This is a genomic window from Photobacterium sp. DA100, assembly GCF_029223585.1.
Lineage (GTDB): Bacteria > Pseudomonadota > Gammaproteobacteria > Enterobacterales > Vibrionaceae > Photobacterium.
The window spans coordinates 2648429-2706099 of the sequence record NZ_CP119423.1 but is presented as its reverse complement, the minus strand read 5'-3'; the positions used below and the strand labels follow the sequence as shown (position 1 = coordinate 2706099).

Genomic DNA, 57671 nt, shown 5'->3' with positions numbered 1-57671 from the left:
GTCCTGGGCCGAAATGGCATCGAGCAACCAGCGGCCGATCCCCGGCCAGTTGAAAATCGACTCGGTCAGCATGGCAAAGGTCATCATGGTCGAGAACTGCATGCCAAGCTTCGGAATAATTGGCGGAATGGCATTTCTCAGAATATGGCGGGTGATGATTTCGAACATCGACAGGCCCTTGGTCTGGGCGACCTTGATGAAATTTTGATCCATGACATCCGACACCGATGCGCGGGTTAGCCGGATGACTTCAGTGGTCGGCGCCATTGCCAGCACCACGGTTGGTAGCACAAGGTGCCTGATCGTATCCATCAGGGCTTCCGCGCGGTATGGCTTGTCAGACAGCATCACATCAACCAGGGCAATGCCGGTGACGTGATCAATTTCGTACAGCAAGCTGTATCGGCCTGAAACGGGCAGCCAGCCTAATTCCAATGAAAACAGCATGATAAGTAGCATCGCCAGCCAAAATAGCGGAATAGAGTACCCTACCAGGGTGATCGACGAGATAGCGGTGTCGATGAATTTACCGCGTTTAACCCCGGCCAGCGTACCGATTGGAATACCGATCAGCAGCGATAGCACAAAGGCAAAGAAGCTAAGCTCAAGGGTGGCCGGGAAAACGGCTATGACCTCATGGACGATGGGATCGCCCTGCAGGTTCAATCCCAAGTGGCCCGACATCAGGTTATCGAGATAGATCGCCCAACCCGACCAGAATGGCTGGCTACTCCACAGCGACGTGCCGTCGAGGCGTAAGATACTGTAACCGATCAAGGTCAGGATCAGCAGGGTGATTAGAAAAAGGTTCAGCCTACGGATGGTATAGATAAACATATTAGATCTCGCTCCGGAATACTGTCGAGAAGGAGCGGGTGCCAAATGGACTCATCTGCAGCCCCTGCAGCGATTTGTGATGGACCTGGAAATGGACGCCATGGGCCAACGGTACAATCGGTACCTCCGTATCTAAGATATCTTGGGCCAGGTGGTAGTAATTGAGCCGCTGGTTGAGTTTAGGGGTGCGAGAAGCCAGCTCGAGCAGGTTGTCAAAGCTGAGGTTGCACCAGTTCGCCACATTGAGGCCGGCTTGCTTGGCATCGCAAGAGAGCAGTGGCCGAAGGAAATTGTCCGGATCGCCATTATCGGCAACCCAGCCGGTCAAGATCAAATCACTGTTGAATTTGTCAATGGCACTAAAGCGGCTCACCGTATCTTGGGTGATGATGTCGACTTTCACCCCGACCGCGTTGAGATCGGCCTGGATCAGCTCAGCAGTCTTGCGCGGGCTTGGGTTGTAGGGGCGTGGCTCCAGCGGTACCCACAAGGTCAGGGCCAGGTTCTTGTCGTAGCCGGCTTCCTTGAGCAGGGCAAGGGCTTTAGCCGGATCGTAGTCCAGTGCCTGGCTGCCGTGGTTATAGGCCCATGACATCGGCGGTAGGATACTGCGGGCCTTGGTGCCGGTTCCGTAGTAAACCGAATTGAGCAGGTTCTCGCGGTTGATGGCATGGTTTATCGCCTTGCGAACGCGAATGTCGCTCAATTCTGGCTGGTTGTTGTCCAGCGCCAAGAAGGCCACATTCATGCCGGTTTGGGCGTTGAGGCTGAAATCTTCGTCGGCGCTGATGATCGGAAGCTGGCTGGCAACCGGAGACGACAGCACATCACACTCGTGGCTCAGGAGCTTGGCCAGCGTTCCCGTGCCGCGGCTGGCAATGTCAAACACCACTTGCTCCATTGGTGCCGCTCCCAGCCAGTATCCTTCATGGCGATTAAGCCTGACAAAGTCATTGGCCTGGTAGCTGTCGAGGTAAAACGGCCCGGTACCGACCGGTAAGGAATCGAGCTGATCGGGTTTACCGGCACGCAGTGTTTGCTCGGCATATTCCTGCGAGTGGATCACCGCGTAGGTGGTCGCCAGGTTGGCCAAAAAGGCATTGTCAGGCCGGCTGAGGATAAATTTCACCGTGAGGGGGGCGACCACTTGGATGTCTTCAATCAGGTTAGCAAAGCCCTGGCTGTCAAACCATGGGTAGCGACCGCCGGAAACGGCATGGAAAGGATGGTCAGACTGGATGACTCGCTTAAAGCTAAACACCACATCCTGTGCATTAAACTGGCGCGTAGGTTTAAACCAATCGGTGGTCTGGAACTCGATGCCTTCCCGCAGGACGAAAGTGTAGGCCAAGCCATCGTTACTGATGTTCCAGCTTTTGGCCAGTGACGGCAGGGGCTGGTGGCTAACCGGGTCAAGCAGTAACAGGCGATCGAACAGTTGCGCAGCCAAGGTATCAGCCGTTAATCCACCATCGATTAATTGTGGGTTAAAGGTTGTTGGCTTATCTTGTCCGCAATAGACGAAGCCTTGGCTGCGAATATTGCTATCCTGCTGTGGGTCATCACTACAGCCAACCAGGCCGGCAAGGCTGACGCACACAAGCAAAAGACGAGTATAGGCGCTCATAGAATAAGGGATTTTTTTGGAAACAAGATTATAAATTTACCACTATCCCACTCCGCCACCAAGTCACCTCATTAAAATACCTGTGATTTATGGGTTCTTTATGAGCAAAAACCGTACAAACTCACTCATTTCCGACCAACTGGTACTTGCGCAGTAGGCCCCTAAGTTGATGGTAGCTCAAGCCGAGTAACTCAGCCGCTTTGCGCTGATTGAACTGGGCTTGTTCCAGGGCCAGTCGCAGCATGGCAACTTCCTGATCTTGCTGCCATTGGCGGAAGTCGATGGGCAACCCCCACTGCTCGCGGCTGCTGTCGTTGGCCGGGGGGACCTCAAGTTGAGGCGCCGTGGTGTCGATGAGATTTGCCTCATCCTGCAACCAAGGTGGCCTGAACGGGTCAATGATGATGGTGTCGACCGGGACATCTTCGAGACCATGGCGAAAAACCGAGCGTTCCACCACGTTTTTGAGTTCGCGGATATTGCCGGGCCACCGGTAGGCCTGCAGTTGTTGCCGGGCATGCTGGCTAAAGCCGGCAAAAAAGGCGAAGTTGAGCTCACGGCACATTTTCACGGCGTAGTATTCGGCCAGAGGGAGGATATCTTCTTGGCGCTCGCGCAAGGGCGGAAGATGGATGATGTCGAAGGCGAGCCGGTCGAGCAAATCGGCACGGAACTTACCGTCCGCCGCCAGTTGCGGCAGGTTCTCGTTGGTGGCACAGATCAGGCGGACATTGGCCTGGCAGGTTCTGCTGCCACCGACACGTTCGTACTCGCCGTATTCAATGACCCGGAGTAGCTTTTCCTGTACCCCCATGGGAGCTGTTGCCAGCTCGTCGAGAAACAGGGTGCCGTTCTCGGCTCGTTCGAATCGGCCTTGGTGCCTGCCCTTGGCACCGGTAAAGGAGCCGGCTTCGTGGCCGAAGAGTTCAGAGTCGATAACCCCTTCGCTCAGTGCCGCACAGTTTAGCGAGATCAGCGGCTGGTCCCAGCGGCGGGAGAGGTAGTGCAGGCGCTGGGCAATCAGCTCTTTCCCGGTGCCTCGCTCGCCGATGATCAGGATAGGGCGGTCCAGCGGGGCAAGGCGCGAGGTTTGATCCAGTACCGTGAGGAACGCCTCAGACTCGCCGATCAGGTTATCTGTTTTGCGCATGGTTAATCTCGCTAATAGTTGGCGTAATTACTTACACCTTAGCAGGCAATCTATGAAGGTGTAAAGCTAAGTGCATGATATGTAAAAGACTAAAAGTTGGCATGCATGTTGATATGACTAGGATAGAGCGGTTCTATGGTACTAAGGCCCGATGGGACATTATCATTACGGGTAACTTCTGAATTGACGGTTAACCAGGAAATGAAAGCCTGCTGACAGGACCACAGGACCACAGGACCACAGGACCACAGGACCACAGGACCACAGGACCACAGGACCATATTTATTTTAGGAGATAATTACTATGGGCATTTTTTCTCGCTTTGCCGACATTGTTAACGCCAACGTCAATTCCTTGCTGGATAAGGCCGAGGATCCGCAAAAAATGATCCGTCTTATCATCCAGGAGATGGAAGATACGCTGGTTGAAGTCCGAACCTCTTCTGCTCGCGCCCTGGCTGACAAAAAAGAGCTGCAGCGCCGCATCCAGGCCATTGAGTCCCAGAGCCGTGATTGGCAGGAAAAAGCCAGTCTGGCGATTCAGAAAGGCCGTGAAGATCTCGCTCGTGCAGCGCTGATTGAAAAGCAGAAGCTCAATGATGTCGCATTGACCTTGCACGAAGAGTACAAGCTGGTGGAGGAAACCATCGAAAAACTGGCTGCCGAAGTGGCTGAGCTAGAGCGTAAGCTGCAAGAAACCCGTGCTCGCCAGCAGGCACTGGTAATGCGCCACAAGGCTGCGGATACCCGTCGTGACGTACGCCGTCAATTGGATACGGGTAAAGTCGACGAGGCTCTGTCGAAGTTTGAACAATACGAGCGCCGGATCGACGAAATGGAAGCGGAGGCGGACAGCTACAGTATTGGGCGCGGCAAGAACCTGCACGAAGAGTTTGCTGACTTGCAGGCGCAGGACGAAATTGAAAAAGAGCTTGAGCGCATGAAAGCCAACCTCAAGGACAAAGAGTAATTCACCTTAACGGGAGTTGGTTGTTATGATGGCAGTGGCGATTGTGACGATCTAAAGAATTGAATCTGCGCGAATTTAAGGAGATAAATAATGTCTATGGGGTTTATTGTTGGGCCGTTAGTCGTATTCATGATCTTTGTTGCCCCGCTGTGGTTGATCCTCCACTATCGAAGCAAGAAGCATGCAAGTGAAGGGCTGTCTGGTGAAGACCAGCAGAAACTGCAGGAGCTGGTGGCTCGCGCAGAGCAGATGCAAGAGCGGATCGTGACCCTAGAGCGTATTCTCGATGCGGAAGTCCCGCAGTGGAGGCGCAAATTATGAATAAGACCCTCTACCGCGACCCGAAGAACGGCAAGTTGGGTGGCGTTTGTGCCGGGGTTGCCGAATACTTTGGTATGGAAATCTGGTTGGTGAGGATCCTCACTGTGTCAGCGTTCTTACTCGGGGTGGGCTTCGTTGTCACCTTGGCTTATGTGGCCGCTTGGCTGATCCTCGACAAGATGCCCGAGGAACGGATCCAGCAGCAGACGATTTTCCGCGAGCACCAGGTCAAGCAAAAGCCTTGGCAGGCTGGCAAACCCGCCGGTCAAATCCTTCAAAATGTCGAAAGCGAGCTCGACAAGATGGAGCAGGAGCTGCGAGACATGGAGGCCTATGTCACCTCCTCCGCTTTCAAGGTCGACCGCGAATTTCGCAATCTGTAACGGTCGAGTACGCAGAAAAGCAGGCTATTGCCTGCTTTTCTTTTTCAGGCCGACCCAATGCAAGGTTAACGAGGTGATTCATCAAGGGTTAATCGGCAGGCCTGTATAGTCCGGGGCATGGTTTCTCTGGATTTTTTAGGGGCTTTGGGAAGCGACCCGCCTCGCGCTGTGAATGTATTTTTCAGGAAAGTTTATGAATCGATTTAGCAATGAGCTGAACAAACTGGTGAACCGGAGTTTAGACCGCCATGTCCGTTTGGCGGTGACGGGCCTGTCCCGGGCGGGGAAGACCGCTTTCATTACTTCGCTGGTTAATCAACTTATGCATGTGAGTACTAACCCTCGGTTGCCGCTTTTTACCGCCGTCAGGGACGGCCAGTTACTGGGTGCCAAGCGGGTGCCGCAAATTGACATGCATGTCCCCAAGTTTGCCTACGAAGAAGGGATGACGGCGCTGCTGTCGCAGCCGCCCTGCTGGCCCGAGCCGACGAGGGATGTCAGCCAGACCCGGCTGGCACTGCGCTACAAGCCCCAGCGGGGGCCAATGAAACTGTTGCAAGATACCGCAACCTTGTACCTGGACATTGTGGATTACCCCGGCGAGTGGCTGCTGGACTTGCCGCTGCTAGAGCTGGACTTCATGGCGTGGTCGCGCCAGCAGGCCCAGATCCTGAAAGGTAAGCGCCTGGAGCTGGCATCAGAATGGCTGGCGATGGCCGAGTCGTTTGATCCACTGGCCCCGGCTGACGAGGCATTGATTGAGCAGATCTCGGCCCGTTTTACCGAGTACTTGTACAAGTGCAAGGCGGAAGGCGGGCTGCACTGGGTGCAGCCGGGGCGTTTCGTCCTGCCGGGTGAGCTGGCCGGGGCGCCGGTATTGCAGTTTTTCCCTATGGTCTGGCTTGAGAAAATGACCGAGCAGCAGTGGAGTGATGCCAGTGAGGAAACCAACCTTGGCATGCTCAGGAGCCGTTACCGCTATTACCAGCAGCATGTGGTGAAAGCGTTCTACAAGGAACATTTCTCCAAGTTCGACCGCCAGATCATCTTGGTCGATTGCCTGCAGCCGCTCAATGCCGGGCCGGAGTCTTTCAATGATATGCGCCAGGCGCTCGATCAACTGATGCAAAGTTTCCGTTACGGCCGAAGTTCAATGCTGAGGCGTTTGTTCTCGCCGCGGATCGACAAGGTCTTGTTTGCGGCGACCAAGGCCGATCATGTCACGCCGGAACAGCACCCCAATTTGGTCAGCTTGCTCCAGCAGCTGGTGAATGAGGCATGGCAGACCGCCTCGTTTGAGGGGATCAAGATGGACTGTGTCAGCCTGTCCTCGATCCAGGCGACCGAGCCGGGTTTTGTCGACTACCAAGGCCGCCAGGTCCCGGCGCTGCGGGGGCATCAGATCGGTGGTGGGGCCAAGACCCTGTTTCCCGGTGAAGTACCGCGCCGGTTGCCGAGTGATACCTTCTGGCAGCAGTCGGGCTTTGATTTTATGAATTTTCGCCCGCTCGAAATGCAGAGCGACGAGCCATTGCCCCATATCCGGATGGATAAGGCGATGGAATACTTGTTAGGGGACAAATTACGATGAGTGAGCCGCTGAAAAGTAAAATTGTTTTTGACGAGCCCGCCAAACGCGAACCGGCTGGCGGCGAGGTCGAGTTGACCTCCCAGATGCAGTTTGCCGAGCAGGAGAAGAGCTTCTTGCCCGAGGCGGCGGACAATGAACAGTCGGACGTTGAAGAAGAGCTGGCCAGAGCCCTCAGGGGCAGGCCCAAACGCCGTACAGGCTGGCTCAAAGGACTCCTGGTTGGCGGCGCAGCCATGGTGGGGTGGCAAACGATCGACTATGTTGTTACGGCCTATCAGGGCGGTGACTGGCTTGCCCTGGGCTGGAGCGTGATTGTGGCCGGTATCGCCGCCGCGGGGATCACCGCGCTGGGGCGAGAACTACTGAGTTTGCGCCGGCTAAAGCAGCGCCAGAGCGAGCGGGAGCAGGCACAGGCCTTGCTTGAGGCCGATGGCATCGGCCAAGCCAAGGCCTTCTGTACCCGGCTGGCGAAGCAAGGCAAGGTGATGGACGAGCATGCCGGTTACGACAAGTGGCTGCAGTCTCTGGCCGCTACCCATAACGATCGCGAAGTCATGCAGCTCTATGATCGCATGGTGCTGGGCCAGCAAGATAAGTTGGCGCGACAGCTGGTGGCCAAATATGCCAGCGAGGCGGCGGTGATGGTCGCACTCAGCCCGTTAGCCTTGGCTGACATGCTACTGGTGGCCTGGCGTAATTTCCGGCTTATTGACCAGATCTCCAAGGTGTACGGGGTCGAGCTGGGCTACTGGTCACGCATCAAACTGGTCAAACTGGTGCTGGCCAACATGGCGATCGCCGGGGCCAGTGAAGTGATCGCCGATAGCGGTATGGATATGCTGTCGATGGACTTGGCTGGCCGGGTGTCGACCCGGGTGGCGCAAGGGGTCGGTGTCGGCCTGCTAACCGGCCGATTGGGACTCAAGGCTATCAGTTTGATGCGCCCGTTACCGTGGCAGCCAGAGCAACAACCCAAGTTGAGTGAAATTCGCAAGGACCTGCTTAGCCGGCTGACCCATAAAGACCGTCGGGACTGAGTTTTTCCACACCATGAAGGCCCGTTTAGGGCCTTTCTTTTCTCTTTACTAAGCCGTATTCCTTTTCCGAAGAGTGTATTCATTACGCCGATTTTTGGTTGCCGGTGGATTGATAGTGCGCAACCTCTCAGGTATGGGTGTCAATGACTTGACTCCAATACGGGGAAGGCGCAAACTTCTTGTGTCAACAATTCCTGACACCTTGGAAGATAAGAAATATGAGGCTACAAGTCTTTTGTGAAGACCGACTTGGCATGACCCGAGAGCTGCTGGATATCCTTGCGAGCCGGCAGATTGACTTGCGGGGCATTGAAATTGACCGGGTTGGGATTATTTACCTGAATTGCCCTGAAGTTGAGTTCGAGCAGTTCAGTCAGTTGATGTCGCAGATCCGCCAGCTGGATGGTGTGACAGATGTCAGAAAGATCCAGTTCATGCCGAGTGAGCGTGAACACAAAGAACTGAAAGCATTGCTGGAAGCCTTACCTGATCCGTTTTTCTCTATTAGCTTGCAAGGCAAGATCGATCTCGCCAATGATGCCGCTGAGGTACTGCTCGGCAAGAGCAGAGAAGATATTGTCGGCGAGCATATTCAGACTTTTGTCGGTTTCAATATTCACCATTGGCTTGAAAAAGACAATGCTAGCCGCCGCAGTGAGTTGGTGGTGCTGTCCGGCCTCGATTACATGATGGAAATCATGCCGGTGTATGTGACCGACGAGACGGAGGAGCAGGTACTGGCCAGTGCGGTTATCCTGCTCAAGTCTCTGTCCGAGGCCAAAATGCCGCTGGCGATGCGTCAGCTCAGCGGTGACAATGGCTTTGAGCATCTTGTTGGCCAGTCTTCCCGCTTCAAGCAATTGGTGTCCCAGGCCAAGAAGCTGGCGATGCTGGATGCGCCTTTGCTGATCCAGGGCGAAACCGGTACCGGCAAAGAAATGCTGGCCCGGGCCTGCCACCAGCGCTCGCTGCGCCGCGACAACCCATTCCTGCTGGTCAACTGCATGTCGATGCCGGACAATGCTGCCGAAACGGAGCTGTTCGGCATGGCCGCAACCGCAACCGAACCGGGTAAGAAAGGGATTTTCGAACAGGCCGATGGCGGTATCGCCTTCTTGTACGAAGTGGGTGAAATGTCGGAGCACCTGCAGATCAAACTGCTTCGTTTCCTGCAAGACGGTACCTTCCGCCGCGTCGGCGAAGAGAAAGAGATGAAGGTGGATGTCAGGGTGATCTGTTCGACCCAGAAGAAACTGCCAGAGCTGGTCGCGACCGGGCAGTTCCGGGAAGACTTGTACTATCGCCTCAATGTCTTGTCTCTGACCGTGCCGCCGCTGCGTGAGAGAACCGCCGATATCGTGCCGCTGGCGGATTTGTTCCTGAGCCAGTTTGCCCAGGAGTTGCAGCAGCCCAAGCCGTCTATCTCGGCCGAGGTCGCCCAGTACCTGAGCCAGTATGCGTGGCCGGGCAACATTCGCCAGCTGCGCAATGTGTTGTTCCGCGCCATGACACAGCTGGAAGGGACGGAAATCAGCGTCAACGATGTCCAGCTGCCGGAAAACGAGTCGGCCACGGTGATCAGCGAGGAGACCCTCGATGGCTCGCTCGACGAAATCATGAAGCGCTATGAGTCAGGTATTCTCAATAGCCTCTACCGGAGCTACCCGTCGACGCGCAAGCTGGCGAAACGGCTCGGCGTATCTCACACTGCTGTGGCCAACAAGTTACGTGAGTATGGGATTGGAAAACATTAAGTTCCCAATTAGCGACGGTGACTTACATTAATGCCAATGCCCGATGAATTTCATCGGGCGTTTTGTTTCCAGCGGATCCTAGATAAAGCAGTTCCTAGATCCTAGAAAGAGCTAATCATCTTAGCCATTAGTGAAAATCTGTATCTCGGAACTAGGATCCAGAAACTTGCCCCTTAACTCTTTCACTTCAACAACGTCAACTTCCCCTGCTCGAGCTCCCTGAGCTGGCAGATGAGATCTTGGCCGTAGCGGCAGCTCTGCTGGGCCTCGACCTCGGTTGCGACGCGGTGGCACGGGATAATAATCGGGATTGGGTTGACGTTCTTAGCCATGCCGATAGCAAGGATTGCGGTGGAATGCGCAATGTGGGCGGCTATTTGTTGGTAGGAGCGGTGGCTGTTGTAGGGGATTTCGCTGATGGCTTGCCAAACTTGCTGCTGGAAGTCGGTACCGGGAGGAGCGAGGGGGATGGTGAACTGTTTTCTTTTCCCGTCGAGGTATTCGGCCAGCTGGGTGATGTAAGTGGCCATGAATGCTGGATCGTGCTCCCAATGGCTGTCTGGGGTAAATCCGCCACTGGCGATGGTCAGTTGTCGTAACCCCTTTTCGTCTGCTAATAAGTATATCTTTCCCAATACCGTATCAAGGTAGTCGTAATACATAATCATCACTGTGTTGGTTAAGGTCAAGCGCGGCGCGGCTATCACAATGATAGCTCAAACATGCGGGCAAATCTTTGTCCTGAAATAAGTTTACCTTGAGGGTGTATTCATCGCCCGCGGGCTGTGCTAACGTTTCAACATCGTATGTAGCATAAGGATGATGTGCTGTTGTTTCATTCTATTATCAGCCGAGCGACCTCGATCAATATTGGTGACGCGACGGTTAGGCTTATTACCACTAAAGATGTTGCGGCCATAACCGCATACTATCAGCGCAACCGGGCCTTCTTGCAGCCTTGGGAGCCGCTGCGCGAGGAAGCCTTCTTCACCGAAACTGGTTGGCAGCGGCGACTGGAGCAGCTGATGCAGCTGCATAAGCATAAAATGGCTTACTACTTTGTTATCCAGCAACATGGCAGTGACGAGATATGCGGGGTGGTCAATTACAGCAACCTCGTCCGCCATCCTTTCCATGCCTGCCATGTTGGCTACTCGCTGGATCAGGACTGCCAGGGGAAGGGTCTGATGAGCCGGGCGCTGGCTGCGACCAATGACTGGATGTTCGAGGATCAGTCCTTCCACCGGATCATGGCGGCCTATATGCCCCGCAATGCCAAGAGTGCGGCGGTATTGAAGAAATGCGGTTATGTGATTGAGGGGGAGGCGAGGGATTACTTGCTGATCAACGGTAAATGGGAAGACCACATACTGACATCCCGGCTCAATGCTGACTGGACCATCCCGGTGTAGATCCCGCCGACTGCATGCATCAAAGAAAAAACGAGAGCCAGGTGGCTCTCGTTTTGGTTATGGCATATCCGGAGGCTGGCCGCTTGGGTCAGATCCGCTGCCACAGTTCGGTGTAACGGCCATTTTGGTCAAGCAGGGCCTGGTGTTTGCCCTGCTCGATGATCTCACCTTCGTCCATCAAACAGATATGATCCATCTGCTCCAGGCCAACCAGGCGGTGGGTAATGAACAGCACGGTCTTGTCCTTGGCGTGTTCGAGCAGCAACGTCATGATCTGCTGCTCGGTACGGCGGTCGAGCCCCTCGGTCGGCTCATCCATCAGCAGGATCGGTGCATCGTGCAGCAGGGCACGGGCGATACCGATACGGCGGCGTTCGCCGCCGGAGATCTGGCGACCGCCTTCACCCAGCCAGGTATCCAAACCTTTGCCTTCGAGCAGGGCACCGAGGCCTACTTTTTCAAGTACTTCGCAGAGCTCTTCGTCGCGGCCTTCGGGTTTGGCCAGCAGTAGGTTCTCACGCAGTGAGCCATTGAAGACATCGACACGTTGGCTTACAACCGTGATGGCCTGGCGCAGAGGCGCTTCTTGCCACTGGGGCAGCGGTACGCCATCCAAGGTTATTTGCCCTTGCTGCGGATCCCAGTTGCGTGTGAGCAGCTGCAACAGGGTTGATTTACCACAGCCGGTACGGCCGAGCAGTGCGACTTTCTCGCCAGCTCCGATTGCCAGTGAGATATTCTTCAGTACCGGCTCATCACTGCCGTAATAGGTATAGCTGATCGCCTGGATATCCACTGAGCCTGCAACCGGTGCGGTGTGGCCGTCGGGATCAAACGGAGTATCCGGCGTCGCCTCGATGATCTCATTGAGGCGGCGGGCAGAAGTCAGGGTCTGGCCCAGGTACTGGAAGGCACCGGCTACAGGCATCATCAACTCGAAGCTGGCCATTGTCGCAAAGGCCACCATCGCCACGAACGGATCGGGGGCCTGGCCTGCAATCCCGTCTGCCGCTATCCAGGTGATCAATACCAGGGTCCAGCCGGTTGCCGCCATCAAAATGGCATTGGCCAGGCCGGTCAAGTTAGCCATCTTCCGCTGGGCAGCCAGCAGGGCTTGCTGCTCATCAAGGGCCGCTTGGTAGTAGCGATCCTCGGCATTGAATAGCAATAGCTCGGCATTGCCCTGGATCCAGTCCAGCATCTTCACCCGGTAGTTGGCCTTGGCCATGGTCAGGGTTTCGCCGTTGGATTTGCCCAGGCGGTAGAAAACAACCGGCAGGGAAAGCATCAGGGCCAGCAAAATAGCGCCCAGTGTCAGGCCGATAGTGACATCGAACCAAGCGAGGAAGCCGGTAATCGCCAACAGGCCAATCACACCGATGATCAGCGGGCTGACCAAGCGCAGGTAAACATGGTCCATGGCATCGACGTCGGCAACCAGGCGGTTGAGCAAGTCGGCATCGCGCAGGTTGGCTTGACGACCCGGGATCAGCGGGGTCAGCTTGCGGAAGAAGAACAAACGCAGATCAGCCAACAGCTTGAAGGTGGCATTGTGGCTGACCACGCGCTCGCCCCAGCGACCCGCTGTACGGGCGATCGAGAAACCACGCACGCCGGCGCCCGGCAGCATGTAGTTGAAGGTCTCTCGGGCGATGGTAAGGCCCGTCACCGCGGAGGCGGCGATAAACCAGCCCGATAGGGTCAGCAGGCTCATGGCCGCAAGCAGTGTGCCTAGCCCGAGCAACATGCCAAGGGTCAGGCCGAACCAGTGCTTACGATATAGCTTGAGATAAGGGATTAAATCACGCATCGAGATCCCTCTTGTCGGTATGGGCCAGCATCTCAGCAAGCAGGCCTTGCTGGCGGATCTGTTCGAATGGACCATTCTGGACCAGTTTGCCGTTTTCCATCACTAGGACTCGGTCCATGGCAGCCAGTTGGTCCAGGCGGTGGCTCACCATTAGCGTCGTCTGGCCGTTGACTGCCGTTTTCAGGCTCTCCAGCACCAAGTGCTCCGAATTGGCATCTAGGCTGGCGGTAGGCTCATCAAGCAACCAGAAAGCCCCGCTTTGCAGCATGGCACGCGCTACCGCGATACGCTGGGCCTGGCCGACCGATAGTCCCCCGGAGCGGTCACCGACCTGATGCTGGTAACCTTGCTCCAGGCGCTGGATGAATTCATCGGCGTAGGCTTGTTGTGCGACCTGCTTGATGTGTTCCTCGGTGGCGAGTGGGTTGCCCAGGGTGATGTTGTCGCGGACAGTGCCGTGAAGCAATAGCGGGTTTTGGCCGACCCAGCTGATCGCCTGGCGCCACTGGCTGTGATCAAGCTCGCTAAGCTCGGTACCGTTGATTTTCAGGCTGCCACGGTAGGGCAGGAACCCCAGCAGCGCATTGAGCAGGCTGGTTTTGCCGGCCCCGCTCGGGCCGACCAGGGCGACTTGTTCGTGGGCATTGATGCTAAAGCTGAGCGGACCCGCCAGTACTTGGCCCTGTGGGCTCAGCACTTCTAGCTGCTCGGCACTGATGGAGATTGTTTCCGGAGAGTCGAGGTTGGTTTGGCCTTGGCTCATGCCATCAGCTTCGCTGTTGAGGAATTCGACAATGGACTCTGCCGCCCCGATGGCCTGGGCCTTGGCGTGGTAGAAGGTGCCCAGATCACGCAGCGGCTGGTAGAACTCCGGCGCCAGCACCAGAATGAACAGACCGGTAAACAGGCTAATTGGCACCCCGTAGTGGCCGAAATTGAGCTCGCCGATAAAGGAGAAGCCAAAGTATACCGCAACAATCGCTACCGAGATGGCGGAGAAAAACTCCAGCACCGCCGACGAGAGGAAGGCCATGCGCAACACTTCCATCGTCCGCTTGCGCAGCACGTGGGAGGCGGCGTGGAGGTTTTCCGCTTCTGCCTCGGCACGGTGGAACAGGCGCAGGGTCGACAGGCCTTGCAGGCGGTCGTAGAAGTGGCCAGAAAGGCGTTGCAGCGCCTTGAAGTTGCGGCGGTTAGCATCGGCCGCCCCCAATCCAACCAGTGCCATGAACATAGGCACCAGTGGTGCGGTGATCAGGAAGATCAGCCCCGCGGCCCAGTTGAGCGGGAACACGGCGAACAAAATCACCAGCGGAACCAATACCGCAATCGACATTTGCGGGATGTAGCGGGAGAAGAAGTCTTGCATTTCTTCTACTTGCTCCAGTACCAGGCTGGCCCATACACCGGCAGGCTTGCCTTTGATGTAGGCGGGACCTAACTGCTGCAGGCGCTGGAGGATCAGCTGGCGGATGTGGAGCCGGATTTGTTCGCCGCAGCGGTAGCCGAAAATTTCTCGCCCCCAGCTACAGCCAGCCCGCAGGCCGACAATGATAAATAGCCCGACAAAACTGGAAACCAGTTGGTATTTATCGGTGTGTTCAATGATGAGTTGGTGCAGGATATGGGCCAGCAAAGCGGCCTGGCCAACGAGTAGCAACCCCGACAAGAACCCAAGGCCGACACTGAGCATGAGCCAGCGTTTTGCCAGCTTACTCTGTGATTTCAACCACTTGGTTAAATCGCGTTGTAATTGTTTGTCCATATTAAATTCTTGAGCCGCTAAGGGGAGCCGGCTTAAAGGTGAAGGCTAAAAGGCCACCATGGAAGGTGGCCAAAACTATTATTTTTGCTCTTCTAGCGCGTCGAGGTAACGCTCTGCATCAAGGGCAGCCATGCAGCCGGTACCTGCTGAGGTGATGGCCTGGCGGTAGGTGTGATCCATCACATCACCGGCGGCAAAGATGCCTTCAACGCTGGTCTGGGTGGCGTTACCTTCGGTGCCTGACTGGACTTTGATGTAACCGTTGTTCATCTCCAGCTGGCCCTCAAAAATGCCAGTATTCGGCTGGTGGCCGATAGCGATGAACGCACCCATTACATCTAGCGTTTCGGTCGCATTAGATTGGGTATCCTTGATGCGAACGGCAGTAACGCCCATCTCATCGCCCAGCACTTCATCCAGTACGCGGTCGGTGTGAAGGGTGATGTTGCCGTTTTCAACTTTGTCCATCAGTCGCTTGATCAGGATTTTCTCTGAGCGGAAAGTATCACGGCGGTGGATCAGGTGAACTTCCGATGCGATGTTGGACAGGTACAGGGCTTCTTCGACGGCGGTGTTGCCGCCGCCGACTACGGCCACTTTCTGGTTGCGGTAGAAGAAGCCGTCACAGGTCGCGCAGGCAGAGACGCCGCGGCCTTTGAAATTCTCTTCTGACTCCAGGCCAAGGTATTTGGCTGAGGCACCGGTTGCGATAATCAATGCGTCACAGGTGTATTCACCGCTGTCACCTTTCAGGCGGAAAGGGCGCTGGCTGAAGTCAGTCTCGTTGATATGATCAAAAATGATCTCGGTGTCGAATCGCTCAGCGTGCTCTTTCATGCGATCCATCAGCCCAGGGCCCGTCAGGCCTTCGGCGTCACCTGGCCAGTTTTCAACTTCTGTGGTGGTGGTGAGCTGACCACCTTGCTGCATACCCGTGATCATGACCGGGTTGAGGTTGGCACGCGCAGCATACACTGCGGCAGTGTAGCCAGCAGGACCAGAACCAAGGATGAGCAGTTTACAATGTCTTACGTTACTCATTACTTCTCCAGGCTGAATGAGATTTTTTAATCTTGTGAAGGGTGATTGTAGGTAAATTGAAGCGCTATGGAAAGAGGGGATTGTAGCGCGGGCTTTTCCCCTGCAAGCGCATGCTGCCAAGAGGAATACCCGGCAGCAGGGATTATTTTTTTAGATGGATTTGCTATAAGAAATAGCTGATAGTTATATATAAATTACGTGCTAGTGCATGCTAATAGCGACAGTTGGATCAGTAAAGTGCAAATTGAAGCTTTCAGCAACCTCTTTGCAGGTGACCTTGCCGTAGATGATATTCATGCCGGCAAGGAATCCCGGATCGTCCAGCAGGGCCTTCTTGTATCCCAAATTGGCCAGCTTTATCACATACGGTAACGTCGCGTTGTTAAGCGCGAAGGCTGAGGTTCTTGCCACAGCTCCCGGCATATTGGCGACACAGTAATGGACTACATCATCGACGATATAGGTGGGGTCGGTGTGGGTTGTCGGGTGCGAGGTTTCAAAGCAGCCGCCCTGGTCGATTGCGACGTCAACCAAAGCCGAGCCTGGCTTCATCTGCTTGACGTGTTCGGCGGTAATGAGCTTGGGAGCGGCGGCTCCGGGGATCAGGACCGCGCCAATGATAATATCGGCTTCGGGCACCAATCGGTCAATGGCCTCGGAGGTCGAGTAGACAAGATTGACGGCGCCTTTGAACTCGCAGTCCAATGCCCTAAGCGTATCGACATTGCGATCGAGCAAGGTGACGTTGGCTCGCATGCCAACAGCCATACGTGCGGCATTGGAGCCGACAACGCCTCCTCCTAAAATGATCACATTGGCCGGCTCGACGCCGGGTACGCCGCTCAGTAGTAAGCCTTGTCCGCCGTTAGAATTCTCTAGCGTTTGCGCGCCTGCTTGGATAGACATTCTGCCAGCAACTTCAGACATCGGGGCGAGAAGCGGTAATTTGCCGGAGGAATCCGTGACGGTTTCGTAAGCAATACAGACAGCTTTGCTGTCTATTAGGTCTTTTGTTTGTGGAAAATCTGGTGCAAGATGAAGATATGTGAATAAAATTTGCCCTTCGGACAGCATGGCTCTTTCTACTGCTTGAGGCTCTTTTACTTTGACAATCATCTCTGATCTGGTAAAAACTTCTTTAGCGTTAGAAATAATTGTAGCGCCAGCGTTCTCGTAGTCTGAGTCTGACAGCCCGATCCCGACACCGGCTTGGCTTTCGACCAAGACTTGATGGCCGAGTGATGTGAGCTCACGGACACTGCTGGTAACCAAGCCAACACGGTATTCGTGATTTTTGATTTCTTTGGGGACACCAATAATCATGCTGCTCCTCCCTTGGCCTCTAGTATGTTTGGCTATTGACAAGGATGTAAATGCAGATCTAATGGCAGTATAGTTTGACTAATAGAGTATTTGATTCTAAAAAATAGAAAGATGTAGTATATTTTTTTGCAAGGAAGTAAGAAGGTGGAATAAAAAATGGTAGATACCAAGAAAAAACCATCCAAGGAATTGGATCGTATTGACCGTAACATATTGAATGAACTTCAAAAAGACGGTCGTATTTCAAATGTAGAGTTATCCAAGCGTGTCGGCTTGTCTCCTACGCCATGTCTTGAGCGTGTACGCCGCCTAGAGCGTCAGGGCTACATCAGTGGCTACACCGCGCTTCTCAATCCGCAGTATCTCGATGCCTCCCTGTTGGTGTTCGTAGAAATCACGCTAAACCGTGGTGCGCCGGATGTGTTCGAGCAATTCAACAAGTCAGTGCAGGAACTGGAAGATATCCAGGAGTGCCACTTGGTATCCGGTGACTTCGACTACTTGCTGAAAACCCGTGTATCTGACATGTCGGCATACCGTAAGTTGTTGGGTGAAACCCTGCTGCGTCTTCCTGGGGTGAACGATACCCGTACCTACGTGGTCATGGAAGAAGTGAAGCAGACCAACAATCTTGTGATCAAAACGCGTTAAGTTTCACATTTGAAATATGCCACAGCCCAATTAGCTTGGGTATATCAATCGAGCGGCTCTTGGCCGCTTGATTTGTTTTCGGGCCAAGCATTCCCGGATGCTCGCCCCTTAGTTCGTCACGTTGTTAGCACCGTCCCCCCCAAGTTGCTGGGATTTTCAGCACATGCTGGGAAAAAATCGCCATCCCTTTCGCGCTCGCCCTTTTCAAAATGGCAAAATTGGACGCTATTTAGTATAAGATAGGCAGTAGGGCCTATTGACCTTTTGTGGTTGAATTCAAAAGATCATCAGGCCTTATTTTTACTGGCGTCTGACACGCCACCAGCGATTGGCACAATAATATCAACGAGCAGGGATGTCCTTGTTCTGATAGTTAAAAAGATTCAATGTATCTGCCCTACGAATCTCCACCAAGACAGGTTGGGGTGGGCGTTACGCAATTTGTTACATCGGAGTGTTTTTTTGAGGAAAGTAAAGGGCAAGAAGCAGCCTAAAATGCGTCTTTCCGGGGGACAGCGCTTACTGGAGAGCTTTCTGATCATCGGCATCTTGTCGGCGATTTTCATCATGGTTGCGCTGTTGAGTTTCGATCCTGCTGACCCTTCTTGGTCCCAGACTGCTTGGGAAGGGCCGGTGCAGAACAAGGCCGGGTCCTTCGGTGCACTGGTTGCCGACACCTTGCTGTTTACGTTTGGTTCCCTGGCCTACCCGCTGCCTGCGGTCATTGTTCTTGCTGCCTGGGTCCTTTTCCGCAGACGCCGGCAGCCTCTCAGTGTGGATTACATGATTTACGGCACCCGTTTGCTCGGCCTGCTGATCATCTTCGTCGCCAGTTGCGGGCTGGCCGACCTCAACTTTGACGACATCTGGTATTTCTCCTCTGGTGGGGTGATTGGCGATGTGGTATCGAATATGGCCCTGCCTCTGTTTAATTTGCTGGGGGCCACTCTGATCCTGATGTTTGCCTGGGCGGTGGGCTTTACCCTCTTTACCGGGATCTCCTGGCTGACCATCGTCGATACCATTGGCGAAACGGTACTCGGCTCGATGGCATGGCTGCTGAACAAAGTGCGCGCCGATAAATCAGAGACGCTGACGCCGTTTGCGGCAGACATTCCCGGTGAGCATCAGACTGAATTCGGCCGCCAATTGGCCATGCAGCAAGCGGAATCCGAACCTGATGCAGATGATGTGCTACTGGCGTCGAGTAGTCGCGCAACGTCAGAATCTGCCGATGACCGCAGTCGTTTTGCCCGCCAGGAACCGAGTTTCAATCGGTCTGAGCCAGGTGATCCTTTGCTGGACGGGGCCGGATACGATGCTGATCCGCTGCTCGATACCCGCGAGCCGAAAATTGTCATGCCGGAACGTCACCGCCAGGCCCAGGCCGCAACGGCTGCCGCGGCGATAGCCTCTGCACCAGATGCCGGGGCAAGCCAGGAAGCCGAAGCCCCGGTGGCAGTAGAGCAACCGCTTAGCCAACCATCGGTGCTGGCAGAGCCGGCCTATGCCACTACCTCGGCGCCAGTCCAAGCCGTCGCTGAACCTTACTCAGAGCAGCCAGCGGCCGTGCCCGTTGAACCGGCTCACGATTTGGTCAGCGAAGAGATTGTTGAGGTCAACTCGACTCAGCAAGCGAAAGGCATGACAATTGCCGAGCTTGAAAAGCAGCTGGATATCGATGAAAACTTCACGGTATACGTTGACGAAGGCCAAGTTGTTCCTCACGGGCAGAATGGGGCCCCAGTCCTTCCTGCGGCTGAGCAGAGCAGTGGACCGGTTGCCACACCGGCGGCCCAGGCACTTGATAGCGTGATCGACAGTACCGTAGGTGAGGCTGCGCCATCAGCGGCTGCGTTGGCCATGGCGGCAGCACCCGTAGAGGATGTTCCGGCACAGGATGCTCCGGCCTTGTCGGCTGGGATGTCCTTCAGCGACGAGAGCTTCACCCCGGAGGCGATGCAAGCACATTCATCGCCGGTTCATTTTGAGCCTGTTACAACAGAGCCTCATGATGCAGAGGTTGGCTCTTTCGAGCCTGCTGTGCCAGAGGCAACGGCTATGGCTGAGAGCAACCGGGAAAGGCCAACGGAAACGATGTCACCAAACGGTGTCGAGTTGGATCATGATATTGAAATCGGTGTTCAGGATGGCATGTCCGAGCTGGAGCGGGCAGAGCGCGAAATTGCGCCTGCCGGTGGTGAGGACAGTAGCGAAGACGGCCTGAGTGACGAAGAGGCATTCCTCAAGAAAATCCGTGATGCCCAGAAAGCCCAAGCGCAAGCGGCCGGCCTGGACAATCCGTTCTTGATGAAGCGCGAAGCCGACTTGCCGAAGCCAACTTCGCCTATGCCGACGATTGATCTGCTGGCACCGCCAAAGCAGAACGTGCAGTCAACCACCGAGGAAGAGCTCAAGCAAACCGCGATGCTGGTGGAAGCCAAGCTGGCTGACTATAAGATCAAAGCGAAAGTGGTTGGGGTGTATCCGGGGCCGGTCATTACCCGTTATGAGCTTGATCTGGCACCAGGTGTGAAAGTCAGCCGCATCTCCGGCCTTGCTAAAGATTTGGCGCGTGCCTTGTCCGCATCTGCGGTACGTGTGGTTGAAGTTATTCCGGGTAAGCCGTATATCGGTCTCGAGCTGCCGAATGTGAACCGTGAAACGGTATATATGTCTGAGGTTGTCGCTAGCGATAACTTCCAGCATAAGAAGGGCGCTCTACCGATTGTATTGGGTTACGACATTGCCGGTGAAGCCGTGGTCGCCGACCTGAGCAAGATGCCCCACTTGCTGGTTGCCGGTACCACGGGTTCCGGTAAATCGGTGGGGGTCAACGTGATGATCTTGAGCTTGCTGTACAAGTGTAAGCCTGAAGATTGTCGCTTTATTATGATCGACCCGAAAATGCTGGAGCTGTCGATTTATGAAGGTATCCCGCATTTGTTGACCGAAGTGGTCACCGACATGAAAGACGCCAGCAATGCCTTGCGCTGGTGTGTCGGTGAGATGGAACGTCGCTATAAGCTAATGGCGGCTTGCGGGGTGCGTAATTTGGCAGGCTTTAACGCCAAGTTGGAAGAAGCCGCTGCCGCAGGCCACCCAATCCACGATCCTCTATGGAAGCCGGGCGACAGCATGGATGAGTACCCACCACTGTTGGAAAAAATGCCGAGCATTGTGGTGATTGTAGATGAATTTGCCGATCTGATGATGGTTGTCGGTAAGAAAGTTGAAGAGCTGATTGCTCGATTGGCACAGAAAGCGCGTGCAGCCGGGATCCACCTGGTGTTGGCAACCCAGCGTCCATCGGTAGATGTCATCACCGGCCTTATCAAGGCCAATATCCCGAGCCGGATGGCCTTTACTGTATCGACCAAAACGGACTCGCGCACCATCCTCGACCAAGGCGGTGCCGAATCCTTGCTCGGTATGGGTGACATGCTCTACTTGCCAGCGGGCAGTAACCACCCTGTGCGTGTTCATGGTGCGTTTGCCTCGGATGAAGATGTACACAACGTGGTGAACGACTGGAAAGCCCGTGGCAAGCCACAGTATATCGAGGGCATTCTCGAGGCAGACCAAGGAGCCGAAGGCCTGTTGCCGGGCGAGACCCCAACCGGCGGTGATGACGATTTGGATCAGCTGTTTGATGAAGTGGCGGCTTTTGTTGCCGAATCGCGTCGCGGCTCCGTGTCAGGTGTCCAGCGCCGCTTTAAGATCGGCTACAACCGAGCGGCCCGAATCGTCGAGCAACTCGAGGCGCACGGTATCGTGAGCCCGCCGGGCCACAACGGCAACCGTGAAGTACTGGCACCACCGCCGCCGCCACGTGATTAACCCACAACATAACCAGTAATTACCATGCCTGCTACGATCAAAGGGCAGGCATTAGAAAAGGTTTAACAGAATGATTAAAAAAGTGCTTTTGAGTATGTTGGTAGCCAGCCCGCTGTTGCTGGCAGGCCAGGCATTGGCAAATCCGCAGCAGGAATTGAGTACTCGCTTGGGCAAAGTCAATGCCTTCAGTGCCGACTTTACCCAAACGGTCGTGAGCCCCGAGGGCAGCCTGCTGGTGGAGGGTAGCGGTGATGTATCCATCAAGCGGCCGAACCTGTTTCGTTGGAATACCGAAACGCCGGATGAGAACATTCTGATCTCTGATGGCAAGACCCTATGGTATTACAGCCCGTTTATCGAGCAGGTTACCGCGATGTGGCTCAATGATGCCACCGATCAGACCCCGTTCGTATTGCTGACTCGCAACAGTGCGGCTGACTGGGCCAACTACAATGTGTCGCAAACCGCCGACACTTTCACCCTGACGCCGAAAAGTGGTGCGTCTTCGATGGGGCAGTTTGTCGTGACGGTTGCCAAGTCCGGTGAAGTGCGCAGTTTCTCGGTGGTTGAGCAAGACGGCCAGCGAAGCAATTTCAGACTGTCTAAATTTAAGAAGCACACGCCCGCAGCGAGCCTGTTCACCTTTACGCCACCAGAGGGCGTGGAGCTGGATGACCAGCGCAATTAAGCGACAGCCCGGCTTTCAAGGCCGCTAGCAAGCGACAGTGAACCAGATTGACTTAGGTGGTACGGCAGTACCACCTAATTTTGTTTTATGACCAACTCAAATCAGCAACGATTCGGGTTGGTCCAGAGGAGCGGTGATTTTGAGTAATTTCAGCCTGGACTTTTCGTCGGATTTCCGGCCGCTGGCAGCCAGAATGCGTCCACGTACCGTGCAGGAGTACATCGGCCAGAAACATATCCTGGCAGAAGGCAAACCGCTGAGGCGTGCGCTGGAAGCCGGACACCTGCATTCGATGATCCTGTGGGGGCCTCCTGGCACCGGAAAAACCACTTTGGCAGAGGTGGCGGCCCACTATGCCAATGCCGAAGTCGAACGCGTGTCGGCAGTCACCTCCGGGGTGAAAGATATCCGCGCGGCTATCGACAAGGCGCGCGATAACAAGATGGCCGGCCGCCGGACTATCCTGTTCGTCGATGAGGTCCACCGCTTTAACAAGAGCCAGCAGGATGCCTTCTTGCCCCATATCGAAGACGGTACGGTGACCTTCATCGGTGCCACAACAGAAAACCCGTCTTTCGAACTCAATAACGCATTGTTGTCCCGCGCCCGGGTCTACAAGCTCAAATCCCTCGATACCGATGAGATCCTCGAGGTGATTGAGCAGGCCCTTGGCGACAAAGAGCGCGGTGTTACGGAAACCAATCTGGTGTTTGTCGATGAGGTGAAAGAGCGCCTTGCCGAGTTGGTCGGCGGCGATGCCCGCATGTCGCTGAACTACCTCGAGCAGCTGATCGATATGGCAGACGAGGATCAGCAAGGCAACAAGCAGATCACCCTGGCCCTGTTGGCCGAAGTAGCCGGGGAGAAAATTGCCCGCTTCGATAACAAGGGGGATTTGTGGTACGACATGATTTCGGCCGTACACAAGTCGATTCGCGGCTCGAGCCCGGATGGCGGCCTGTACTGGTATGCCCGCATGCTGCAGGCCGGTTGTGATCCGCTCTATGTTGCCCGCCGACTGCTGGCCATCGCTTCGGAAGATATTGGCAATGCCGATCCGCGCGCGATGCAGGTTGCCGTGTCGGCTTGGGACTGCTTTACCCGGGTAGGCGCCTACGAAGGCGAGCGGGCTATCGCCCAGGCAATCGTGTATTTGGCCTGCGCGCCGAAAAGCAATGCCGTGTATACCGCATTTAAGCAGGCCAAGTTAGATGCCGCTAACTATCCTGATTATGAAGTGCCGCATCATTTGCGCAATGCGCCGACCAAGTTGATGAAGGAAATGGGCTACGGCCAGGAATACCGCTATGCCCATGACGAGCCGGGTGCCTATGCCGCCGGCGAGAGCTACTTCCCGCCTGAGTTAGCGGGCACTCGCTATTATCAGCCGACAAATCGGGGCTTAGAGACCAAAATTTCTGAAAAGTTAGATTATCTTGCTTCTTTAGATGCAAAAAGCGCGTCAAAGCGCTATCAATAATAGGGCTTTTTGGGTATTGTTGAGGGATCAGCGTTAGGTTGCCTAACGCCTTCTGAATTATAAATTATTTAGCCACCGTTTTGGCTAAATAATGTGCACTTTAGAACAATATGAGCACAGGATTAGCATGCTAGATTCTAAATTACTTCGAACTGAGCTGGACGCAACAGCCGAAAAATTAGCGCGCCGTGGTTACACTCTTGATGTAGAGCTACTACGTTCCCTAGAAGAAAAACGTAAGTCACTTCAGGTCAAAACTGAAGAGCTTCAGGCACTGCGTAACTCCCGATCGAAGTCCATTGGCCAAGCGAAAGCGAAGGGCGATCACGAAGAAGCTGAGCGCATCCTTGCTGAAGTTGGCAACCTAGGCTCTGAGCTGGACGAGGCGAAGAAAGCGCTGGCTGCACTGCAGGTTGAGCTGGATGCCATCGTACAGACTATCCCTAACCTACCGGACGACTCTGTACCTGCCGGTAAAGACGAGAACGACAATGTTGAAATTTCTCGCTGGGGCCAGCCACAGTCTTACGACTTTGACGTGAAAGATCACGTTGACCTAGGTGAAATGGGCGATGGCCTTGATTTCGCAAGCGCGGTTAAGCTGTCTGGCGCACGTTTCATCGTGATGAAAGGCCAGTTCGCCCGCCTGCACCGTGCAATCGCCCAGTTCATGCTGGATCTGCACACGGACGAGCACGGCTACACAGAGATGTACGTTCCTTACCTGGTGAACTCTGACAGCTTGTTCGGTACTGGCCAGCTGCCTAAGTTTGGTGCTGATCTGTTCCACACTCAGCCACTGACTGAGAAAGTGAACGACGAAGAGCCTCGCACTCTGTCTCTGATCCCGACAGCAGAAGTACCTGTTACCAATATGCTGCGCGACACGATTTCTGAAGAAGCGGACCTGCCAGTTAAGATGACTGCACACACGCCTTGCTTCCGTTCAGAAGCGGGTTCTTACGGCCGTGACACCCGTGGTCTTATCCGTATGCACCAGTTCGACAAGGTTGAGCTAGTACAGATCACTCGCCCTGAAGATTCAATGGACGCCCTGGAAGAGCTAACAGGCCACGCTGAGAAAGTACTTCAGTTGCTTGAGCTGCCTTACCGTAAGGTGATCCTATGTACTGGTGACATGGGCTTCGGTGCCGTGAAGACTTACGACCTAGAAGTATGGGTTCCTGCACAGGAAACTTACCGTGAGATCTCTTCTTGTTCTAACTGTGGTGACTTCCAGGCTCGCCGTATGCAAGCGCGTTTCCGTCGTAAAGGCGAGAAGAAGCCTGAGCTAGTTCACACCCTCAACGGTTCTGGTCTAGCGGTTGGCCGTACTATGGTCGCTATCCTAGAGAACAACCAGGAAGCTGACGGTCGTATCCGTATTCCTGAAGTACTTCGCAAGTACATGAACAACGCGACCCACATCGGTTAATCCGTTACGCGTAAGTTCGAACAGAACACCCCCAAACCCAGCCGATTGGCTGGGTTTTTTTTGGGGCTTGATAAACAGGGAAAAGAAACAACCATCTGGCAGGGTGACTACTGTTTGGTTTTTTATGCGATAAAAGTGATTATTTTATCGTTTTACTATTGTGTCCTTAATTGTATTCGATATAATCGCACCATTGAGAATTTATTCACTTTTATTGAAAGTGTAATCATTCAGGAAGCAGTAGAATGACAGATACCCTTTTAGCGCAAAACCATCACAAGACCAGCCGGAATGTGCTGATGTTCGCCATCCCATCATTACTTGGCTTGTTCTTTTTCTTGGCACCACTGACCGTCAACGGTGACTTTACCTTCCCGCTAGCCCTGATGGCTAAAGGCTTCAAGGCCGTGTTGGGGGACGCTATCTTGCCGTTGGTGACGGCGGTGATCTGTTTGTCTGCTGTGATTTCACTACTGGCAAGTGTGGCAAAGCCTAGTTTTGTAACCCAGTCTTCTTTGCTGACTCGCCTTTTTGTATTGAGCCCAACCTGGTTAGTTATTCGTAGCCTGGGGGCGGTATTTACTCTAGCGGCGCTTCATCAGCTAGGTCCAGAAATGTTCTGGAATGAAAATACCGGTGGCCTGGTGCTGCATGATCTGCTGCCTTCACTATTCGTGACTTTCATCTTTGCCGGCTTGCTTCTGCCTTTGCTGCTTAACTTCGGCCTGCTTGAACTGCTGGGCACCTTGCTGAGCAAGTTCATGCGTCCGGTGTTCAGGCTACCGGGACGGGCGGCGATTGACTGTATTTCATCTTGGTTGGGTGATGGTACGGTTGGGGTTATTCTGACCAGCAAGCAGTACGAGCAGAAGAAATATACGGCTCGTGAGGCTGCTGTGGTGGCGACCATGTTCTCGCCGGTGGGGATTTCGTTTTCGCTGGTGGTACTGACCCAGGTTGGCCTGCAGAACTACTTTGTCCCTTTCTATGCTGCTATTTGCTTGTCGGGCGTGGTTGCAGCCATGGTGATCCAGTTCCTGCCGCCTCTGTCTTACAAGAAAGATCTCTATATTGATGGTACCAAGCCGAACCGTGATGACGAACTGGTACCGCAAGGCCAGTCAGCGATGAGTTTTGGCATGGACTTGGCCCTACAGCGTGCCGATAAAGTGAAAAGCCTTGGCTCGGTAGCCAAGGAAGGTATCCACAACGCACTGGATATGGTGATTGGCGTGCTGCCAGTCGTCATGGCAATCGGTACGCTTGGTCTGGTTGTGGCGGAAACGACGCCGCTGTTCTCGCTGCTGGGTGCACCGTTTGTGCCGCTGCTTGAGTTACTGAACGTCGCAGAGGCACAAGCCGCCGCGCAGACAATGCTGGTGGGTTTCACGGACATGTATGTGCCGTCAATCATTGCCGCTTCGAGTATCAATGCCGAGCTGACCAAGTTTGTTGTTGCGGCACTGTCGGTCACCCAGCTGATTTTCATGTCGGAAACCGGCTCGGTGATCCTAAGCAGCAAAGTGCCAATTAACTTCCTTGAGTTGGTGGCTATCTTTGTTCTGCGTACGCTGGTGACGTTGCCGATCATCGTCGCGATTGCCCACTTAATCTTCTGATCTCAGTTCTGCTTCCATTCTTCTATTGCCCGGTCTTAGTGCCGGGCAATGATCTGCACCACTTTCTTATCCTCCCTCGTTGCCAGCTCCGGCAATTTAATCGACAGCTGTGCACCGATATGGCCAAGTACCAGATCAAACAGGTGAAATAGGGTATCCGACGCCTCTAACGAGAACTGGTAGAGTTGGTGCTTGACCAACTCCTTGTCATGACCATTCATATTGATGCTGTCGTAGTGGCTGAACAACTTCTCGATGATCAGTGGTGGTACTGCGGGATCACCGGGCAAATGCAGCTGCGCCATTCTACGTTTGAGGATCTGGGCGTGAAGTCCAAGCTCTCTTGCCATGACATCGGTGCCCATCTCATAGTTTTCAATGGCATAACGGAAGCGACTCAGGCTGTCGATAGCATTGAGCATCACTGGCCATGTACCTTGATAATGTTTGAATAGTTCGTCTTTCTCGCACGTGATAAGGCATTGGGTCAGGGTATCATCAATCAGGTACAGCACATGGCGGATGGCTTTACCGTGGGTGGACTGGTTGCGCTGCGTAGAATACTTGGGCCATTCATCGAGCATGGTGCTCAGCTGTTTGCTGAGGATCCGGTACATCGGCTTGTTGGGCTTTTCTGCTTGGCTGATCAGGCTGTGGAGTAGGGTCTTGATTGCGATCGCTTCGCTCAGGCTCTCTGCCGAGGTGTGCTTCAAGGCCTGGTGCGAGCGGCGACGATGGAAACGCAGCAGGTGGATCAGCTGACGCAGGCCGATAATTTGATTGAAGCGGCTTTGCAGCAGGTCGCGCTGTTGGTGGGTACGGACCATGACGGCACTGAGCAAAATGCCAGTAAGACAGAGGATAAGAAAAAAATAAAGCATATTGCCTCCCGAAACATAGATGCCAGTTTATGGTTAGCTATGTAGCAAGCATTATTCCATCCTGGATCAAGAGGCAGAAAAATTAAATATATAAATTTCAAACGCTTATTTTTGAACGGTTGAGAAGCCCGGAGGAGTGGGCGATATCGGTGCAACCATGGTGGATTGTGGTGCAAAAAAAGCTCCCGGATGGGAGCTTTTGGTATGGAGTGCCTTAATCGCGAATTGGGTGTAGGTGAACCTCTTCTTCTTTTTCGCCCGCATGCGGGTCGTTGAAGCGGTTGATATCCATCTCACCTTCTGATTTGGCAACGATACAGGTGACGCAGCTATCACCTGTGATGTTGACTGCGGTACGGATCATATCCAGCAGACGGTCAACACCCATGATAATTGCGATACCTTCAACCGGAAGGCCAACTTGGTTCAATACCATTGCCAGCATGATAAGACCGACACCCGGCACACCAGCAGTACCGATCGAAGCCAGAGTTGCTGTTGCAATGACCATTAAGTAATCACCCATGGTCAGGTCGATGTTAAATGCTTGGGCAATGAATGCCGTCGCCACACCCTGCATGATCGCCGTACCATCCATGTTGATGGTTGCGCCAAGTGGTACCGTGAATGATGCGATACGGTTTTTCACGCCAAGACGCTTGGTCGCCGTTTCCATAGTTACAGGAATTGTTGCGTTTGAAGACGCGGTGGAGAAGGCGAACATGATCGCATCTTCCATCTTCTTCAGGAACACTTTCGGGCTCAAACCGGTGAAGATTTTGAACAGTGAACCGTACACCACGATACCGTGCAGCAGCAGAGTACAAGTCAGTACCAGGAAGTAACCTAATAGATTGAAAATCGCATCAAGACCTAGACCGGTGAACAGTTTTGCCATCAGGAAGAAAACACCGAATGGGGCAATGTTCATCAGCAGGGCAACTAGCTTCATGATCACTTCATTGAGATCAGCGAAGATACCTGCAATACGCTCCCCCGGCTTGCCTGCAGCGCTGATTGCGATACCGAACAGGATAGCGAACACGATGATCTGCAGCGTGTTACCGTTAGCCATCGAGCTGATTGGGTTGGTCGGGAACATGTCGATAATGACCTGACCCAGTGACGGCGCTTCTCTAGAGGCAAATGTCGTTGCAGCAGAAAGGTCTGCACCGGCACCTGGCTTGAACAGGTTACCCATAACGAGGGCCAGTGAAATAGCAATCGCGGTGGTGCTCAGGTAGAACGCCAGAGTTTTCCCGCCCAGGCGGCCCAGCGTGCTGATGTCTTTAAGTGTACTGGTACCGCACACCAGAGAGACAAACACCAGTGGCACAACGAGCATCTTCAAACTTGCAATGAAGATTGCACCACCGACCTCGAACAGGCCATTCACAATATATTCGTGGACAAAAGATGATTCAGAAAAAAGTGAACGAATAATGAATCCTGTCAAGATGCCCAGAACCATACCCAGAATTACTCGGCCGGTCAGGGACATTTTTTTCTTTTGTGCTTGCATGAATAAAACACTCCTTATAATTATTCACTCTGTAAATCTTTCACCAGAGCGCGGAGCAGGTTAACAGCACTTCGCGTGTTAATGCGAAGTAAAATGCTGAGCAATAATCAAAGATATGTTTCAGATCACACTTTTTGTGGCAGTACGATATTCTGAAAACATATTTATTAACTGAATTTTAACGCACTCGGCGGTTTTTGGGCGTTTTTTGTGCTGATAAATCGTTTTGAGCGAAATTTTGCTAAGGTTTTGCCGAGTTTGCACCTGATTTTCGGGGGTGGGAAAAGCCCCTTTTAACATTCGCTTTTGCAGGATTTTATGGTGCTTGATGCCCGCAAAGTATCAGGTGTGACGGCAAGGTTAAATTATCTGCCTGGCCGGTAAATTCTAAGTGATTAATCCTGCTTTCCTGGGTTTATTCTGGGTCCTTATTTTCCATTGGTATGGTGTTTTGCACTTTTGTTGCGGGTGCCGCGTTGTCGCGAAATCAGGCGGCCATAACAAACCAGCACCACCTGACGGCAGGTATGCTGGTTGCTATGTTTAACTGCCTGATTTTAAAGCTTATGCAGTGGCGCTGGTTGTATCCTCCAACAACATCTCAATCCGAGAGACATAGTCGTGGTATTCCGCGGTATTGTCTTTGGCGTAATGGAAGTTACGGAAGTATCGCGTCATGGCCGTAAAGTACTTACGGGCTTCGGCTTTATCTGAGAAGTCGTACTCGGTGCGGATCACATCAACCACCTTGCCGAAGACAAACTGCTGTCGCTCGAAACTACACGACGCGTCGACTTCGTCGAAGGCATCCTGCTGCAGGTACACCATGTCGAGGAACAGCGCTTTCTGATAGACCACGTAGTCCTCCAGCGAGATCCCTTCCTCACCGGTTACCTGCATCATCTGGCCGATGCTGTCGCCGGTCGATAGCAGGGCCTTCATCTCTTTGACCGTAGGTACCCATTCTGGGCCGAGGTTTTCGGCATACCAGCCTTCAAGTTGATCGAGGTAGCGGGACCAGGAGATCAGCGGGTCAATGGCCGGGTAGAAGCGCTTGTAGGCGCGGTCATATGACAGGCCCAGGAAGGTCTTGACCGTCCCCAGGGTTGACTGGGTGACGGGTTCTTCGAAGTTACCGCCGGCGGGAGACACCGAGCCAATCATGGTGAGCGAGCCGTCCGTGCCGTTTTCGTTATCCACCACACCGCAGCGCTCATAAACGCCCTTGATGGCCGAGTCCATGTAGGCCGGGAAGCCCTCTTCGCCAGGGATCTCCTCCAGGCGGTTGGACGTTTCACGCATCGCCTGTGCCCAGCGCGAGGTCGAGTCGGCCAGCAACAGTACGTTGTAGCCCATCTGGCGGTAGTACTCGCCCAGTGTCAGGCCGGTATAGATTGAGGCCTCACGAGCCGCAACCGGCATGGATGAGGTATTGCAGATGATAACGGTACGGTCGATAAGGGTACCACCATGCTTAGGATCCGGCAGGTGAGGAAACTCTTCGATGGTTTCGACCACTTCACCGGCACGCTCGCCACAGGCCACCACGATAACAATGTCAGCGTCACAATAGCGGGAGATCCCGTGCTGTAGTACAGTTTTGCCCGAGCCGAATGGGCCCGGTACACACCCTGTTCCGCCACGGGCAATCGGGAAGAAGGTATCAATGGTACGGGTTGTGGTCACCAAGGGCTCATTAGGGAATTTGCGCTGGGTCTTGCCACCGTTTTTGGTCAGGGTATTGGCGATAGATTGGCGCACTGGCCACTTCTGAACCATGGTCAGGTTATGCTCCTTGCCGCGGTTGTCGGTGATGTGAGCAATAACGGTATCAACCGTAAAGCTGCCTTCCTGGATCCAGGTTACTTCGACTTCGCCCTTAATATAGAAAGGCACCATAATCTGATGGGTAAAGCGGCCCTCCTGCACCGTCCCCAGCGATTGACCAGCACGCAGTTTGTCCCCTTTTTTGGCTACTGCCGTAAAGGCCCAGGTCTCGGCTTTATCGAGCGCGTCTACCTGCACACCACGTTTGAGGAACTTGCCATGAATTTGCGCCAGGCGCTCAAGCGGATTTTGCAGGCCATCATAGATTTGGGCCAAGATCCCAGGCCCCAAGTCGACGCTCAGCATTTCCCCGGTTTGGATTATGCTGTCACCGACAGCAACGCCGCGGGTATCTTCGTAGACCTGGATATCGGCAGAATCACCGCGTACACGCAGCACTTCGGCCATCAGCATTTCGTCAAGGCCGTCGGTTTGCTTGCGGCTCGGCAGCACATACACGACTTCGTTTTTGACCAGTTGGCCTTTCTCGCCCGGGTTCAGGCGGATGGTCAGGGTATCGCCAATGACTGCCGTAACGTGGGCAGTCGGCGTTTTATTGATTAATTCCGTGCTCATTGAACAACCTGTTTGTCTAAATTAATGCGGTAGATCACTGGCAAAGTCACCCAGTGCGTTCTCTACGAGTTGGTCGAATCGCTCGATAGCTATTTCGCTGTCGTAAGTGGTCCAGCGGAAAACCAAATTCCAGCGCAATAGGTAAATCACCACGGCTTCGAAGCTAAAGCGCTCTTTGGTGCTGATACGGTCTAGCTGCTCCCAGACGGCCTCGAGCAAGGCTTTTTCAACGTCCAGGCTCTGGTCGTGCTCCATGTACCGAGCGACATCCGGCAGCCAAGGGAAAGTAAAGTGCAGATTGAAATAAGGCACATTCCAGTTGCGGCGGATAAATTCGTAGCGGGTACCAAAGCTCCATCGCGGCTCGGCCGGGGCTTTTTCTCCGGCTTTTTTACGCCGCAGGGCGGCCACCACAGAGCGCATGTCCAAGCGCCAGTCAATCAGATCCTGCAGCACTTTGCTTTTTACCTGGCTGCGTGCCCGGGTGGCAAACTTGATCAGCTCGGCGTCATCGGCATCGTCTTTGGTGCGATCCCAATGCATGATTTGCTCAATCATATTGAGGCGCCTGCGCTCATCGAACGACAGGGCACTTAATCGACGCTCCAGTTGGTAACGGGAAATCGGCGTGATTTTGCTATCAAACAGAGAGTCGATATGCGGCAGCGACGTCAACAGGCCATGATATGCTTTATCAGACATATACGTTCCTTGTTAAAGGAGAGGCAGGGCAAGCCTGCCTCTTGTACTTATTTGACGATACCTTCCAACAGCGCGCGGAAACGAGGCTGGAGGTGGTTAAGCATCATTTGGGTGACGGTTTCATCCGACAGTGCCACTTCGATATCTTTATCTTTCAGGCGGAACACAACGGCGTTTTTGTTATCCTCGCTGACGTTGAAGGTCACGCCTTCGCGCAGCATCTCGGCCGCCTGGGCAACTGCGAAGTGGATCAGGGTGCCTTCCTTGAGTTCTTCGGGGTTGGCGCTCAAATCGTTCACGCCGACTACGCGGGTCGGCAAGATCACTTCAACCGGCTCATCGGTTTTGATCGCGCTGCGGCCGGCCACTTCGAGGATCATCTGCTGCAACAGCTTTTCATCCGTCATCTGGGTACCGACTGTTGCCTTGATCTGCTTGGCAAACTCATCTTGCAAGAAAGCCTTGAGCTCCAAAATCGCGTTGCGGTTGGCCATTTCGAACGCCTGCTTGCCGGCGGTTGAAATAAAGTCGGCTTCCTTGCGGGCATTGCCAAGGATCAGGCCTGCTTTATCACGGGCTTCGGCAACGATGGTCGATGCCTCTTCACGCGCTTCGGCAATGATTTGGTCGGCAGCTTGCTTACCGGCCTCGACACCTTCCTGGCGAAGTGTGTCGACCAGCTGCTTGATCCCGGCGGAAACCGGTGTGGTGTTTTGATTGTCTACTGGCATGTTCTGTTCCTTATGCGCCGATGTTGGCACCCATGACTAGCGCAAAAACGAAAGCAAAAACCGAGAAGCCTTCAACAATTGCCGCTGGGGCAATCGATAGGCCGAATACTTCGGGCTTGTTCTTAGAAGCATTGATAGCAGCCGAGACTGCCTGCCCCTGGTAGATAGCAGAGAACAGCAGGGCCAGACCTGTCATCAAGCCAACACCGAACAGACCGCCAGCGGTTTCGGCGTCGACACCAATACCTGCTAGGGTGAACATAATCACGATACCGTAGATAACCTGAGAGGAAGGCATGGCAGACAGACCGATGTACTTACCGTAACCAGATTCAACATCCAGCATGGCACCACAAGCAGCCTGGCCGGCTACCGAACAGCCGATAGCTGAACCAATAGCACCCAGTGCAACAGGAGCGAACGCGCCCAACCAGCCAAGTGCAATAACAAATTGTTCCATGTTTTAATCCTCTTTCTTCCGAAAAGCTTTGAATGGGTATCCTTCGTCGGATAGGCCCCAGTTAACAAATTCAATTACGTTTAGGCGCATACCGTGTACCACGCCACTCATGACACAGAGCGCGAAGTTGAGAATATGGCCAAGCAGCAAGATCAAACCGCCAAACAACACCCCTGAAACGGGCTGGGCTTCGACCACTTGTCCTGCCAATGAGTTAAATGTCATCGCCAGCGATGCACCGGATAAGCCAAGTGCGAACAGACGCATGTAGCTCAGGATGTCACCGAAGGCACTGGTAATGTTGTAAATCGCCTTGGCACCATCGAGTACGCGGAGTGCCATATCCATACGGCTATTGATTGGCCGGTCACTGCTATAGACACACACCAGGCCGGCGCCGCCCAGCATCAACAGTCCGCCGAGCCCCTTGCCGAACCAGCTCCAGACCGCGCCGCTGATCCCGAACCACAACAGCATGCCGCCAAACATCAGTGCCGCCCAGCCAAGCGGGGCGAAAGCACGTTTGTGGGGGCGGTTGATGTAGGCGGTCATCACGTTGGCGATGATCAGGTGCATGACACCGATAAAGACCGACAGCCGCATCATGGCGCCGTAGTCGTTCATGTCGATGATGTGGAAAAAGCCCCAGAAGCTGCCTTCCTCTGGCGCGATACCAAAGTAGCTGCCGGCGAGCACGCCCCAGAAAATGCCCAGCCCGGACATGAACAGCCCCATATTCTTCAGTCGCTTGCCTTCTGGCGAGGCATCGAACTTGTCACGGAAGAACAGGATGATCAGGCCGAGAATGGCGCTGTACATGGCATCATTCATGATCATCGCGAAGAACAACGAGAACGAATAAAACACCAGGTTGCCCGGGTCCCATGCACGGTAGTTAGGGGTCTGGAAAAAGCCCATTGCCTCGGCGCCTCCTCCGGTAAGCTCGGAGTTTTCCAGCAGGGTCGGAGGCTGGTCATCGGCTTTGGGATCTTCGAACAGCACGGCAGAGCCATAGGCCTCGGCCAGCTCGAGCACTGCGTCCTGGGCGTCGGCCGGCATCCATCCCTGGATCAGGAAGAACTCGCCTTCATCCTGAACTCCAGAGGAAGCCAATAGCAACTCGGCCTTGTCCTGACTGGCTGCCAGGGACTGGCTGAGCGGATAGATCCAGCGGGTTAGCGCCTCGCGTTCGGCCAGCAAGTCTTCCAGGTGCTGCTCGGCAATCTCTAGGTGTTCCTCGACCTGGGATAGGCTATTGCCACCAATGTGCGAACGGTCAACCGGAAGCAGTACCGGATCGGGCTCGGACTCAGATACAATCACGATATAGGCATTTTTCTGGTCCCTGTGCACCTCTTGCCAAGGCAGATCAACCTCTGCCATAGCAGAGAGTTTTTTCAGTGGCAATAGGTAAAACCAGAAGCGCAAGTTGTTGATGGTGCTGATGTCAGGTAGTTCAAACTCCCCCCAGGGACGTAGCAGTTGCAGACGCTCTTTGAGCAAATCGCGCTTGTCCTGCTGCTGGCGGATATGGAGTTTGTTTTCGAGGATCTGGGAGACCAATTCCTCGACATCTACCAAGTCCTTGTCCCTGACTGGGCGGCGCCTGCGCTCGACCCGGCTCAGCCAGGCCAATGCCTCGCTGGCATCGGAGGGCTGCTGCATGGCCATCGCATGGTTGGCGTCGGCCTCATCCTGGCTGAGCGGGATCAGGTGCATGCAGCCAAGGGCCTGCAATGCCATCAGGATTTCTTCCCGGCGGGAAGCTTGACCACCGAGTGTCAGGCGTTTTAGCTGTTTGATACTCATGATTGGCCTCCCTGCGCTTTCTCTTGCTGTGCCAGCACTTTTTGTTTCGATAGCTTGGCGTTCATTACCGCGGCGCGATCTTGATCCGATAGGTAGATGCCAATCCGTTTGATACTTTCTTGGGTATCAGGGATAAGTACCTTCGAGAACAAATTCACGCGCTGGCTGGTGATCCGTGTGGCATCGCTGATCAGCTCGTAGCGTTGCTGGTATACAGCCAGTTCAACACGCAAACGAACCATTTCCTTCAGCTGGCGGACCACACTATCGACCCAGTGCGGGCGGGCAAGATAACTGTATGGGGTCACTTCGATGTCGACCGACTCGACAATCGGGACCCGGCAACCAACAATGTTCTGGGTGGCTAGCTTAACGTCGGTGACCTTGACCAGGTTATTGACGTTAATATCCTTGCAGGCGAGCATCGGAATTGCTTCCTCTACCACCGCGCGCAAATCGGCAACGCGTAGTTTAGCTTGCTCCAGAGCCTGCTCGGCTTTTTTGCGCTCCAGCATCAATTGTTGTCGCTTCAGTTCCAACGCAGGTAGGTAGCGGTTGTAGGTTTTCAAACTCCGCTTTTGCTTGTTTAGCGAGCTTTTGTTAAGTGCTACCTTAGCCATGGATTAACCCTCTGCTGCTTCTGTGTCCAGATCTAACTGCTCTGGATACGGCCAGTACATTTCCAGCAGGCTGTCTTTGATCAAGGTTTCTTCGGGATCAAAACACTCCGCGAGGATTTTCCAACTGAAGTCCAGGGCGTCTTCCAGGTTCATGTCGACGTCCAGTGTCATGAAGTTGTCCTTGAAGTACTTGCCGAATTTCAGTGTTTTCTTGTCATACTCCGATAGTTCGAACGCCATGGCCTGCTTCTGCTGGGCCTCGACGGAATCAGAGTAGAAGCGAATCATCACACTCATGATGGCGCTGTGATCTTCTCGGGTTTCTTTGCCGACCACCATCTGCTTAAGACGGGACAGCGAGCCGAATGGGTCAAGCACGCCATCGTGCAGATAGAATTGTCCTTCGGTGATGTATCCGGTGTTATCCGGTACCGGGTGGGTGACATCGTTGCCCGGCATGGTGGTCACCGCCAGCAAGGTGACAGAGCCGGCGCCTTTGTAGTCGCAGGCCTTTTCGTAGCGTTTGGCTAACTGGGAGTAGAGATCGCCCATGTAACCCCGGTTAGCGGGGATCTTGTCCATCGCGACCCCGATTTCTTTCATCGCATCGGCATAGGAGGTCATGTCGGTCAGCAGCACCAGTACCCGTTTGCTTTCATCGACAGCAAAATGTTCCGCGACCGAGAGCGCCATGTCCGGTGCCAGCAAGCGTTCAACGGTAGGGTCCGAGGCTTGGTTGACAAACATCACGGTACGGGATGACACGCCGGCTTCCTCAAACTGGGTTTTGAAGAAATGGTAGTCGTCATAGATAAGCCCCATTCCGGCGAAGACCACCACATCGGCTTCGGCCTGGATGGCTATGCGGGCGAGGAATTTGTTGTATGGCTCGCCGGCGACAGAGAAAATAGGAATTTTCTGCGATTCAACCAAGGTGTTGAACACATCGATCATCGGCACGTTGGTCCGTACCATGCGGGTGGCTAGCGTACGGCGGACCGGGTTGACCGAAGGGCCGTCGATTTCAACCTTGGGATCGGTCTCAAGCTCCGGACCATGGTCGATTGGCTGCCCGGCACCGTCGAAGATGCGGCCGAGGATATTCGGTGAGTAGGTGACCTGCATCGGTTGGTCAAGGAAGCAAACGGCGGCATTGGTTGAGAGACCTTTACAGCCGGCAAAGACCTGAAGCGAGACTTCTTCGTTGTCGATTTTGATGATCTGAGCGAGCGAGTAGTTTTCACCGTTTTGCTCGACCATCGCGAGATCGCCGTACTTGGCCTTCGCATTGCTTGACGAGAGGTTGGGTACTTCTACCCGGATCAAATCACCGACGATACTGAGTATGTTGGTGTAACGTAATAGACTCTGTGGCATTACAAATACCTTGATAACTGCCTGGGGGATGAGTGTATAAATGAGAGGAAACAAACCATCCGTGCTCATTTTTCGACCCGCTGTTGAATTGCTTGCCCATCCAAGGCCGCAATTCAAAGCACAGTTCCTAAGGTTATGCTCATGTAGCTCATTTGGTACCAATCTGTTGTTTCAATTGATGTCAAATTGTTAGCAATGATTTCCGTCACATCGGTAAATTCGAGCTTATAGCTCGGATTATCCATGGGTATTGTCGGGGGGAACGCCACTGGGGATTATTGGTAAATATCTTAGGTTGTTAATTTTAAAGGTTTTTGTTTGGATTGCTGATTGCGGGGGAAAAAATGCCAGCATTGATTTTATTTTCTTTCTGCGATCTGTCTTGCAGTTTTCAAAACTGGAAAATTAGATATCACCAATATTTCGTCTTTTAACATATGTAAAAAAAGTTAATGAATCTGGGGGCGGCGGGAATGGTGGAGTGGTGGTTTTTTGCACGAAATCCATTTTGGTGAGAAAAAAGTTAGGCCGGTGACCAAGCAACGTTGCCGTAGGCAGGAGAGGTTACGGATCACTCTCCACCTTTGGGCCGTTTGCTGCCGGCTGGGGAGGGCGCATTTTCTGAATCAACCCATTTCATAAAGACTTGATAGCCCGCAGAGAGGAAAGCGGCTCCGATAAACATCCCCAATATGCCGCCAGACATCATGCCACCAATTGCACCTATCAAGACTACCGGCATTGGTACATCTAGCCCCCGGCCCAGGATCATGGGTTTCAGAAAGTTGTCGATCAGGCTTGCAGCAATGATCAAAATAGAAAATATCGTATTGTGCAGTGTTGAGTTCTCTCCGCTTGACCACAGCAGCCCAACTGCGACGAGAGCCACAATCGTCACTGGCAGCTGCATAATTGCGAATATCAAAGCAATCAATGTAAACAATGCCGCTGCGGGTACGCCAGCAAGCGCAACGGCTGCACCAAATACCACCGCGGTGAGGAATGCAATGCCAATGATGCCAACAGCAACCTGCCTGATCGTCGCAGTGGTGAGATGGTGTAATTCCGGTCCAATTTCGCGGTTGGAAAAGCTGGTGAAAATCCGACGTGTCGAACGGCTAGCTGGCTCAGCCCAGGCCAGCATTATGCCTGCGAGAATAATGGCTCCAATCATCAGGAAGACACTTCTTGCAGCGCCGCTTGCCTTCTCTACAAACCAGCTGGACAAACTTTTGAGTTGCGGTTGACGTCTTTCTACGAAACGGGGGAGATCTGCTGCAGCCTCTTGCCAGGCTTCATGCATTTTATCTCCCACCAATGGCCACTCTTTGACACTGGCCGAAGGTGCAGGTACCTCGAGGGTCCCTGCCTCGTAAGCTTCATAGGCGCCAAATATCTTTGATGCGAACGAGTTACCTACCATGGCAGTTGGGATACCGAGCACTAGCACACCGACAATGGCTATTAGGGTGGATGTCCGCGCAGCGGACCAGCCAAACTTAGCTTCCAGGAATTGCCGGACAGGATAAAGTGCAATGGCAAGTACTAAAGCCCACATTAAAATCGGGAGAAAGGGCAAGAATGCCCAAAAGCACACTAAAACAATTAAGGTGATAACCGAGAAGCGGATTAACGAGGCCGTAAACGCTGCCGACAGTACTTGCTTTAGGTTTTCATTATCATCGCGATTCAATGTGTATCCCTCTTTGGTGAACCATCAAGGTGCAATTGTTCTGCATGCAAATCGGCTTTATTTGTAACGTGTGCTAATTAACTATAAGTGGCTTTGCCTGGTCTTCCGTCGCATAAATAAAAATTTCGCCTTTATTCAGATATAAAAAAACCAGCTCAATTGAGCTGGTTTAGTCATGGGCGTCTGTTAAGACCGGCGTATTACATTACGCGCATACCTGGCTGGGCACCTTCGTGCGGTTCAAGGATCCACAGATCTTTACCGCCAGGGCCTGCAGCAAGGATCATGCCTTCAGACATGCCGAACTTCATCTTGCGTGGCTTCAGGTTGGCCACCATTACCGTGTGCTTGCCAACAAGCTCTTCCGGCGTGTAGGCCGACTTGATGCCTGAGAATACCTGACGGGTTTCACCGCCGATATCGAGCTGGAACTTAAGCAGTTTGTTCGCTTTAGGCACTTCTTCGCAAGAAATGATTTTGGCGATACGCATATCAACCTTGGCAAAATCATCGAACTCGATTTCGTCTGCAATCGGGTCTTTGCTCAGTTCAGTTTCTGTCTTCGCTGCTTCAGCTTTTTCTTTCGCTGCGACTTCAGCGGCCGCATCTTCTTTCGAAGATTCAACCATGGCTTCGACATTCTTGGCATCGATGCGGTTGAACAGCGCTTTGAACTTGGTCACTTCGTGGCCGGTTAGTGGCTGGGCAATACCATCCCACGTCAGCGTTTCGTTCAGGAAGCCTTCTGTACGTTCAGCAAGCTGAGGCATAACAGGTTTCAGGTAAGTCATCAGTACGCGGAACAGGTTGATACCGACAGAGCAGATTTCCTGTAGTTCCTGATCTTTGCCTTCTTGCTTAGCCACAACCCAAGGAGCTTTCTCGTCAACGTACTGGTTGGCTTTGTCGGCCAGGGCGGTGATTTCGCGGATAGCGCGGCCAAACTCGCGGGTTTCGTATAGCTCGGCGATGCGATCAGCCGCTGCAACGAACTCTGCGTATAGCTCAGGCTCGGCAAAGTTGTCAGACAGTTTGCCTTCGAAGCGCTTGGCGATGAAGCCTGCGTTACGAGATGCTAGGTTAACAATCTTGTTGACTACGTCGCTGTTTACGCGCTGGGTGAAGTCTTCAAGGTTAAGGTCCAGATCATCGATACGGCTGTTCAGCTTCGCTGCGTAGTAGTAGCGTAGGCATTCTGGGTCTAGGTGCTGCAGGTAGGTACCGGCTTTGATGAAAGTACCCTTAGACTTAGACATCTTGGCACCGTTCACCGTCACGTAGCCGTGCACGAAGACGTTGTCCGGCTTGCGGAAACCCGCACCTTCCAGCATTGCAGGCCAGAATAGGCTGTGGAAGTATACGATGTCTTTACCGATGAAGTGGTAAAGTTCGGTTGAGCTGTCTTTGTTCCAGAACTCGTCGAAGTTCAGGTCATCGCGCTTGTCACACAGGTTCTTGAATGAGCCCATGTAGCCGATAGGCGCGTCTAGCCATACGTAGAAGTACTTGCCAGTCTCGCCCGGGATTTCAAAGCCGAAGTAAGGCGCGTCACGAGAGATGTCCCACTGCTGTAGGCCAGACTCGAACCATTCCTGCATCTTGTTGGCTGTCTCGTCTTGCAGGGCTCCTGACTTGGTCCACTCTTTGAGCATGCCTTCGAATTGAGGCAGGTCGAAGAAGAAGTGCTCAGAATCTTTCATTACTGGTGTTGCACCAGAAACAGCAGATTTCGGGTTGATCAACTCGGTCGGGCTGTAGGTTTCGCCACAGTTGTCACAGTTGTCGCCGTACTGGTCGTCAGACTTACACTTAGGGCAAGTACCTTTTACGAAACGGTCCGGTAGGAACATTTCTTTTTCCGGGTCGAACAGCTGAGAAATCGTACGGTTGGTGATGAAGCCGTTTTCTTTCAGCTGGGTGTAGACGAACGACGCCAGCTCGCGGTTCTCTTCAGAGTGCGTGCTGTGGTAGTTGTCGAAGCTGATATCGAAGCCAGCAAAGTCAGCCTGGTGCTCTTTGCTCACTTCGGCAATCATCTGCTCAGGTTCCATACCCATCTGCTGGGCCTTAAGCATGATTGGAGTACCGTGTGCATCGTCTGCACAGATGAAATGAACTTCGTTGCCACGAAGGCGCTGATAGCGCACCCAGATATCCGCTTGTACATGCTCAAGCATGTGACCCAAGTGGATAGAACCGTTAGCGTACGGTAGGGCGCAGGTCACCAGAATTTTTCTTGGATTTGCAGCCATAATGTCTTATTTCGCTCGTGATGGGTAATAAAAACGTAGCTTTGAATAGTACCTGATGGATAGCACCTTGCCTAGGAGGATCTGCGGTAAAACACGGTAAAATGGGGCGTTAAATAACCATCGGTGTTAGGATGTAGGTAAACAATAAATGTGGAGCGCTAAAAGATCATGAGCAGTGACTCAATTACTCGTTTCGAAAGCGTGGCAGATATTTGCCGTTGGCTGAACCAATTTGAACACCCTTGGCTACATGATGAATGGGCCGAGACGACGAATGTGGTATCGGTGTCGGCAGACGGTAAGATTTCGGTGACCTTTCCGTTTGCTGCCGGTGTGGTTGCCGAATTACTCGAACAGTGGATCATCACCCAGCAACAGCTCCACCACATTGCCAGTGATACCCAGTTTGAGATTGGTTGTCGTGTGGCCCCGCTGGCGACAGGCGACAAGCAACCATTGAAGGGAGTAAAGAACATCATTGTGGTGAGTTCGGCCAAGGGCGGGGTGGGGAAATCGACCACTTCGGTTAACCTTGCGCTGGGTTTGCAGGCGCAAGGGGCCAAAGTGGGTCTGCTGGATGCGGATATCTATGGTCCGTCGGTGCCTATGATGCTGGGTACTGTCGATGAGAAACCGCAGTCTCCGGACGGCAAAATGATGATGCCGATTGAGTCATGCGGTCTGTTTACCAACTCGGTGGGGTATTTGGTGCCAGCGGAGAGCGCGACCATTTGGCGTGGCCCGATGGCCTCGAAGGCGCTATCTCAGATCATTGCCGAGACCTGGTGGCCGGATCTGGACTATTTGGTGATTGATATGCCGCCGGGTACCGGTGACATCCAGCTCACACTGGCGCAGCAAATTCCGGTTACCGGGGCGATAGTCGTCACTACCCCGCAAGATCTGGCGCTGGCCGATGCCATCAAGGGCGTCAACATGTTCAACAAAGTCGATGTCCCGGTACTGGGCGTGGTCGAGAACATGAGCTACCACATCTGCAGTAATTGTGGTCACCACGAGCCTATCTTCGGTACCGGTGGTGCCGAGCGTATGGCGCAGGAATATGCCGTCCCGCTGCTAGCCCAACTGCCTCTGCATATCAAAATTCGTGAAGATATCGATAACGGTAAGCCGACAGTGGCGGCATCCCCTGACTCGGAACAGGCTCAGGCCTATATCCAGCTGGCCGGTTCGGTGGCGAGTCGGCTGTATTGGCAGGGCACGCCCGTAGCCGAGCAGATCACAATTCGTACAATGTAAACCATTGCTCTGGTCCATCTTGCAGAGTTTCTGAGCAAATGAGGCGGATGCCGCTTTTTTACTGGCATCTGCCCCTACATCTGCCTATAATCAGGCGGTTTATTTATGCCCTATTTAAGTCATTTCCTGACACAGTGAGTGGTAGGAAATGTTCTGCTTATTACGGTTTGTCCACTACGCCACGTTGTTTTACAGGTGCTTTCTGATATGTCTGAACACTCTCACCAATGCGTTATTATCGGTATTGCAGGGGCCTCTGCATCCGGTAAAAGTCTGATTGCCAGCACAGTTTATAAAGAGCTAAAAGAAAAAGTAGGCGATCATCAGATCGGTGTTATCACGGAAGATTGCTACTACAACGATCAAAGCCACCTAAGCATGGATGAAAGGGTAAAGACTAATTACGACCACCCAAATGCCTTGGATCACGACCTTCTTTGTGACCATCTTGAGCAGTTGATCCGCGGTGAAGCGGTGGAAGTGCCTCAGTACAGCTACAGCGAGCACACGCGTATGGCTGAAACCACTACGATGACACCGAAGAAAGTGATCATCCTGGAAGGCATCCTGCTACTGACTGATCCTCGCCTGCGTGACATTATGCATGCGAGTGTTTTCATGGATACGCCACTTGATATCTGCTTGCTTCGTCGCCTGCAGCGCGATGTGGCCGAGCGTGACCGTACCATGGAGTCGGTACTTGACCAGTACCAGAAGACAGTGCGCCCGATGTTCATGCAGTTCATCGAGCCTTCGAAGCAATACGCGGACATCATTGTTCCTCGCGGCGGTAAGAACCGTATCGCGATTGACGTACTAAAAGCCCACATTGCTAAGCTGCTGCGCGCATAACGTCCGCACTGGCAACTGATTTTGAATAGGCAGCATTACGCTGCCTATTTTTTTACCTGCCGAATACAAAGGAACCTTCGTGCTGGAATATACTCTATGTACTTGAAGTCACTTGGCTATATGCCACAATGAGCCATGGTTAATTTGTGCTGGGCTCGATTGATGGGCATGGATGAAAAGATGGGGATGTAATGAAAAAAATAATAATGGCATTGCTTGCGGTCGTTGTGGTTGCTGTTATCGGCATCGCGGCCTTGGTGGCTTTGGTTGATCCGAACCAGTTCAAGCCGATGATTGCCGAGCAGGTGAAAAAAGCGACCGGTCGCGACTTGGTGATTGACGGTGATATTAGCTGGCGCTTTTTCCCAAGCATTGGATTTGATATCGGCAAGACCGAATTGAGAAATCCGCCAGGGTTTGCCGAGCAAAATCTTGCCCAGTTCGATCAGGCTGAGCTTTCTGTCTCTGTCATGCCGCTGTTTTCCCAGCAGCTGGAAATTGGCAATGTAAGCCTGCTGGGGGGCAGGGTGTTTATCCAGACGCTTGAGAGCGGCGTCAGTAATCTTGATGGCCTGTCGGGCCAAGACCAAGCTGAGTCGGCAACAGAGCAAGCAGTGAAACAGCCCGTGCAGACGGCCGAACAGCAAGCTTGGCAGATCAGCTTGGCTGGCGTCGAAATCAACAATGCCAGCGCGCTTATCATTGACGACCAAGCGGGAAGTCAAACCGAAATTTCCCGGCTTGACTTCTCCCTGGCACAATTTGCGCCAGGTGCGTGGACAGCGGCGCAGTTCAATATTGCCGGGAGTGCGGGTGAGCTGAGCTTTAGTGCTGAAGGCCAAACCGAGCTGTTGATTGCCAAGGCGTTGGATGGCGCTGAGCTTAAAGCATTGTCTTTGAGGGCCAGTGCTAAAGATTCGGCCAATGATATCCGCAACGCCAACATCTCGCTGGACAGCTTCAAGCTGGGTGAATGGTCAACGGTTGAGTTTGTCATTGAAGGTCAGGTACCAGATTTGAGCTTCAACACCCAGGGTTCTACCCAACTGATGGTGGATGAGGCGGTTAAAGTCATTGATTTGAAGGCGGCTAAGGTCAGTGCTGATGTTAAAGGTGCCAACCTGCCTCGCCCTGAGATGAAGATTGGCCTGGACGCGGATGCCAAGTACCACTTGGAGAAGGGGCTGGCGGAGCTGCCTGCTATCAAGGCGTCGGTGGATGAATTGGCTTTGGCGGGTAATGCTTCCTTCGAATCGGCAGATATTCCGGTGATCCGCTTTGACCTGTCGTCTGAGCAGATAGACCTCGATGCATTCTTTGGTACCGGAGGCGACAAGCCAACGGCATCGCAAAGTAATAGTGATTCGAGCCAAGCGGGTACAGCAGACGAGGCCGCGGGCGAACAGGACAAAGACCGAGAGCCAGATCTGAGCGCGCTGAAGACCCTCGATGTTGCCGGTAAGCTTGCAATCGGCCAGTTCAAAGCGGCGAATGCGCACCTGAGCGATGTGCAGCTGGCGATGACAGTGAAGAACGGCGTGTTCGAGCTGAGCCGTCTCGATGCCAACCTTTACCAAGGCAGCATGCATGCCACCGCTAAAATCGATGCCAACGGCCAGTTGCCGACGTACCGTGTGACCCAGCAAATCAAAGGAGTTCAGGTCCAGCCGTTGCTGGTGGATGTGGCACAAAATGATACCTTGGCGGGAAGTGGTGATATTACCGTTAATGTCGCAGGTACCGGTTTGGCTGAAAAGCGCATCCGTGAAAATATTGCTGGTACAGTCGATATCCGCTTTGCCGACGGGGCGATTTATGGCGTCAATATTCCGGAGATGATCCGTGAAGCCCGCGCAACGCTGAAGGGACAAAAAGCCGAATACGTCAAAGAAGAGAAGAAGACGGATTTCTCCTCGATGTCTTCGACCATCAAGCTGGGCCAAGGCGTGGCTTCTACCAGTAACCTGGATATCGACTCGCCGCTGCTCCGCATCAACGGCCAGGGTTCGACCAGCTTGGTCAACGAAACCATCGACTTTGCGGTGAATACCTCTGTGGTTGCCACGAGCAAGGGGCAGGGCGGCAAAGACATTGATGAAGTGGCTGATCTGACGGTGCCGATTGACGTCAAAGGTAATTGGAACGAGCCGACGTTCTCGCTCAATCTGGCTCAGCTGCTCAAGCAGAATAATGAGCTGGAGCAAAAGGCACAGCGTGAGGTGGAACGCGGACTTGAAAAACTCTTGGGCGACAAGGCCAAGGATGATGATATCAAGAAAGCTGCGGATAAATTGCTCAAGGGACTGTTCAACTAAGTTGTCCGGGCAGCCCCTGCGAGGGAATCGCTAAACACCAAAAAGGCCACATCTGTGGCCTTTTTAGTGGTGACTGGCCGCCCAACCGGCCGCCTTAGCTCAAGCGGTCTGCTTTCTCTTCTTCGCGGATTTCTGGCTTTCTAGAATATCCTGGAAGGCCATCAACAGATCGATGGCCGACAACATGCCGACTAATTGCCCCGTCTTATCCAGTACCGGCGCCGCGCCGACTTGGAAATCCAATACCGTGCTGATGGCTTTGGTGAGGGTATCGTAGGTACGGACATGGACAATGTCCCGGATCATCACATCACGAATATGCCACTCATCCGTCAGGTGGTATTCGTGGCCGATCTCTGGTGATTCATCGACCCAACCCGGGCGGCGAAGCTCCCTGTCGCTCACGATCCCAACCAGCTCCCCTTCGTCGTTGACCACGGGCAGATGGCGGATATTTTCGTCGCGCATCAAGAAAAAGGCTTCTCTCAGGCCGGTTTCCGGTGAGGTGGTGATAACTTTGCGAGTCATGTATTCCGAGACTTTTGTTGGCATTGCATCTTCCTTTTATTCAAAGTTGATGGGTGTTGCCTGATTTACCGTAGCGAAAATTTGATGTGTGATCTGCGAGCTATCGCCAGTTTTTACTCAGGAAAAGATCAATTAGAAAACATAATCGTAATAAATTGCGTATCTATTGATGGCTCTGTTAAGGTGGCGGTCTTAACGATTAAAACGGCTGATTTCTCGGTTCAGGTTGAGGATAAGGAATTATTGTGGATTCAGTAACACAAGCCGCATTGGGAGCGGCGGTCGCCGGTGCGGTGGCAGGACGGAAGTGTACGCCGAAGGTTTTGTTGGCTGGCGCTGCTTTGGGCACGCTACCGGATCTTGATGTCTTGATCAGTTACGGTGACCCTGTTTCTGATATGGTGAAACACCGGGGATTCAGCCATTCGCTGTTCGTGCTCATCCCGTTTTCATTTTTACTCAGCTGGCTATGGCAAAAATGGCAACCAACCCGGTTCAGCTTCATCCGCCTATGGCTATTGGTTGCAGCCTGTTTGGTCACTCATCCGTTGCTCGATTCATTTACCGCATACGGCACCCAGCTGTTTTGGCCGATCAATGTTCCGATCGCTATCCCAAGCTTGTTTATTATCGATCCGCTCTACACGATACCTCTGCTGCTGGTACTGCTGGCAAGTCTGCTGTGGCGAGATCGTATCGCCAAGCTCTGCACCGCTGGGCTTGCGGTTTCAACTCTGTATATCGTTTGGTCGGTTAGTGCGATGAATGTGATCGACAGCAGGGTGGAGCAGCAGTTAGCGGGCACGCCGCTTGCCGGGCAGCCGGTCTTTATTACCCCGACGCCATTTAATACCGTACTTTGGCGAGTCGTAGTGAAGGGGGAAGGGCATTACTTCGAAGGGTTATCGTCGATATTAGATGGGAATACCGAGATAGATTTTCTGCAAAAGCCCTTGGGAGCTTGGCCGGGGCAACTGGATTCAGAATACCAGCAGATGCTGGAGCGTTTCGCGGGTGGTTTTATCAAGTACGAGCAGCGCCAGTCTCAAATCGTGGCATCGGATTTGAGGATGGGAATGGGGGAGCAGTTGGCTTTCCAGTTCGCGCTTGCTGAAAATACCAGCGATTGGACAAGCATTGAGCCAATCAGGGTCGAAAGCCCGAGGGGGAGGCTGGCCCAGATCCCTAACTTGTGGCTTCGATTGTTAGGCAACCAAGATATCGATGCAAATTTATGCCATGTATCTGAATGTCCGCAGCCGTCAGTACCGTTGGCAAGCCGATAAGTATAGACGCTAACAGAAATGAACTCGGATGGCTGACTAAGGTATGAATATTTACCTTGTCAGCCATTTTTTCGCTGTGTCGTGATGAAAAGTGTAGCGGCTTGGTTAATATCTGGTTTGTCATTAGTGCGGTTTCTGTAGCCAGCTGTCGCTTAGCGTACAGCGTTTCTATGCTACCTTTCACAGTTCAAATTACCCACAAGAAAGAACCTGCGGAAATTGATACTCATCAATTAGCTGCAAGCTCTACGCTGCCATTATGCCTCCAATTTCATCTAACTACCTCTTATGGGGTAAACATTTCGATATAGGGAGATAGCGAATATGCTGTACTTGGAGTTTTTATTTCTCCTTTTGGTGCTCTACGCTGGTAGCCGTTTTGGTGGTATTGGCTTGGGGGTGGTATCGGGTCTAGGCCTATTGGTTGAAGTCTTTATTTTCAGGATGCCACCGACCTCACCGCCGATCACCGTTATGCTGATTATCTTGGCCGTTGTGACCTGTGCTTCTATTCTGGAAGCGGCTGGCGGTCTTAAATACATGCTGCAAGTTGCCGAGCGTATTCTGCGCAGCAACCCTAAGCGTGTTACTTTCCTCGGTCCACTCGTAACATACACCATGACGTTTATGCTGGGCACAGGCCATGCGGTTTATTCCATCATGCCGATTATCGGTGATGTGGCGCTCAAGAACGGCATTCGTCCCGAGCGGCCGATGGCGGCGTCTTCTGTTGCTTCCCAGCTAGCAATCACTGCCAGTCCAATTTCGGCAGCCGTGGTGTACTACCTCGCCCAGCTGTCTGGTGTTCAGGACAGCATTCATTTGTTGACCATCCTGATGGTGACCGTGCCATCGACCTTGTTGGGTACCTTCTTACTGTCACTATACAGCTTGCGACGCGGCGCCGATCTGACCGAGGATCTGGAGTACCAGCGCCGCCTGCGCGATCCGCTATGGAAAGATAAAATCCTGCATACCACGGCGACGTCGCTGGACGAGAAGCTGCCGACGTCCGCCAAGCATGCGGTATTGCTGTTTATCCTGGCGCTGGTATCGATTGTGGTTGTCGCTATGGTGCCTGAAATCCGCACTATCGGTGACAGTGCCAAGGCCATTCCGATGTCCGTTATTATCCAGATGATGATGCTGGCCTTTGGCGGCCTGATTCTGCTGGTGACCCGCACCAATGTGCAGAAGGTACCTGAAGGGGTCGTGTTCAAATCCGGTATGGTGGCTGCGATTGCTATCTTCGGTATTGCCTGGATGAGTGATACTTATTTCCAGTATGCGATGCCGTCATTCAAAACCGGTATTACGGAAATGGTACAGGACTATCCGTGGACATTTGCGCTGGCGCTGTTCATTGTCTCCGTGGTTGTAAACAGCCAGGCGGCGACGGCACGCATGATGCTGCCTGTCGGGATGGCAATGGGCCTGAATCCGGCATTGCTGATCGGTTTGATGCCGGCGACCTATGGCTATTTCTTTATTCCCAACTATCCATCAGATATTGCGACCTGCAACTTCGACGTTACCGGAACGACGAAAATCGGCAAATGGTACTTCAACCACAGCTTCATGGTACCGGGTCTGATAGGGGTAGTCTCTGCCTGTGCGTTCGGCTACACCATCGCGCAAATTATCGTATAGATTAATCGATCCAGTAAGTCAGTTCATCTCGTTAGGCCAGCAACTTCGGTTGCTGGCTTTTTTGTTGTGCGCCGAGCATGGCGTTGTTCTAGGAGGTGAAAGTCCTCTACGGGCTCAGTCGAGCGAGAACCGTTAGCCTATGCAAGGGTGCCCACCGTGAGGCGGGATCTGAAGGAAGCAAATGGCAAAACTTGGCCGTGACGAACAGAAATCTGATAGTAGGCCAGTACAACTTGGGTAACCTAGCAACATATAGAATAGCCCAATGCCTCGACGGGAAGTGTGTACGGGTAAATCAGGCACAGCCAAGGGAAAGAACAACGTCTTACCTCGGGAGATCTTATTACCTGTCTCGGGCGAGACTAATGCAGCAGTGATGCTGTGTGATGGGAAATAAGAAGTCAGCAGAAGGCATAGTACCTTGGGGAAGTACAACCCAAGGGAAGGCCGGAACTGAATATATCAAGAAGCAGTCACTAGACACTCAATCATGTGGAGTCATAGCAAGATGATCAAAATCTCTACGTACCAATGGGCAACACCGCAAGTGACGCTCATGGCCACGAAGAATGACAAGCATGATCGGCGTAGACAGGAGGACGAGTCTTGGTGACCTCAACTCAGTTGATGGAGCAGATCTGTTCATCAACGAATCTGAACCAAGCCCTGAGAAGAGTGAAGAAGAACAAAGGGTGTGCTGGTGTCGATAAACTCGATATAACAGCGACTATCTCGATGCTTCGGCAGTCTTCAAATGGGCAAGCGCTCCGCCAGAGCCTTCTGGATGGGAGCTATCAACCCCAACCTGTTCTGGGTGTAGAAATCCCTAAACCTAGCGGGGGAGTTAGGCAACTAGGTATCCCAACAGTACTTGATAGGATAGTCCAACAGGCTATCACCTCAGTACTGACAGATATCTATGAACCGAAGTTCTCCCACAGTAGTTACGGGTTCAGGCCCAACCGTAGTGCCCACCATGCTCTGGCGGCAGCAAGCCACTACATCAGGGAGGGGCGGGGTTATGTAGTCGATGTTGACCTAGCGAAATACTTCGATACCGTGAACCACGATAGGCTGATGCACAGGCTATCGAAAGATATCACAGATAAACGGGTACTGAAGCTGATCAGGTCATACCTACAGGCAGGCATAATGCGAAACGGGTTAGTCGAGCAGAGGCAACGAGGGACACCACAGGGTGGCCCACTATCTCCGCTGCTATCAAATATCGTATTAGATGAGTTGGATAAAGAGCTTGAACGAAGAGGGCATAAGTTCTGCCGATATGCAGACGACTGCCAAATCTACGTACACAGTGAGGAAGCCGCAAATCGAGTAAAAGCCTCGATAACGGAGTTCTTGGAGCAGAAACTGAAACTCACGGTCAACCGGGAGAAGAGTGCGGCAACAAGAGTGACAGAGCGGACTTACTTAGGCCATCGCTTCCAACGAGATGGAAGTATCCATATCTCGAAGACAGCACAAACTCACATGAAGAAGCGAGTGCGTCAAATAACGAAGCGGAATCGAGGACGAGAGTTGAAGACAGTAATAGTCGAACTAACTCAATATCTAAGAGGTTGGCAACACTACTTCAAGCTCGCCATGCGGAAAAGCGCGATGCAGCGCTTGGATGAATGGATAAGACGGCGCTTACGGTGCTACCGACTCAAGCAGCGAAAACGCAGACACAGCATAGCGACATGGTTACGCCAAGAAGGCGTAAACGAGCGCAATGCTTGGAAGCTAGCGATGTCAGAGAAAGGATGGTGGCATCTGGCTTTATCGCCGCAGCTCAATCAGGCTATGCCAACGAAACGGTTCAAGGAGATGGGCATGTACTCATTGATAGATGGGTATGAGTCACTGAAAATATATTCGGAACCGCCGTATGCGACCCACGCTTGTACGGTGGTGTGAGAGGACGGAGGCCGCGAGGCCTCCTCCTACTCGATTTTTTGGGTCAGGGAATTAAATAAAGTTACGTTGAAATAAATAAATACATAAAAGCAACTAATTGAGTATATAATTGGTCAAAAAATAACTTTGTTTGTTGGGAAGTGGCGGTGATTCAATCACCGTTTGGATGATTGATAACAAAAGATAATCTGTGAGGCGGCAATCAATAATTTAAAACGGGTTTTGGCGGGGGCTGACTTTGAGTCTCTTAGAGCCAAAATGCACAACAAAATAGTTAAAAAAGCAGAGGCTTACTACAAGACCAAGCTGGGTAAATCCAAGAAGCCTCAATCACACGAATAAACGTAAAAGGGAGTGAATATTCACTCCCTTTTACGTTTAATCGTGCGAATTGCGATAGCCGGGCTCTTCGGCGTCCTCGTAAGGCCAGTAATGATGGCCGACGCGGATGATGAGCGTTGCCGCGGCCAGAATAAAGGCGGCAACCGATAGCCAGACTATATAGACACCATCGAGCTCTTTCATACCGAGTGTGATGTATCGGGCTATAGCCATGATCGCGATGTAAATCGGATATCGAACCGGGATCTTGCCGTTGGTGACAAACTGCTGAACCATGGCCAGCACTTCAAGATAAATAAACATCAGTAAGATATCGGTCAGTGCGATTTGGCGGTTGGTATAAATCACAATGAACTCATTGATCATGGCAGCCAAGGTTGCCAAGGTGATACCGACCAGCAAAATTGCCTCGAGAATATGAAACAGTTTTAGAAATATCTCGCTGAATTTTTTTGGTAAATGTGAAGGCATTTGTGTCCCTTGTAAGACTTGTAATCGGCCTAGAAGTTAAAGCCTGTTATGAGCCAAATATTGGCTTTTTCTTGCCAAGGGTCAAGTAAAAAGTGTGACAAAGCTCGAGATTGATAAGTAGCCACATCTGATTGATAGAGTGGCTATTTACAAAGCTGTGATGGTATCGCGCAGGCTTACCAGTCCACGCCTTTGCGTGCTTTGATTCCACTTTCAAAGGCATGCTTGATATTGCGAATTTCGGAAACAGTATCAGCCATTTCAATGAGTTCCCGATGGGCACCACGGCCTGTAACAATAACCGATTGCGAGGCTGGACGGGCATTGATAGTTTCAATGACTTCGGCCAGTTCAATATAGCCATAGGTCACCATATAGGTCAGCTCATCGAGAAGAATGACATCATAACTATCACTTCCCAACATTTTTTTACACTCCGCCCAGGTGGCTTGGGCTGCTGCCGTATCTGCTTCTTTATTCTGGGTTTCCCATGTAAACCCGGTGGCCATGACCGCAAAATCGACACCGTGTTGTTCAAGTAGGGCACGCTCACCGCAGTCCCAGGTACCTTTGATGAATTGGCCGACGCCACATTTCTGGCCATGTCCCACAGCACGGGCAATAGTGCCAAAGCCCGACGTGGACTTGCCCTTGCCATTACCGGTAATGATCAGGAACAGGCCTTTTTCTTCCTGGGCAGAGGCGACTTTGGCATCTATTTCTGCTTTGACTTTTTGCTGCCGGGCTTTGTAGCGGCTGTCTTTCTGGGTTTGATCTACCATTGATGAACCTTTTTATTGTTGGGCTACCATTACCAATATGATCAGATAACCTGTGATTTCAGCAAGTTGCTGACAGGCGCCAAGGCAATCTCCAGTATAGCCGCCTAATTGCTGGCTGAACCAGCGACCGCAGGCATAGCGGACAAGAAGGAGGGCGGCAGTAAGCGAGAGTGCCATTGGCAGTGGCAAAAACAGTAATATAAAGAAACTGGTGATAATTAAAACCCACAAATCTTGTTGGCTTTGCTCATTGGCCAGTGGCTTGACTTTGCTTTGTTCATCGAGCCGAACATAGGGGTAACTGAAGATCAAGCTGGCGGCAACGGCACGGCTTAGGCCGTGAAGGCAGAATAGTGCCGAAGCGGCAAGAGTCGGCGAGAGCTCTGCCAAAGCGGTCAGGCTGGACCATTTGATAGCAAGCACGACGAACAGCGCTGCCGCACCATAGGTGCCGAGCCGTGAGTCTTTCATGATCTCGAGTTTCTGCTCTGGCTGCCAGCCGCCGCCAAACCCGTCAAAGACATCGGCCAGACCATCCTCGTGGAAAGCCCCGGTTAGCAGCAGGCTGGTCGCCATCGCAATGATGACCGCCACCGAGCCTGGCAGGACAAGGTGGGCGAGCCAGAAACTTGCCGCACTCGCCAGACCGATAACCAGGCCGACCAGGGCAAAATAGCGGTTGGCCTTGTTTAGCAGGTCAGCGGAGTAAGGGGTATCGGCTGGGATAGGGATCCGGGTAAAGAAAGCGAGGGCGATGAGAAATATCTGCCCCTGCTGTTTGATCGCCTGAGAATGCAATGTCATGGTAAGCGGCCTTGTTGGGTGAGTTTGGAAAACAGTACGTTACTTTAAGCCAGGATAAGATACCAGTTATAGTGTGACTGCAAATAAATGCATTTTAAGCTGATAGCAGTCTGGCATCTTCCCTTTTTTCCGTATACCATCCTGTTTATTTGGAAAGGGAAGTGATGAAATGCGCAGGGTGATCCTGATGTGCTGCTTGGTAGCGGCAGGTTGTTCAAGTAGGCTGCCGACAGACGAGGAGCGTGCGGTATCGCAGGCGGCCAATCGGCGTCAATTGGTAGAGGTGAGCTATGTTGCGGATGCCAATGGCCTACAGTGGGTATCACCGCATCTGGCGTTGTCAGATTACCAACAGGTCATGGTGGAGCCCGTCAGGTTGCATCCGCGCACCCAAGCGGTTCACCAGATCCCCCCGGCTGTCCTGGGGCGGGTGTCGCACAGGCTGCAGCTGCGCTTGGAGCAAGAGCTGGCAACCGGTGTTCCTGTAGTCGACGAGCCTGGGCCGAAAACAGCGATTCTGAGAGTCGAAATAAGCCGCGCCAGTACCGATATGGAAGATATCAAAATCACTGAGATTTTACCTTACGGTGCGCTCATTGGCGGCACCAAGGCTCTGCTAGGTACAAGGGATCGCAATGTCAGGTTATTGGTTGAGTCGCAGTTGGTCGATAGTCAAAGTGAGGCGATTTTGGCTGAGCGGGTCAGCGTCCTACTGGCCAAGGATGTGCTGGAAAATAATCGAGAAATGTTACGCTTCGAGCAAATTCAAGCGGCTGTTGATCAATTTACCCAAGATATTGTCTATTTTATTCGCTTGACCGCTTATACTGCCAAGGAGAATGAACAAAGTGTTCAGTGAAAGATGAAGGGCGGTGAGTAAGGAGTGACAATGACACAGCGGATTTTAGTGGTATGCATGGGTAATATCTGCCGTTCGCCGACAGCGGAGGCGGTTCTGCGGGCCAAGGTGGCGGAGCGGGGGCTAGATGTTGAGGTCGATTCTGCCGGAACTATCGGCTTTCACCAAGGTGAAATGCCGGACCACCGAGCCCGAGCAGCCGGCGAGGCGCGCGGCTACAGTTTTGAGGGAATGCGTGCCCGACAGATCATCGATGGGGATTTCGAAGCCTTTGACCTGATTCTGGCGGCTGATAACGATAATCTGCGAGACTTGAAGCGAGTCTGTCCGACGCATCTTCACCGCAAGCTAGCACTGTTCCTTGAGTATGGCCGCCAGGATGTCGCGGAAATTCCAGACCCATATTACGGTGGCCAGCGCGGCTTCGATTATGTGCTCGATCTGGTTGAGGAAGCGGCGGAGGGTTTACTCGATAGACTATAGTGGCTTGAAACCGATATATAAAAACGCCCGCATTTAATGCGGGCGTTTTTTATTGGTATAACCGTATGGATTAGCCGAGGGTATCGGTAGCGACCTTGTAGGTCGGGTCTTCCATCAGGTTCACTTCGACCAGGTTGCCTGCTTTTTTCAGCAGTGAGCGGCACTCTGGGCTCAAGTGGCGAATATGTAGGGTCTTGCCTTGGTTAGCATAACGCTCGGCAATAGTATCGATCGCTTCAATTGCCGAGTGATCAGCAACGCGTGACTTGGCAAAATCAATGATTACATCGGCAGGGTCGTTCTTGGCATCAAACAGCTCCAGGAAGTTGGACACCGAGCCGAAGAACAGCGGGCCGTCCAGCGCGTACACTTTCGAGCCGTTGTCATCAATATAGCTTGAAGCGTAGATGTGTTTGGCGTGTTTCCAGGCAAACACCAGCGCAGAGTAGATCACACCGACGATAACAGCTAATGCCAAGTCAAATGCAACGGTAACACCGGTAACCAAGATAATGGCGAAGAAATCGTGTTTTGGTACTTTGCGAGCCATTTTGAAGCTTGCCCACTCAAAGGTACCGATAACGACCATGAACATCACCCCGACCAGCGCTGCCAGAGGGATGATTTCAATCAGTGACGAGCCGAACAGGATAAATAGCAATAGACCTACCGCACCTGTGATGCCGGATAGGCGTCCGCGGCCACCGGAATTGATGTTAATCATTGACTGGCCGATCATCGCACAGCCACCCATGGCACCGAAGACTGAACAGGTAACGTTCGCGACACCCTGGCCAACACACTCGCGGTTACCTTGACCGCGGGTACCGGTCATCTCATCAATAACGGTCAGGGTCAGCAGCGACTCGATCAGGCCTACAGCGGCCAGAATCAAGGAGTAAGGCAGGATGATGCGCAGGGTTTCCATGTTAAAGCCAACTTCAGGGAGCGCGAATGTTGGCAGTGAGCCTGCTAGGGTAGCGTTGGTATCGCCGCTCATAGAGCGGACAAAATCAATCACCGTACGGGTATCCAAACCAAGGCCGTGAACCAGTAACGTGACTGTAATAATCGCAACCAGAGAAGATGGCACCGCTTTAGTCAGTTTCGGTAGGAAGTGGATGATGAACATGGTCAGGGCAACTAGGCCAAGCATGATGTACAGCTGTGAGCCTTGCATCCACTGCAGGGTGCCAGAAGCATCCGGTACCTTGAACTGGCCTAACTGGGCTAGGAAGATAACGATAGCTAGGCCGTTTACGAAACCTATCATTACCGGGTGCGGTACCATGCGGATGAATTTACCGAGCTTGAATATGCCGGCGAGGATCTGCAGCACACCGGCAAGCATAATGGCGGCAAAAAGGTACTCAATACCGTGTTCTGCGACCAGGCTAACCATAACAACAGCCATGGCACCAGTAGCACCAGAGATCATTCCCGGACGACCCCCAAGTACGGCAGTCACCAAGCCGACGATAAAGGCAGCGTACAGGCCAACCATCGGGTCAACACCTGCAACGAAGGCGAAAGCAACCGCTTCAGGTACGAGGGCAAGGGCAACAGTTAGCCCTGAAAGAACGTCATTTTTGACGGATTGTCGTGAAAATTGTGGGAATTCAAACATGCTTATTGGTTTTGATCTGACTCTGGTGGTGGATTGAAGTAGCCGTGCCGCAAAGACGGCTACAAAGTCGCGGATCCTACAGAAATCTGTGATTCAGTTCAACTTTCAAGCGGAATTATTCAACGGGGTTGTTAGTTAATGTAAGAAACTTTGATGCTGGTGATGTTATTGGTGAAAAGTGGCGGTAGTTGCAAGGGGAGGGAGCTTGATAAGCGGAGATAGGGTGAAAAAAAAGCCATGCAAAAATGCATGGCTTTTTATCAGGTTGCTGGCGTTGGCTTACTCAGCTTTTGGCATCGTAGACTGAGCGCCCGAGGTCGCGTGGCTAGTGGCCGTCTGGCTACCGGCTTGGCGAGCAGCAAAGCGAGCGGCGCGCAGCGGTGCAATTTCAACCACCGCTGGCTCTGCAGTTTCTGCTGGTGCAGGTGCTTTTGCCATGGCTGCGGTAGCATGCTGCCCACGTGGAGAAGTGGCACAAACCTGCGCAGCTTCAACGTTGGTAACCGTCGCTGCAACTTCAGCTTCAACGACCTCTTCCAAAGGTACCTCAACGTCAGCCTGTTCGGCTTGCGTCGCTGGCTCTTCTGCAGGCTGTTGAGCGTGCATACCCAGCATTGCTGCTTGCGCCGCCGCGATAGCAGCAGCAACGTCTGACTCTGCAGTCGTTTCTTGCGCTGGTGCTTCCGTCTCTTCAACCGTCGCCTCGGCCACAGCTGGGGCTTCAACCGGCTGCTCTTCAGCAACAGGTGCTTCTACTGCTGGTGCTGGCGTTTCAACTACAGGCTCCTCTGCAACTGTTTCAGCACGCAGCGGGAACGCTTTACCCATGGCTAGCTCAGGCATAGCAACGCCACCCAGTGCAGGAGCCGCTTTGTCCGCAACTTCAGCTACTGGTGCTTTGGCTTCTGCAGCTGTTTCGATTGCTGCTACTGCAGGTTTGCTTGCCGCAGGCCATACTTTGCCCATCGCCATTTCAGGAGAAGCTACACCGCTCTTGAGGCGAACTGCCGGCTTGCGTTTTTCAACGATAGAAACCACATTTTCGATATCGTTCAGGGTATCGGTGACTTCTTCAACCGCGTGGCCGACAGCGTCCGTCACCATCTTCTCCATGTCATCGCCTTTCTCTGGGCGGGTGTCACGGATACGACGGCGGCGCTGGCCGCTGGCACGCAGGTGGCGAGGAGAGCGACGGTTACGGCGCTGACCTTCTTGCTCACCGTTCTTCTCTTCGGTCGATTCAGCAACTGCTTTGGCTTCCTGAGCCATGGCAGTACCCATTTCTTGAAGTTCAGACTTGGCTACAGG

Annotated in this window: 46 protein-coding genes (2 of these 46 running past the window's edge); 21 read left to right on the top strand and 25 right to left on the bottom strand. The window is 53.1% G+C overall.

From position 1 onward, the window contains the following. From PTW35_RS12380 to pspF, 3 genes are all read right to left on the bottom strand, one after another. Nucleotides 1-837: the 5' portion of an ABC transporter permease subunit gene (locus tag PTW35_RS12380; protein ID WP_281025247.1), read on the bottom strand. Its footprint begins 126 nt before the window's first position; only the first 837 of its 963 coding nucleotides appear in the window; the start codon lies at nt 835-837; its stop codon lies off the left edge, out of view. 1 nt (nt 838) lies between these two features. Further along, nucleotides 839-2464 (bottom strand): ABC transporter substrate-binding protein SapA, encoded by a 1626-nt coding sequence (gene sapA, locus PTW35_RS12375; protein ID WP_281025246.1) that lies wholly within the window; start codon nt 2462-2464, stop codon nt 839-841. Between the two features lie 121 nt (nt 2465-2585). Next, entirely contained in the window at nt 2586-3614 is a 1029-nt protein-coding gene (gene pspF, locus PTW35_RS12370) for a phage shock protein operon transcriptional activator (protein WP_281025245.1), read from the bottom strand. A 304-nt stretch (nt 3615-3918) separates the two neighbouring features. Here pspF and pspA point away from each other — a divergent pair, with 304 nt between their 5' ends. The 6 genes from pspA to tyrR all read left to right on the top strand — a co-directional run bounded on the left by pspA (nt 3919) and on the right by tyrR (nt 9670). Then, nucleotides 3919-4584, top strand: coding sequence for a phage shock protein PspA (gene pspA, locus PTW35_RS12365; protein WP_039465757.1), 666 nt, complete (start codon nt 3919-3921; stop codon nt 4582-4584). A gap of 90 nt (nt 4585-4674) precedes the next feature. Next, nucleotides 4675-4905 (top strand): envelope stress response membrane protein PspB, encoded by a 231-nt coding sequence (gene pspB / locus PTW35_RS12360; protein ID WP_044623834.1) that lies wholly within the window; start codon nt 4675-4677, stop codon nt 4903-4905. Further along, the gene (pspC, locus tag PTW35_RS12355) at nt 4902-5288 is read left to right on the top strand and encodes an envelope stress response membrane protein PspC (RefSeq protein ID WP_281025244.1); all 387 of its coding nucleotides are present in this window, start codon (nt 4902-4904) and stop codon (nt 5286-5288) included. Before pspB ends, pspC begins: the two co-directional genes overlap by 4 nt. 193 nt (nt 5289-5481) lie before the next feature. Continuing rightward, the gene (locus tag PTW35_RS12350) at nt 5482-6879 is read left to right on the top strand and encodes a YcjX family protein (RefSeq protein ID WP_281025243.1); all 1398 of its coding nucleotides are present in this window, start codon (nt 5482-5484) and stop codon (nt 6877-6879) included. Further along, entirely contained in the window at nt 6876-7916 is a 1041-nt protein-coding gene (locus tag PTW35_RS12345) for a TIGR01620 family protein (RefSeq protein ID WP_281025242.1), read from the top strand. The genes PTW35_RS12350 and PTW35_RS12345 overlap by 4 nt, the downstream gene beginning before the upstream one ends. A gap of 218 nt (nt 7917-8134) precedes the next feature. Next, nucleotides 8135-9670: a transcriptional regulator TyrR gene (gene tyrR, locus PTW35_RS12340; protein WP_281025241.1), complete on the top strand. Its 1536-nt coding sequence runs from the start codon at nt 8135-8137 to the stop codon at nt 9668-9670. A gap of 182 nt (nt 9671-9852) precedes the next feature. Here tyrR and PTW35_RS12335 read toward each other — a convergent pair whose 3' ends face one another. After that, the gene (locus PTW35_RS12335; protein WP_281025240.1) at nt 9853-10332 is read right to left on the bottom strand and encodes a methylated-DNA--[protein]-cysteine S-methyltransferase; all 480 of its coding nucleotides are present in this window, start codon (nt 10330-10332) and stop codon (nt 9853-9855) included. A gap of 168 nt (nt 10333-10500) precedes the next feature. Between PTW35_RS12335 and rimJ the strand changes: the two genes are divergently transcribed. Then, nucleotides 10501-11082 carry a ribosomal protein S5-alanine N-acetyltransferase gene (gene rimJ, locus PTW35_RS12330; protein WP_281025239.1) on the top strand — a complete coding sequence of 194 codons (582 nt, stop codon included), beginning with the start codon at nt 10501-10503 and terminating at the stop codon, nt 11080-11082. 88 nt (nt 11083-11170) lie between these two features. Here rimJ and cydC read toward each other — a convergent pair whose 3' ends face one another. The 4 genes from cydC to ald form a co-directional block, all read right to left on the bottom strand. Beyond that, entirely contained in the window at nt 11171-12892 is a 1722-nt protein-coding gene (gene cydC / locus PTW35_RS12325; RefSeq protein WP_281025238.1) for a cysteine/glutathione ABC transporter ATP-binding protein/permease CydC, read from the bottom strand. Continuing rightward, nucleotides 12885-14657, bottom strand: a complete 1773-nt coding sequence (cydD, locus tag PTW35_RS12320; RefSeq protein WP_281025237.1) for a cysteine/glutathione ABC transporter permease/ATP-binding protein CydD — start codon at nt 14655-14657, stop codon at nt 12885-12887. The genes cydC and cydD overlap by 8 nt, the downstream gene beginning before the upstream one ends. A 78-nt stretch (nt 14658-14735) precedes the next feature. Next, the gene (trxB, locus tag PTW35_RS12315) at nt 14736-15698 is read right to left on the bottom strand and encodes a thioredoxin-disulfide reductase (RefSeq protein ID WP_281025236.1); all 963 of its coding nucleotides are present in this window, start codon (nt 15696-15698) and stop codon (nt 14736-14738) included. A 201-nt stretch (nt 15699-15899) separates the two neighbouring features. Continuing rightward, nucleotides 15900-17021 (bottom strand): alanine dehydrogenase, encoded by a 1122-nt coding sequence (ald, locus tag PTW35_RS12310; RefSeq protein WP_281025235.1) that lies wholly within the window; start codon nt 17019-17021, stop codon nt 15900-15902. A gap of 156 nt (nt 17022-17177) precedes the next feature. Between ald and lrp the strand changes: the two genes are divergently transcribed. The 6 genes from lrp to PTW35_RS12280 all read left to right on the top strand — a co-directional run bounded on the left by lrp (nt 17178) and on the right by PTW35_RS12280 (nt 26734). Next, nucleotides 17178-17672: a leucine-responsive transcriptional regulator Lrp gene (gene lrp, locus PTW35_RS12305; RefSeq protein WP_036832575.1), complete on the top strand. Its 495-nt coding sequence runs from the start codon at nt 17178-17180 to the stop codon at nt 17670-17672. Between the two features lie 462 nt (nt 17673-18134). After that, nucleotides 18135-21512, top strand: coding sequence for a DNA translocase FtsK 4TM domain-containing protein (locus PTW35_RS12300; protein WP_281025234.1), 3378 nt, complete (start codon nt 18135-18137; stop codon nt 21510-21512). 70 nt (nt 21513-21582) lie between these two features. Further along, entirely contained in the window at nt 21583-22200 is a 618-nt protein-coding gene (gene lolA, locus PTW35_RS12295) for an outer membrane lipoprotein chaperone LolA (protein ID WP_107291739.1), read from the top strand. 139 nt (nt 22201-22339) lie between these two features. Beyond that, on the top strand, nt 22340-23680 hold the full coding sequence (locus PTW35_RS12290) for a replication-associated recombination protein A (RefSeq protein WP_044623824.1): 1341 nt from the start codon (nt 22340-22342) through the stop codon (nt 23678-23680). Between the two features lie 127 nt (nt 23681-23807). Continuing rightward, nucleotides 23808-25115: a serine--tRNA ligase gene (gene serS / locus PTW35_RS12285; RefSeq protein ID WP_281025233.1), complete on the top strand. Its 1308-nt coding sequence runs from the start codon at nt 23808-23810 to the stop codon at nt 25113-25115. A 245-nt stretch (nt 25116-25360) separates the two neighbouring features. Next, nucleotides 25361-26734, top strand: coding sequence for a YjiH family protein (locus PTW35_RS12280; RefSeq protein WP_281025232.1), 1374 nt, complete (start codon nt 25361-25363; stop codon nt 26732-26734). A 35-nt stretch (nt 26735-26769) separates the two neighbouring features. On the opposite strand, the gene PTW35_RS12275 is transcribed toward PTW35_RS12280, so the two are convergent. The 11 genes from PTW35_RS12275 to metG all read right to left on the bottom strand — a co-directional run bounded on the left by PTW35_RS12275 (nt 26770) and on the right by metG (nt 41184). Then, entirely contained in the window at nt 26770-27615 is an 846-nt protein-coding gene (locus tag PTW35_RS12275; RefSeq protein WP_281025231.1) for a hypothetical protein, read from the bottom strand. Nucleotides 27616-27829: 214 nt separating this feature from the next. After that, nucleotides 27830-29137 (bottom strand): dicarboxylate/amino acid:cation symporter, encoded by a 1308-nt coding sequence (locus PTW35_RS12270; protein WP_281025230.1) that lies wholly within the window; start codon nt 29135-29137, stop codon nt 27830-27832. Between the two features lie 564 nt (nt 29138-29701). Further along, nucleotides 29702-31540 (bottom strand): V-type ATP synthase subunit A, encoded by a 1839-nt coding sequence (locus PTW35_RS12265; RefSeq protein WP_281025229.1) that lies wholly within the window; start codon nt 31538-31540, stop codon nt 29702-29704. A 21-nt stretch (nt 31541-31561) separates the two neighbouring features. Then, nucleotides 31562-32242, bottom strand: coding sequence for a DUF2764 family protein (locus PTW35_RS12260; protein ID WP_281025228.1), 681 nt, complete (start codon nt 32240-32242; stop codon nt 31562-31564). Nucleotides 32243-32289: 47 nt separating this feature from the next. Beyond that, nucleotides 32290-32973 (bottom strand): hypothetical protein, encoded by a 684-nt coding sequence (locus PTW35_RS12255; RefSeq protein ID WP_281025227.1) that lies wholly within the window; start codon nt 32971-32973, stop codon nt 32290-32292. A 10-nt stretch (nt 32974-32983) separates the two neighbouring features. Beyond that, entirely contained in the window at nt 32984-33433 is a 450-nt protein-coding gene (locus PTW35_RS12250) for an ATP synthase subunit C (protein ID WP_107301534.1), read from the bottom strand. Nucleotides 33434-33436: 3 nt separating this feature from the next. After that, complete coding sequence (locus tag PTW35_RS12245) at nt 33437-35242, bottom strand: hypothetical protein (RefSeq protein ID WP_281025226.1); 1806 nt, start codon at nt 35240-35242, stop codon at nt 33437-33439. Beyond that, nucleotides 35239-35862 carry a V-type ATP synthase subunit D gene (locus PTW35_RS12240; RefSeq protein WP_281025225.1) on the bottom strand — a complete coding sequence of 208 codons (624 nt, stop codon included), beginning with the start codon at nt 35860-35862 and terminating at the stop codon, nt 35239-35241. Before PTW35_RS12240 ends, PTW35_RS12245 begins: the two co-directional genes overlap by 4 nt. A 3-nt stretch (nt 35863-35865) precedes the next feature. Beyond that, complete coding sequence (locus PTW35_RS12235; protein ID WP_281025224.1) at nt 35866-37239, bottom strand: V-type ATP synthase subunit B; 1374 nt, start codon at nt 37237-37239, stop codon at nt 35866-35868. 571 nt (nt 37240-37810) lie between these two features. After that, nucleotides 37811-38932: an AI-2E family transporter gene (locus PTW35_RS12230; protein WP_281025223.1), complete on the bottom strand. Its 1122-nt coding sequence runs from the start codon at nt 38930-38932 to the stop codon at nt 37811-37813. A 200-nt stretch (nt 38933-39132) separates the two neighbouring features. Beyond that, the gene (gene metG, locus PTW35_RS12225; RefSeq protein WP_281025222.1) at nt 39133-41184 is read right to left on the bottom strand and encodes a methionine--tRNA ligase; all 2052 of its coding nucleotides are present in this window, start codon (nt 41182-41184) and stop codon (nt 39133-39135) included. 168 nt (nt 41185-41352) lie between these two features. Between metG and apbC the strand changes: the two genes are divergently transcribed. The 3 genes from apbC to PTW35_RS12210 all read left to right on the top strand — a co-directional run bounded on the left by apbC (nt 41353) and on the right by PTW35_RS12210 (nt 45611). Then, nucleotides 41353-42444 carry an iron-sulfur cluster carrier protein ApbC gene (apbC, locus tag PTW35_RS12220; RefSeq protein WP_281025221.1) on the top strand — a complete coding sequence of 364 codons (1092 nt, stop codon included), beginning with the start codon at nt 41353-41355 and terminating at the stop codon, nt 42442-42444. Between the two features lie 207 nt (nt 42445-42651). Then, complete coding sequence (udk, locus tag PTW35_RS12215) at nt 42652-43296, top strand: uridine kinase (protein ID WP_281025220.1); 645 nt, start codon at nt 42652-42654, stop codon at nt 43294-43296. 191 nt (nt 43297-43487) lie between these two features. Continuing rightward, complete coding sequence (locus tag PTW35_RS12210) at nt 43488-45611, top strand: AsmA family protein (RefSeq protein ID WP_281025219.1); 2124 nt, start codon at nt 43488-43490, stop codon at nt 45609-45611. A gap of 99 nt (nt 45612-45710) precedes the next feature. Here PTW35_RS12210 and PTW35_RS12205 read toward each other — a convergent pair whose 3' ends face one another. Next, nucleotides 45711-46163 carry a CBS domain-containing protein gene (locus PTW35_RS12205; RefSeq protein ID WP_281025218.1) on the bottom strand — a complete coding sequence of 151 codons (453 nt, stop codon included), beginning with the start codon at nt 46161-46163 and terminating at the stop codon, nt 45711-45713. Between the two features lie 221 nt (nt 46164-46384). Here PTW35_RS12205 and PTW35_RS12200 point away from each other — a divergent pair, with 221 nt between their 5' ends. The 3 genes from PTW35_RS12200 to ltrA all read left to right on the top strand — a co-directional run bounded on the left by PTW35_RS12200 (nt 46385) and on the right by ltrA (nt 50995). Beyond that, nucleotides 46385-47425 carry a metal-dependent hydrolase gene (locus tag PTW35_RS12200; protein WP_281025217.1) on the top strand — a complete coding sequence of 347 codons (1041 nt, stop codon included), beginning with the start codon at nt 46385-46387 and terminating at the stop codon, nt 47423-47425. 324 nt (nt 47426-47749) lie between these two features. Then, nucleotides 47750-49075, top strand: a complete 1326-nt coding sequence (locus PTW35_RS12195; RefSeq protein WP_281025216.1) for an anaerobic C4-dicarboxylate transporter — start codon at nt 47750-47752, stop codon at nt 49073-49075. 627 nt (nt 49076-49702) lie between these two features. Then, entirely contained in the window at nt 49703-50995 is a 1293-nt protein-coding gene (gene ltrA, locus PTW35_RS12190; RefSeq protein WP_348637734.1) for a group II intron reverse transcriptase/maturase, read from the top strand. 378 nt (nt 50996-51373) lie between these two features. Here the strand turns inward: ltrA and PTW35_RS12185 are convergent, their stop codons facing one another. From PTW35_RS12185 to PTW35_RS12175, 3 genes are all read right to left on the bottom strand, one after another. Continuing rightward, a complete protein-coding gene (locus tag PTW35_RS12185) occupies nt 51374-51808 on the bottom strand; it encodes a phosphate-starvation-inducible PsiE family protein (protein WP_281025215.1) in 435 nt (144 codons plus the stop codon). A gap of 176 nt (nt 51809-51984) precedes the next feature. Beyond that, the gene (gene cobO / locus PTW35_RS12180) at nt 51985-52590 is read right to left on the bottom strand and encodes a cob(I)yrinic acid a,c-diamide adenosyltransferase (protein ID WP_281025214.1); all 606 of its coding nucleotides are present in this window, start codon (nt 52588-52590) and stop codon (nt 51985-51987) included. A 12-nt stretch (nt 52591-52602) separates the two neighbouring features. Then, nucleotides 52603-53394, bottom strand: coding sequence for an adenosylcobinamide-GDP ribazoletransferase (locus PTW35_RS12175; protein ID WP_281025213.1), 792 nt, complete (start codon nt 53392-53394; stop codon nt 52603-52605). 169 nt (nt 53395-53563) lie between these two features. Between PTW35_RS12175 and PTW35_RS12170 the strand changes: the two genes are divergently transcribed. Together PTW35_RS12170 and PTW35_RS12165 are read left to right on the top strand one after the other, a co-directional pair. Further along, nucleotides 53564-54253, top strand: coding sequence for a DUF3313 domain-containing protein (locus PTW35_RS12170; RefSeq protein ID WP_281025212.1), 690 nt, complete (start codon nt 53564-53566; stop codon nt 54251-54253). 30 nt (nt 54254-54283) lie between these two features. Continuing rightward, on the top strand, nt 54284-54736 hold the full coding sequence (locus tag PTW35_RS12165) for a low molecular weight protein-tyrosine-phosphatase (protein WP_281025211.1): 453 nt from the start codon (nt 54284-54286) through the stop codon (nt 54734-54736). Between the two features lie 70 nt (nt 54737-54806). Here the strand turns inward: PTW35_RS12165 and PTW35_RS12160 are convergent, their stop codons facing one another. Next, nucleotides 54807-56363: a SulP family inorganic anion transporter gene (locus PTW35_RS12160; RefSeq protein ID WP_281025210.1), complete on the bottom strand. Its 1557-nt coding sequence runs from the start codon at nt 56361-56363 to the stop codon at nt 54807-54809. A 279-nt stretch (nt 56364-56642) separates the two neighbouring features. Continuing rightward, nucleotides 56643-57671: the end of a ribonuclease E gene (gene rne / locus PTW35_RS12155; RefSeq protein WP_281025209.1), read on the bottom strand. 2301 nt of this gene lie beyond the right edge of the window; the window shows 1029 of its 3330 coding nt (coding positions 2302-3330); the start codon falls outside the window, past its right edge — the gene reads right to left on this strand; the stop codon is at nt 56643-56645.

Coding starts and splice junctions, on each gene's coding strand:
- sapA (WP_281025246.1), bottom strand. CDS start 2,464: ATGAGCGCCTATACTCGTCTTTTGCTTGTGTGCGTCAGCCTTGCCGGC.
- pspF (WP_281025245.1), bottom strand. CDS start 3,614: ATGCGCAAAACAGATAACCTGATCGGCGAGTCTGAGGCGTTCCTCACG.
- pspA (WP_039465757.1), top strand. CDS start 3,919: ATGGGCATTTTTTCTCGCTTTGCCGACATTGTTAACGCCAACGTCAAT.
- pspB (WP_044623834.1), top strand. CDS start 4,675: ATGTCTATGGGGTTTATTGTTGGGCCGTTAGTCGTATTCATGATCTTT.
- pspC (WP_281025244.1), top strand. CDS start 4,902: ATGAATAAGACCCTCTACCGCGACCCGAAGAACGGCAAGTTGGGTGGC.
- PTW35_RS12350 (WP_281025243.1), top strand. CDS start 5,482: ATGAATCGATTTAGCAATGAGCTGAACAAACTGGTGAACCGGAGTTTA.
- PTW35_RS12345 (WP_281025242.1), top strand. CDS start 6,876: ATGAGTGAGCCGCTGAAAAGTAAAATTGTTTTTGACGAGCCCGCCAAA.
- tyrR (WP_281025241.1), top strand. CDS start 8,135: ATGAGGCTACAAGTCTTTTGTGAAGACCGACTTGGCATGACCCGAGAG.
- PTW35_RS12335 (WP_281025240.1), bottom strand. CDS start 10,332: ATGTATTACGACTACCTTGATACGGTATTGGGAAAGATATACTTATTA.
- cydC (WP_281025238.1), bottom strand. CDS start 12,892: ATGCGTGATTTAATCCCTTATCTCAAGCTATATCGTAAGCACTGGTTC.
- cydD (WP_281025237.1), bottom strand. CDS start 14,657: ATGGACAAACAATTACAACGCGATTTAACCAAGTGGTTGAAATCACAG.
- trxB (WP_281025236.1), bottom strand. CDS start 15,698: ATGAGTAACGTAAGACATTGTAAACTGCTCATCCTTGGTTCTGGTCCT.
- ald (WP_281025235.1), bottom strand. CDS start 17,021: ATGATTATTGGTGTCCCCAAAGAAATCAAAAATCACGAATACCGTGTT.
- lrp (WP_036832575.1), top strand. CDS start 17,178: ATGGTAGATACCAAGAAAAAACCATCCAAGGAATTGGATCGTATTGAC.
- lolA (WP_107291739.1), top strand. CDS start 21,583: ATGATTAAAAAAGTGCTTTTGAGTATGTTGGTAGCCAGCCCGCTGTTG.
- serS (WP_281025233.1), top strand. CDS start 23,808: ATGCTAGATTCTAAATTACTTCGAACTGAGCTGGACGCAACAGCCGAA.
- PTW35_RS12280 (WP_281025232.1), top strand. CDS start 25,361: ATGACAGATACCCTTTTAGCGCAAAACCATCACAAGACCAGCCGGAAT.
- PTW35_RS12275 (WP_281025231.1), bottom strand. CDS start 27,615: ATGCTTTATTTTTTTCTTATCCTCTGTCTTACTGGCATTTTGCTCAGT.
- PTW35_RS12270 (WP_281025230.1), bottom strand. CDS start 29,137: ATGCAAGCACAAAAGAAAAAAATGTCCCTGACCGGCCGAGTAATTCTG.
- PTW35_RS12265 (WP_281025229.1), bottom strand. CDS start 31,540: ATGAGCACGGAATTAATCAATAAAACGCCGACTGCCCACGTTACGGCA.
- PTW35_RS12260 (WP_281025228.1), bottom strand. CDS start 32,242: ATGTCTGATAAAGCATATCATGGCCTGTTGACGTCGCTGCCGCATATC.
- PTW35_RS12255 (WP_281025227.1), bottom strand. CDS start 32,973: ATGCCAGTAGACAATCAAAACACCACACCGGTTTCCGCCGGGATCAAG.
- PTW35_RS12250 (WP_107301534.1), bottom strand. CDS start 33,433: ATGGAACAATTTGTTATTGCACTTGGCTGGTTGGGCGCGTTCGCTCCT.
- PTW35_RS12245 (WP_281025226.1), bottom strand. CDS start 35,242: ATGAGTATCAAACAGCTAAAACGCCTGACACTCGGTGGTCAAGCTTCC.
- PTW35_RS12240 (WP_281025225.1), bottom strand. CDS start 35,862: ATGGCTAAGGTAGCACTTAACAAAAGCTCGCTAAACAAGCAAAAGCGG.
- PTW35_RS12235 (WP_281025224.1), bottom strand. CDS start 37,239: ATGCCACAGAGTCTATTACGTTACACCAACATACTCAGTATCGTCGGT.
- metG (WP_281025222.1), bottom strand. CDS start 41,184: ATGGCTGCAAATCCAAGAAAAATTCTGGTGACCTGCGCCCTACCGTAC.
- apbC (WP_281025221.1), top strand. CDS start 41,353: ATGAGCAGTGACTCAATTACTCGTTTCGAAAGCGTGGCAGATATTTGC.
- udk (WP_281025220.1), top strand. CDS start 42,652: ATGTCTGAACACTCTCACCAATGCGTTATTATCGGTATTGCAGGGGCC.
- PTW35_RS12210 (WP_281025219.1), top strand. CDS start 43,488: ATGAAAAAAATAATAATGGCATTGCTTGCGGTCGTTGTGGTTGCTGTT.
- PTW35_RS12205 (WP_281025218.1), bottom strand. CDS start 46,163: ATGCCAACAAAAGTCTCGGAATACATGACTCGCAAAGTTATCACCACC.
- PTW35_RS12195 (WP_281025216.1), top strand. CDS start 47,750: ATGCTGTACTTGGAGTTTTTATTTCTCCTTTTGGTGCTCTACGCTGGT.
- ltrA (WP_348637734.1), top strand. CDS start 49,703: ATGGAGCAGATCTGTTCATCAACGAATCTGAACCAAGCCCTGAGAAGA.
- PTW35_RS12185 (WP_281025215.1), bottom strand. CDS start 51,808: ATGCCTTCACATTTACCAAAAAAATTCAGCGAGATATTTCTAAAACTG.
- cobO (WP_281025214.1), bottom strand. CDS start 52,590: ATGGTAGATCAAACCCAGAAAGACAGCCGCTACAAAGCCCGGCAGCAA.
- PTW35_RS12175 (WP_281025213.1), bottom strand. CDS start 53,394: ATGACATTGCATTCTCAGGCGATCAAACAGCAGGGGCAGATATTTCTC.
- PTW35_RS12170 (WP_281025212.1), top strand. CDS start 53,564: ATGCGCAGGGTGATCCTGATGTGCTGCTTGGTAGCGGCAGGTTGTTCA.
- PTW35_RS12165 (WP_281025211.1), top strand. CDS start 54,284: ATGACACAGCGGATTTTAGTGGTATGCATGGGTAATATCTGCCGTTCG.
- PTW35_RS12160 (WP_281025210.1), bottom strand. CDS start 56,363: ATGTTTGAATTCCCACAATTTTCACGACAATCCGTCAAAAATGACGTT.